At 65.7% G+C, this 57,671-nt stretch carries 42 protein-coding genes, 1 other RNA gene and 1 pseudogene (1 of these 44 cut by a window edge); 30 read left to right on the forward strand and 14 right to left on the reverse strand.

Annotated elements, in window-relative coordinates; all coding sequences use genetic code 11:
- The 3 genes from GFD21_RS06110 to GFD21_RS06120 all read left to right on the forward strand — a co-directional run.
- A protein-coding gene (locus GFD21_RS06110; protein ID WP_163197048.1) for an MSCRAMM family protein crosses the window boundary here: on the forward strand, positions 1 to 2,019 show its 3' portion. Its footprint begins 1,491 nt before the window's first position; the window shows 2,019 of its 3,510 coding nt (coding positions 1,492-3,510); its start codon lies beyond the left edge, outside the window; the stop codon is at positions 2,017 to 2,019.
- A gap of 249 nt (positions 2,020 to 2,268) precedes the next feature.
- Entirely contained in the window at positions 2,269 to 3,531 is a 1,263-nt protein-coding gene (locus GFD21_RS06115) for a SpaA isopeptide-forming pilin-related protein (protein WP_163197049.1), read from the forward strand.
- A gap of 91 nt (positions 3,532 to 3,622) precedes the next feature.
- Positions 3,623 to 3,907, forward strand: coding sequence for a hypothetical protein (locus GFD21_RS06120; protein WP_163197050.1), 285 nt, complete (start codon positions 3,623 to 3,625; stop codon positions 3,905 to 3,907).
- Positions 3,908 to 5,543: 1,636 nt separating this feature from the next.
- Here GFD21_RS06120 and GFD21_RS06125 read toward each other — a convergent pair.
- From GFD21_RS06125 to GFD21_RS06140, 4 genes are read right to left on the reverse strand one after another with little or no spacing between them, the layout of a single operon-like run.
- Entirely contained in the window at positions 5,544 to 6,863 is a 1,320-nt protein-coding gene (locus GFD21_RS06125) for a CapA family protein (protein ID WP_163197051.1), read from the reverse strand.
- Positions 6,864 to 6,903: 40 nt separating this feature from the next.
- A complete protein-coding gene (locus GFD21_RS06130) occupies positions 6,904 to 7,680 on the reverse strand; it encodes an amino acid ABC transporter ATP-binding protein (RefSeq protein ID WP_163197052.1) in 777 nt (258 codons plus the stop codon).
- Positions 7,677 to 8,558, reverse strand: a complete 882-nt coding sequence (locus GFD21_RS06135; protein WP_163197053.1) for an amino acid ABC transporter permease — start codon at positions 8,556 to 8,558, stop codon at positions 7,677 to 7,679. The genes GFD21_RS06130 and GFD21_RS06135 overlap by 4 nt, the downstream gene beginning before the upstream one ends.
- Positions 8,559 to 8,579: 21 nt before the next feature.
- A complete protein-coding gene (locus GFD21_RS06140) occupies positions 8,580 to 9,560 on the reverse strand; it encodes a transporter substrate-binding domain-containing protein (protein ID WP_163197054.1) in 981 nt (326 codons plus the stop codon).
- Between the two features lie 953 nt (positions 9,561 to 10,513).
- Here GFD21_RS06140 and GFD21_RS06145 point away from each other — a divergent pair.
- Both GFD21_RS06145 and GFD21_RS06150 read left to right on the forward strand, forming a co-directional pair.
- Positions 10,514 to 11,278, forward strand: coding sequence for an aspartate kinase (locus GFD21_RS06145; RefSeq protein ID WP_163197055.1), 765 nt, complete (start codon positions 10,514 to 10,516; stop codon positions 11,276 to 11,278).
- Positions 11,279 to 11,352: 74 nt separating this feature from the next.
- The gene (locus GFD21_RS06150) at positions 11,353 to 11,922 is read left to right on the forward strand and encodes an ACT domain-containing protein (protein ID WP_163197056.1); all 570 of its coding nucleotides are present in this window, start codon (positions 11,353 to 11,355) and stop codon (positions 11,920 to 11,922) included.
- A gap of 177 nt (positions 11,923 to 12,099) precedes the next feature.
- Here the strand turns inward: GFD21_RS06150 and asd are convergent, their stop codons facing one another.
- Positions 12,100 to 13,194 carry an aspartate-semialdehyde dehydrogenase gene (asd, locus tag GFD21_RS06155; protein WP_163197057.1) on the reverse strand — a complete coding sequence of 365 codons (1,095 nt, stop codon included), beginning with the start codon at positions 13,192 to 13,194 and terminating at the stop codon, positions 12,100 to 12,102.
- A 216-nt stretch (positions 13,195 to 13,410) separates the two neighbouring features.
- On the opposite strand from asd, the gene GFD21_RS06160 reads away from it, so the two are divergent.
- The 4 genes from GFD21_RS06160 (at position 13,411) to GFD21_RS10975 (ending at position 19,757) form a co-directional block, all read left to right on the forward strand.
- Complete coding sequence (locus tag GFD21_RS06160) at positions 13,411 to 14,031, forward strand: DUF5701 family protein (protein WP_163197058.1); 621 nt, start codon at positions 13,411 to 13,413, stop codon at positions 14,029 to 14,031.
- 92 nt (positions 14,032 to 14,123) lie between these two features.
- Positions 14,124 to 15,944, forward strand: a complete 1,821-nt coding sequence (locus GFD21_RS06165) for a PASTA domain-containing protein (protein WP_163197059.1) — start codon at positions 14,124 to 14,126, stop codon at positions 15,942 to 15,944.
- A gap of 244 nt (positions 15,945 to 16,188) precedes the next feature.
- The gene (locus tag GFD21_RS06170; protein WP_225431702.1) at positions 16,189 to 18,711 is read left to right on the forward strand and encodes a PASTA domain-containing protein; all 2,523 of its coding nucleotides are present in this window, start codon (positions 16,189 to 16,191) and stop codon (positions 18,709 to 18,711) included.
- A 317-nt stretch (positions 18,712 to 19,028) separates the two neighbouring features.
- Positions 19,029 to 19,757: a hypothetical protein gene (locus GFD21_RS10975; RefSeq protein WP_191996878.1), complete on the forward strand. Its 729-nt coding sequence runs from the start codon at positions 19,029 to 19,031 to the stop codon at positions 19,755 to 19,757.
- A 65-nt stretch (positions 19,758 to 19,822) separates the two neighbouring features.
- On the opposite strand, the gene GFD21_RS06180 is transcribed toward GFD21_RS10975, so the two are convergent.
- On the reverse strand, positions 19,823 to 21,223 hold the full coding sequence (locus GFD21_RS06180; protein ID WP_163197060.1) for a metallophosphoesterase family protein: 1,401 nt from the start codon (positions 21,221 to 21,223) through the stop codon (positions 19,823 to 19,825).
- A gap of 198 nt (positions 21,224 to 21,421) precedes the next feature.
- Between GFD21_RS06180 and leuA the strand changes: the two genes are divergently transcribed.
- Positions 21,422 to 23,341 (forward strand): 2-isopropylmalate synthase, encoded by a 1,920-nt coding sequence (leuA, locus tag GFD21_RS06185; protein ID WP_163197061.1) that lies wholly within the window; start codon positions 21,422 to 21,424, stop codon positions 23,339 to 23,341.
- Positions 23,342 to 23,507: 166 nt separating this feature from the next.
- Here leuA and GFD21_RS06190 read toward each other — a convergent pair whose 3' ends face one another.
- Entirely contained in the window at positions 23,508 to 25,838 is a 2,331-nt protein-coding gene (locus tag GFD21_RS06190) for a transglycosylase domain-containing protein (protein ID WP_163197062.1), read from the reverse strand.
- 193 nt (positions 25,839 to 26,031) lie between these two features.
- Entirely contained in the window at positions 26,032 to 27,231 is a 1,200-nt protein-coding gene (gene glf / locus GFD21_RS06195; protein ID WP_163197063.1) for a UDP-galactopyranose mutase, read from the reverse strand.
- 99 nt (positions 27,232 to 27,330) lie between these two features.
- Here glf and ffs point away from each other — a divergent pair.
- The 7 genes and pseudogenes from ffs (at position 27,331) to GFD21_RS06225 (ending at position 35,187) form a co-directional block, all read left to right on the forward strand.
- Positions 27,331 to 27,427, forward strand: an RNA gene (gene ffs, locus GFD21_RS06200) — signal recognition particle sRNA small type.
- Between the two features lie 23 nt (positions 27,428 to 27,450).
- Positions 27,451 to 28,587 (forward strand): phosphatase PAP2 family protein, encoded by a 1,137-nt coding sequence (locus GFD21_RS06205; protein WP_163197064.1) that lies wholly within the window; start codon positions 27,451 to 27,453, stop codon positions 28,585 to 28,587.
- A gap of 66 nt (positions 28,588 to 28,653) precedes the next feature.
- Positions 28,654 to 31,755, forward strand: coding sequence for a type I DNA topoisomerase (gene topA / locus GFD21_RS06210; protein ID WP_163197065.1), 3,102 nt, complete (start codon positions 28,654 to 28,656; stop codon positions 31,753 to 31,755).
- 5 nt (positions 31,756 to 31,760) lie between these two features.
- On the forward strand, positions 31,761 to 32,480 hold the full coding sequence (gene tmk / locus GFD21_RS06215) for a dTMP kinase (RefSeq protein ID WP_163197066.1): 720 nt from the start codon (positions 31,761 to 31,763) through the stop codon (positions 32,478 to 32,480).
- The gene (locus GFD21_RS06220) at positions 32,477 to 33,628 is read left to right on the forward strand and encodes a DNA polymerase III subunit delta' (protein ID WP_163197067.1); all 1,152 of its coding nucleotides are present in this window, start codon (positions 32,477 to 32,479) and stop codon (positions 33,626 to 33,628) included. The genes tmk and GFD21_RS06220 overlap by 4 nt, the downstream gene beginning before the upstream one ends.
- Positions 33,629 to 33,813: 185 nt before the next feature.
- Positions 33,814 to 33,882 (forward strand): annotated as a pseudogene (locus tag GFD21_RS11450) (zinc-ribbon domain-containing protein); the annotation flags it as partial.
- Between the two features lie 261 nt (positions 33,883 to 34,143).
- Positions 34,144 to 35,187, forward strand: a complete 1,044-nt coding sequence (locus GFD21_RS06225) for a hypothetical protein (protein WP_225431711.1) — start codon at positions 34,144 to 34,146, stop codon at positions 35,185 to 35,187.
- On the opposite strand, the gene GFD21_RS06230 is transcribed toward GFD21_RS06225, so the two are convergent.
- Both GFD21_RS06230 and GFD21_RS06235 read right to left on the reverse strand, forming a co-directional pair.
- Entirely contained in the window at positions 35,184 to 36,194 is a 1,011-nt protein-coding gene (locus GFD21_RS06230) for a LacI family DNA-binding transcriptional regulator (RefSeq protein WP_225431703.1), read from the reverse strand. The genes GFD21_RS06225 and GFD21_RS06230 overlap by 4 nt on opposite strands.
- A gap of 154 nt (positions 36,195 to 36,348) precedes the next feature.
- Positions 36,349 to 36,615, reverse strand: coding sequence for an HPr family phosphocarrier protein (locus GFD21_RS06235; RefSeq protein ID WP_163197070.1), 267 nt, complete (start codon positions 36,613 to 36,615; stop codon positions 36,349 to 36,351).
- Positions 36,616 to 36,875: 260 nt separating this feature from the next.
- On the opposite strand from GFD21_RS06235, the gene ptsP reads away from it, so the two are divergent.
- The 9 genes from ptsP to GFD21_RS06280 all read left to right on the forward strand — a co-directional run bounded on the left by ptsP (position 36,876) and on the right by GFD21_RS06280 (position 47,912).
- Positions 36,876 to 38,531, forward strand: a complete 1,656-nt coding sequence (gene ptsP / locus GFD21_RS06240) for a phosphoenolpyruvate--protein phosphotransferase (protein ID WP_163197071.1) — start codon at positions 36,876 to 36,878, stop codon at positions 38,529 to 38,531.
- Between the two features lie 333 nt (positions 38,532 to 38,864).
- Positions 38,865 to 39,572, forward strand: a complete 708-nt coding sequence (locus GFD21_RS06245; protein WP_163197072.1) for a GntR family transcriptional regulator — start codon at positions 38,865 to 38,867, stop codon at positions 39,570 to 39,572.
- A 359-nt stretch (positions 39,573 to 39,931) separates the two neighbouring features.
- The gene (locus GFD21_RS06250; protein WP_225431704.1) at positions 39,932 to 41,272 is read left to right on the forward strand and encodes a PTS sugar transporter subunit IIC; all 1,341 of its coding nucleotides are present in this window, start codon (positions 39,932 to 39,934) and stop codon (positions 41,270 to 41,272) included.
- 185 nt (positions 41,273 to 41,457) lie between these two features.
- A complete protein-coding gene (locus GFD21_RS06255) occupies positions 41,458 to 41,757 on the forward strand; it encodes a PTS sugar transporter subunit IIB (protein ID WP_163197073.1) in 300 nt (99 codons plus the stop codon).
- A 67-nt stretch (positions 41,758 to 41,824) separates the two neighbouring features.
- Entirely contained in the window at positions 41,825 to 42,160 is a 336-nt protein-coding gene (locus tag GFD21_RS06260; RefSeq protein WP_163197074.1) for a PTS lactose/cellobiose transporter subunit IIA, read from the forward strand.
- Between the two features lie 14 nt (positions 42,161 to 42,174).
- Complete coding sequence (locus tag GFD21_RS06265) at positions 42,175 to 43,614, forward strand: 6-phospho-beta-glucosidase (protein ID WP_163197075.1); 1,440 nt, start codon at positions 42,175 to 42,177, stop codon at positions 43,612 to 43,614.
- Positions 43,615 to 43,911: 297 nt separating this feature from the next.
- Complete coding sequence (locus GFD21_RS06270) at positions 43,912 to 44,466, forward strand: YbhB/YbcL family Raf kinase inhibitor-like protein (protein ID WP_163197076.1); 555 nt, start codon at positions 43,912 to 43,914, stop codon at positions 44,464 to 44,466.
- A 184-nt stretch (positions 44,467 to 44,650) separates the two neighbouring features.
- Positions 44,651 to 46,270, forward strand: a complete 1,620-nt coding sequence (locus tag GFD21_RS06275; RefSeq protein ID WP_163197077.1) for a C69 family dipeptidase — start codon at positions 44,651 to 44,653, stop codon at positions 46,268 to 46,270.
- Between the two features lie 124 nt (positions 46,271 to 46,394).
- Entirely contained in the window at positions 46,395 to 47,912 is a 1,518-nt protein-coding gene (locus tag GFD21_RS06280; RefSeq protein ID WP_163197078.1) for a formate--tetrahydrofolate ligase, read from the forward strand.
- A 100-nt stretch (positions 47,913 to 48,012) separates the two neighbouring features.
- Here the strand turns inward: GFD21_RS06280 and GFD21_RS06285 are convergent, their stop codons facing one another.
- Entirely contained in the window at positions 48,013 to 48,363 is a 351-nt protein-coding gene (locus GFD21_RS06285; protein WP_163197079.1) for a phenylpyruvate tautomerase MIF-related protein, read from the reverse strand.
- Between the two features lie 107 nt (positions 48,364 to 48,470).
- The gene (locus tag GFD21_RS06290; protein ID WP_163197080.1) at positions 48,471 to 49,958 is read right to left on the reverse strand and encodes an aldehyde dehydrogenase family protein; all 1,488 of its coding nucleotides are present in this window, start codon (positions 49,956 to 49,958) and stop codon (positions 48,471 to 48,473) included.
- Positions 49,959 to 50,259: 301 nt separating this feature from the next.
- Between GFD21_RS06290 and GFD21_RS06295 the strand changes: the two genes are divergently transcribed.
- On the forward strand, positions 50,260 to 50,796 hold the full coding sequence (locus tag GFD21_RS06295) for a GtrA family protein (protein WP_163197081.1): 537 nt from the start codon (positions 50,260 to 50,262) through the stop codon (positions 50,794 to 50,796).
- A 124-nt stretch (positions 50,797 to 50,920) separates the two neighbouring features.
- Here GFD21_RS06295 and GFD21_RS06300 read toward each other — a convergent pair whose 3' ends face one another.
- Entirely contained in the window at positions 50,921 to 52,375 is a 1,455-nt protein-coding gene (locus tag GFD21_RS06300; RefSeq protein ID WP_163197082.1) for an MFS transporter, read from the reverse strand.
- A gap of 230 nt (positions 52,376 to 52,605) precedes the next feature.
- Here GFD21_RS06300 and GFD21_RS06305 point away from each other — a divergent pair, with 230 nt between their 5' ends.
- Both GFD21_RS06305 and GFD21_RS06310 read left to right on the forward strand, forming a co-directional pair.
- Positions 52,606 to 53,265: a histidine phosphatase family protein gene (locus tag GFD21_RS06305; RefSeq protein ID WP_163197083.1), complete on the forward strand. Its 660-nt coding sequence runs from the start codon at positions 52,606 to 52,608 to the stop codon at positions 53,263 to 53,265.
- 38 nt (positions 53,266 to 53,303) lie between these two features.
- Entirely contained in the window at positions 53,304 to 54,356 is a 1,053-nt protein-coding gene (locus GFD21_RS06310; RefSeq protein WP_163197084.1) for a hypothetical protein, read from the forward strand.
- A 171-nt stretch (positions 54,357 to 54,527) separates the two neighbouring features.
- On the opposite strand, the gene GFD21_RS06315 is transcribed toward GFD21_RS06310, so the two are convergent.
- On the reverse strand, positions 54,528 to 55,796 hold the full coding sequence (locus GFD21_RS06315) for a DUF805 domain-containing protein (RefSeq protein WP_163197085.1): 1,269 nt from the start codon (positions 55,794 to 55,796) through the stop codon (positions 54,528 to 54,530).
- A 124-nt stretch (positions 55,797 to 55,920) separates the two neighbouring features.
- Here GFD21_RS06315 and gltX point away from each other — a divergent pair, with 124 nt between their 5' ends.
- Positions 55,921 to 57,462 (forward strand): glutamate--tRNA ligase, encoded by a 1,542-nt coding sequence (gene gltX, locus GFD21_RS06320; protein WP_163197086.1) that lies wholly within the window; start codon positions 55,921 to 55,923, stop codon positions 57,460 to 57,462.
- The last annotated feature ends 209 nt before the right edge of the window (positions 57,463 to 57,671 follow it).

Raw genomic sequence — 57,671 nt, forward strand, 5'->3', positions numbered from 1 at the left:
TCGAACGCGAAGGACGGCAAGAAACCGGATGCCGAAACCATGGCGGGTGACGACTTCGCCATCATGAACCCATGGTTCAAGTGGGAGCATTACAACAGGGCGATGCCGCCGAACTACTTCCAGCTGCTGTCATCGTGGTTCACGAGCAGGGCGAGTGCCGCGGTCGACTGGTATTGGGATGGTACACCCAAAAAGGAATCCAGCGGATATTACGACTCTTGGCTACCGTATCAGACAGTTCGTCAGGATCGTGGCGCCGTCCTCACCGACACGTCCGCGACCAAGAGGTACAAGGATGCCGATGAACAGACGCGTGAGAACCAGCGGATCAAGTACGCGTCCACGGTCCTGTGCCTGTATGCGGATGATGGGCAGAAGGCGACCTGCAACAACAAAGCCAAGGAAAACAGCTGGGACAATCCGGAATACATCGGCACGGGCGTCGCGCTGAAGGCGATTCCCAAGAGCGATGCCGTGAAGGACAATGCCAAGCGCAACGCTTCACTGACTCTGACCGGCAACCGTGCCCGATTGTCCGGCGGTGCGTTCGGCAGCAACGGCGTGATTTCGTTCTCCTCGCCGTATTCCGCCACGTGGAAGAAAGCCGAGGGCGCCGACGGCACCACGGATGAGGCGAAGTTGCGTCCCGGATCCGAGTGGACGTTGAGCACTACCGATGGCGGTCCGATGAATGAGGATTTCCGCCCCGCGGATTGCCAGGTGAATGACGGCGCGACGACGACCGGCGGCAGCTGCTGGCAGACCGGCGCCGACGGCAAGAAGACGGTCGTCATCAGGGATAACGGCGGTCGCGACAACAACTCCGATGACGGCGTGATCAGCGTCGATAATCTCGCGGTGGGAACATATGAGCTGACCGAGCTCACGCCTCCACCGGGGTATGAGAAGACCGAGAACACGTATACGTTCACCATTGAAGCCGTCACACCGGGTCAGGCCCCTAAGGAGCCTCAGCTGATGGTGAAGAAAGCGGATGGTTCCACGTCTCCGGTCAACGGGAACGTCATCGGCAATAAGCTGACGACCGGTTCCGTCAGTTGGCAGAAGATCGGCGATGGCGAGACCACTCAATCCTTGGGCGGTTCGCATTGGAAGGTCATGGATGCGGAGGGTAAGAAGGTCATCGACGGCTTCTCCGACATCCAGGACTGCGATACGACCAGTACGGATGCCAAGGCATGTGACGGAAAGATCGATACGGATCCCGCTACCGGACGATTCACCATTAAGGGATTGCCCACGGGCGCCGAGAAGACGACGTACCGACTCGTCGAGACCCAGGCTCCGGAAGGTTACATATTGCCTGCGAACACGTATTACGAGTTCACCTTGGATAAGGACGGTAACGTGGCGTGGATCGGGCTGACGATTGCACAGTTCAAGAACACGCCGTTGAAGCTTTCCTGGGACAAGGTCGATTCTTCCAAGGACCACAACAGGATTGAAGGTTCGGAATGGTCCATCACCGCGGGAACGTGGAATGAGTCCACGAAGACCTTCACTCCTGGGAATGATGCCAAGGCGATGTCCGTCGTGGATTGCTCCACATCGGAATGCGCAAGCAAACCCAGTGGCACGGAGTCGTACACGGACGTCGATCAGGAGCCCGGCCAGATTTCGATCACCGCTATCAAGGCCGGAACATACCGACTCGTCGAGACGAAGGCTCCCAAGGGATACCAGTTGCCGAATGCTAACGACACGTTTGCCATTGTCACGGTGACGGCCGATGGAGGCGTGCACATGGACCGGTATGGCGAATGGAGCCAGGCGACCGACGGCGGTTCCTCGACATGCGTCGTTTCGAATGGCGTTCAGACCACGGCGGCTGAAGCTGGTTGTCAGTTGACCAATCACGTTATTCCGATTTCGGCGCTGCCGTTCACCGGTGGGGTCGACGCGCGCGACTGGCTGCTGTTCGGCGGCATCGCCGCCGTGGCCGCCGCCATCACACTTGCCCTGATCAACGAATATCGCAAGAGAAAGGGGCTGGCCTGACATGCGCTCCTCTTCCCGGTTCCGGAACCGACATGACGGCGTCCGGCACCGGGAAGGGACGATGAGCCTCCCGACGGGAGGCGGCCGCCACAGGCGGCTGGAGGAGAAGGACACGACGGGATGAACGAACCGTCCCGAACCGTTCGCTCCTCATAACTGAACAGGACTTGCGGATCGCGGAGGCTTTCGCCTCTGCCTCCGCGATTGCAGAAGACAGTAAACAGAAGAAACAAGAAAGAAGGGTTTCTCATGAAGATGAGGAAACTATTCGCCGGCCTCGCGGCCGCGGCCACCCTCTTCGGCGGCCTCGCCTTCGGCGCCACCACCGCCAACGCGGCCGACGGGGGTGCCGACATCAGCGGCAACACCATTGAGGTCACTACGACTGATTCCCAGCAGTTCTATAAGGACATCAATCAGACGCAGCTGCGTGAGTTCAAGTACGTGAAGCTCGCCAGCTATGAACTGGTTGCCAATAACAAGGGCGTGAACCTCAAGGGGGCTGTGCAGCAGGATGCCTCTATCGGTGATAATAAGACCGTGGCCGATGCGTTCACGACTCTCGGCTATGACGATGCCGCAAAGGAGAAGTACGCCGATCCGTGGGTGTGGTTCGGCAATACATCGCACGATGCGACGGCTTTGAAGACTTTCACGCAGTCTTTGGCCTCGCTGGCGGAAACTCCCATTATTCCGACGCCTTCTACCGAGAAGACAACCCTCACGTTCAAATTCGATGGAACCGATGCGGGTGCTGGTCTTTACCTGATTGTGGATCAGTCCGGTGATTTGACGGTTGAAGATAACACTACCCATACGTTGAAGTGGACGGGTATGGCTCCTATCCTTGCGGGCACTGCCATTACGGGCATTACCGTTCCTGGCGCGGACGGTAGTGTGATTCAGGGCGTTGGTGACGGAAGGGTCGAACTGAAGAGCGATAGGACCGATACCCCGAAGAGCGGTGTGTCTTGGGAAAAGGTTGCCGCGAACGGCACCACCGCTTTGAAGGGGGCTGAGTTCAGGGTCTATGAAGGTTCGAACCTTTCTGACGATGTCCTCAAGGATGCAAACCAGGCGTTGAAGTTTGTCGCTACGAATACTCCGGGCACCTACAATCTGGCTGGCAAGGAAGATCGGAATACGACCGTGACCCTCACCAATGCGAGCAATGGCTCTTTCGTGCTTCAGGGGCTGAAGATCAGCACTACGTACACTGTTGTGGAGACCAAGGTACCGGATGGATACGCCCAGTACTTCGCGAAGTTTGAGGTCACTACGGGTGCCAATGCTCAAACTGTTCCCACTTATACGAGCAAGGACATTTGGGGTCTTGCCGGTGATGTCAGCAAGGATGGACACAAGGTTAAGAACGTGCAGAACATCACCCAGCTGCCGAAGACCGGTGCCGCCGGCATTGCTATGTTCGGCATCGCCGGTCTGCTCCTCGCGGCCGCCGCCGGAACCGTCTTCGTGAAGTCCCGCTCCACCAAGCGCGCTCTTCGTGCCTAAAATTAATTACTGATGAATGCGGTGGATGGTGGAAATCCTTTTCATCATCCACCGCATTTGTTTTATTTGATGATTTTGGAGATTGGTTAAAATGTGCCCCAAAGATGCGGTCGATTATATCGAGAATCTTCGCGAATACCCCTATGAATATGCTATAGAGCAAGTAAAGAGTGATCAAAAAAGTCGCGATGAGTGGATTGATATCCTTTTATATTTGAATAGTATTGAAATGAATGCTGCCTTTGGCGATAAGTCACACGATAATTGGCCTAAGCATGATGATGTTATTGACTCTTTAAAAAGGGTTATAATTGATACAATTAAGAGAATAAATGATAAAGAAATAGAAGGCAAAAGCCTGTGGAATAAATTATAATATATAATATAATGCATATTCCTTTCCTAGATAATCAGAATTACATGCATTTATAAGTCATGCAATCTGACGTGTACAAACCCCGGCGCCATGTTTCATGGAATATGGTAAAAGAAGGTCTGTCGGATCGATTGCCGGGCCTTAAACATATTACTTGGAGAATGTGCCTGTTGCCGCACTGGGCTATTGGCATCAAGTAGGAAGTCGTAGGCGCTCATGGTGAGGATGCCATGAGCGTCTCGTGTGGGTTTGACGATGTCATGTACCAGGACGATTTTCTGAAAACTGTCGTCCAATGCGAGCAGTGATGCCTTTTCCTGCGCGACCTTTTCCTCCGTGGGCAGCTGATACACCGACTGGATGTAATACCGCCGGTGGCCGAGATTCGCCGCAAAGTTAGTCGTCAGCCTCTAAGCTCCCAGCACAGCTCGCCGTCGTGAACGTTCTACTGAAGATTACTGACATAAGTGTCACTGAAATTCAATAGATTGGCGTTCTACTGAATTTTTTTGACATATATGTCACTGAAATTCAGTAGAGGCGGGGATGGAGCGGCGAACGGAAAGGCCCGGCGGTTTATGCCGTCGGGCCTTGGTGAAGGAGAGAGGAAGAAGAGAGAAGGGTTCAATTATGGGGTGTTCAGTTATGGTTGTGGGGGCTGTGAGCCTCGCCGTGTCGCGGGATCGGTGGCCGATGTCCGATCGGCGGGTTCGCCGTTCGGTGTTCGGTTGTTGTTCCCGTTCGCCGGTGACTCCTATATAACCGCACCTATCTCAACGCAACGATGCGATACCCTCACAACACCGACAGCATCCCCTGAAAGAATCATGAACATGAGGGAATCGTGGCGCGATTCCGGAGATGGTGATACCGGTGAAAGCACAGGCGTCGAGGTCGATCTGATGCGGTGGGCGTTGTACGGGGGAAAATAGCGCGCAGGGGCGACCATAAACGAGTGGCATCGTCGCACTCAATCACCAGACCACACGTTTCGTTGGTGAGGGCGACGAATGGTTTCGCACTCACCAACGAAACAGCGACTTGCAGGGTTGAGTGCAAAGGGAGTCGTCGCACTCAACCACGCAATCAACGAAAGTCGTGTTGAGTGCGGTGCGCTATCGGCGGAATGACGCCATTCCTATGGATTCCCATGGACTCTGTTACAGGACGCCTTCGCACTCAACACGAAAAGTCGCGTCCGTGGCCATTGAGGGAGACCGGAATCATCGCACCCAACGCGTGTTCTCCCCGGATTGGAGTTGAGGGCGAGCATGCGGCGGACAAGCACGGCAACAGGAACGAACACGCAACAACAAGACAACAAGACGACAAGAGAAAGGCCCGGCGGTCGATCCGCCGGGCCCTGAGAGAAGGAGAGAGGAAAAGAAGAAGGGTTCAGTTATGAGGTGTTCGGTTATGGTTATGAGGCCGCTGCAGGTGGCCCCGCCGCGCCGCGGAATCGGTGCCCGGATTCCGGCCGCTGCGAATCCACCCATCGGTGAAATCCATCGGCCGGTGCCCGATCATCGTTCCCGTTCGCCGGTGACTCCTATATAACCGCGCATTCCTCAACGCAACGATGCGATACCCTCACAACACCGGCAACATCCTCTGAAAGAATCATGGGCACAAACGCTCACAGCGCCAGCGTGCCCACGCCCGTCCCCTCGTCGAACTCCAGCTTCGTTCCGTACGGCTCGCTCATCGCGTTGAGACGGTCCACGATCGCCCGCGCCTCCTCGACGGTCGCACGCCGCGGAATACCACGCAGGGCGTGACGCTCCTCGTTCATGCGCAGACGCGTCGGCACCACCGTGACGGACTTCACGCCCGTGTCCGGGTCCACGTCGATGGCCGCGAAGCAACTCGTGTCGAACCGCTCGTCGCCGTAGAAGCCCTGCGGTTCGCCGTTCGCGTCGCGGCGGCGCATCTGGTGCAGGTCGGACGGGTAGGAGTCGTCCGCCAACGCGTACTTCTGGAACATCTCCACCGGCACACGCGCCGACGTCTCGAAATCGGAGACCAGACTGCCCAGCGAATAGAAGATCACACCGTCACGGTAGCGGTCGATGCCGCGCAGCATGTGCGGGCCATGGCACAGCACCAGATCGGCGCCCGCCTCCACGAACGCATGGCACGCGTCCACGATGAACGGCGCCGGCTGCGCGTGGTACCAGCCGTCCTGCTCGCCCTCGTGCGCGTGGATGCTCACGATCACCACGTCCGCCGTGCCCTTCGCGTCGCGGATCGCACGGCAATTCGCCTCCACGTCGCGCGGGTCGGCCTGCCACACGAGCCGAGCCTGCGACCCCTTGCGCACCTTCACCGCGTTCGGCACGCCGAAGTTGAACCAGTTCGGATCCTTGTTCTCGCGGATCTCCACACGGTCGGTCTCGCGGTGCGTGCGCGTCGTGCCCAACGCCTCGTCGATCGCACGCAACTGCTCGTACTGCGATTCGGGCAGTTCCACTGACACGTTCCAGCGCAGCGGGTTCAGACCCGGTCGCGCCGCGCCCCACGGCGAGGCGTCGGAGGCGAGGAAGTCCGCGGCCGCCGTGGTGGCCGTGCCCACCAGGCCGATGCGCGCATCGGCCACGTCGGCGAACACCGGGCGGCGCGCCTCGGCCAGCGTGCGTCCCAGACCCGCCGGCGTGAGCCCGCGCTCCTCGAACGCGCGCAACGTGTCCAGCACGCCCACATGGCCATAATCGCCCGTGTGGTTGTTCGCGCCGGAGACGAGGTTCACGCCCAACGACTTCAACTCGTCCACGGCCCACGGGTGCGAGCCGAGCGTGTAGCCCTCCGGGTAGGCGGGGGTGTCATACGCCGGCGTGGTGAACTCGGCGTTCGTGAACACGGCGTCCGCCGCGTCCAGCAGCGACACGAGCTCGGGGTCGATGCGCTTGCGGAGGTTGCGGCTCGCGAACAGCGCGTCGCCGGTGGCGATGATTCTCATATGTCCTTCACCTGCTTCGTCGTAGGAGGGGATGCGCGCCTCAGCGGATCTCCTGGATGAACTGTTTCGTGCGCTCCTCGCGCGGGTGGCCCATCACCTCGTCCGGCGTGCCGGATTCGACGATGTTGCCGTCGGCCATGAAGACCACCGTGTCGGCCACCTCGCGGGCGAAGCCCATCTCGTGCGTCACGATGACCATCGTCATGCCGTCGTCTGCCAGATCGCGGATCACGGACAGCACCTCGCTGACCATCTCCGGGTCGAGCGCGGACGTCGGCTCGTCGAACAGGATCAGGTCGGGCTGCATGGCGAGCGTGCGCGCGATGGCGACGCGCTGCTGCTGACCGCCGGACAGCTGCACCGGGTACGCGTCCGCACGGTCCCTGAGCCCCACGCGTTCGAGCAGCGTGAGCGCGGTCTCGCGGGCCTGCGCCTTCGGCGTGCCCTTCACCTCGACCGGGCCGATCATCACGTTCTCCAGCACCGTCAGATGCGGGAACAGGTTGAACTGCTGGAACACCATGCCGATGCGCTCGCGCTTGACGGCCGTCTCGCGCTCGCTCTCCTCGTACAGCCGGTCGCCCTTGCGCTTGTACCCGACGAGATCGCCGAACACGGTGAGCGAACCGCCGTCGATGTCCTCGAGATGGTTGATGCAGCGCAGGAACGTGCTCTTGCCGGAACCGGACGGGCCGATGATGCACATCACCTCGCCGGCGTGCACGTCAAGGGAGACGCCCTTGAGCACCTGCGTATGGCCGAAGTCCTTGGTCACGTCGCGCGCGGACAGGACGATGTCGCCGGTCGTGCCGCTCATCGTTCGGCCCCCTTCCTCGTGTAATGGCGTTCGACGACCCGCTGGACCGCCATGAGCACCGTGGTGACGATGAGATACCAGATGGACGCCACGATGAGCAGCGGGATGGTCTGGAAGTTGCGCGCGTAGATCGCCTGCACCGAATACAGCAGATCCGGGAACGCGATGACGCTGACCAGCGAGCTCGCCTTCATCATCGAGATGACCTGGTTGCCGGTCGCCGGGATGATGGAACGGATCGCCTGCGGGAACACGATCTTGAAGAACACCTGCATCGGCTTCATGCCGATCGACTTCGCCGCGTCGATCTGACCGGCGGGCACGGCGAGGATGCCGCCGCGGATCACCTCCGCCATGTAGGCGCCCTCGTTGATGCCGAGCGCCAGCACGCCCACGGCGAACGGGGTGATCACCGAATTCACGTCGATCGGGCCCGTGCCGATGTTCGTGAACGGGATGCCGAAGCCGATCTTCGGGTACAGGGCCGAGATGTTGAACAGGATGATGACCTGCACGAGCAGCGGCGTGCCGCGGAACACCCACAGGTAGATGCCGCTGATGAACTTCAATACCGGCGCGCCGGACTCGTTCATCAGCTCGACGACCACGCCGAGCACGAACGCGAGCAGCATCGACAGGACCGTCACCAGGATCGTGTTCCACAGACCGACCAGCACGAGCGGCGACAGGAAGTAGTGGGCCACGACCGGCCAGCCGAAGCGTTCGTTGGTGGCCGCCGACCAGACGACCGCAGCGAGCAGCAGCACGCACACGACGCTGACCACGTCGCGCGCCACATGCCGGCGGGGCACGACGCGCAGCGCGCCGTGCCCGTCATCGTTCTTGGAAACCGGGTTGGAAACCAGATTGGAAACCATGGGAAGCGTACCGTCCGCGGATCAGGAACGCTGCTTCTTGGCGGCGTCGAGCAGCGACTGGTAGTCGGCCTCGGTGTTCTCCACCACCGCGTCGCTCGGGGCGAGGTCGGCCAGGCCGTACTTGTCGAGCAGCTTCTTCCACGTGCCGTCCTGGTTGAGGTGCAGCATCACCTTGCGCACCAGCGGGCCCAGTTCGGAGCCCTTGTTCACCATGAAGCCGTTGAGCTCCACGATGTCGCTGTTCGGCTTGGACAGCTGGATCTGCGGATCCTGCTTCGCGTAGTAGCGGGAGGCGCCCATGGACAGGTAGACGGCGTCCACGCGGTTGGACTTCAGGGCGAGCAGCATGTTGGAGATGCCCTTGAAGGCGCTGACCTTCAGCTCGTCCTTGCCTTCCTCCTTGCACTTGGCGGCCTGCGCCTTGGCCTTCTCCTCATGGGTGGAGCCCGAATCCACGCCGATGGTGATGCCGCACACGTCGTCCAGCGTCTTGCCGGCCTGGTCGGAACCCTTGTTCACCACCAGCGAGGACGGCTCGCCGTACAGCACGTCGATGAAGTCGACCACCTCGCGGCGCTCCGCGGTGTCGGTGGTGATGTTGGTGACCAGATCGTAGCGGTTCGCCTGCAGACCCGGGATGAGCTGGGAGAAGTCCGCGCCCTGGCCCTTCACCTTGACGCCCAGCACCTCGCCGATCAGGTTCGCCGCGTCCACGTTGAGGCCCTGGTCCTTGCCGTCCTCGCCCACGACGCCATACGGCAGGCCCGCGGTGTTCTGGTACCCGATGGTGATCTCGCCCTTGTCCTTGATCTCCTGCGGCAGGGCGTCGTGCAGCTCCTTGACCTCGCTGGCGGTGATGGTCTCCTGCTTGACGCCGGAATCGGCCGAGGCGGCGGAACCGTCGCCGGAAGTGGAGGCGGCCGAGCCGCAGGCGGCCAGGGAGATGGCCATCGCGGCCGCGATCAGGCCGGAGCAGACGCTCTTCACCGAATTCGATACCATGATTTGTTTCCTCACTGCATGGGGACGCGCACCCGCGCGTCGGATGGTTGGGGTTTGGGGGTTGTGGTCTAACAACCTAGCACCGGAGAGGCTGTGTGGGAATGGTTCCGCGATGAGGGGAACCGGTCCCGGGGTGGCCTTCGCGCCGGCCCCGGCGTTCTTGCGCCGCGTGCACGGGAGACCGGGAAGACCCGGTAAACCGCGCCATATGGCCGATGTCGCCGTGTGTCCGTCCCGTACGTCCACGGTGGGGGAGCTGGGGATTCTCACTTCGATTGAGAACGTCCTATAACCCCAATCGAATCGAGGTATGTCATATGGTGAGACGTTTCGGCGGAATGTGGCATGTTTACGCTAACGCGCGCGAAACAAAGGAGCGGCGGAATCGGGGCCGCGAGAGGCAGGGCGCTGGCGAAGAGACTCACGGGGCGGGAAGGCGGGAATCCCAGAGCCTGGAAGGAGGCGAGCAACTATGACGGGCCATTGACCGCAAAAACACAAGGCGGGTGGCGCGGGGCCGGAGGTGAGGTCGCGGGGCCGGAATTCATGTGGGCATCCGTATGGGGGCAAGGACGCCCCGCGGATCGCCCCGCAACGCACGAAGGCCCGGCGGTTGGCCGGGCCTTCGCAGGAGAGAGGAAGAGGAAGAAGAAGGGTTTCAATTGTTCAGGGGCGCTGCGGTACCCCGCCGGCTCGCTTGCGCTTGCTGACAGTTATTATGAAAACCCATGAACTTGCGAAAGGCGATGGCGTTTCCTGAGAAAACTCTGTGAATGATGTGACGGTATGGGAACGTCCGCCCCGCGGCCGCGCCGTCCGCGGCGTGTCCGCATGGTGGTGGCGGGTCGTGCCGCCCATTCGGCCATCCTTATAATCGTTGCGTTTACGTAGAATATGCGGCAAACATCCCCGCAGCCAGACGGGCGGGGCATCCGGAAGAAGATTGGATAGCAGTGGCTCTCATCGTGCAGAAGTACGGCGGCTCGTCGGTCGCCGATACCGATTCGATCAAACGTGTGGCCAAGCGCGTCGTCGAAACGAAGAAAAAAGGCAACAAGGTAGCCGTGGTCGTCTCCGCCATGGGCGACACCACCGACGACCTCATCGACCAGGCGCTCAGCATCGACTCCAATCCGCCGGAACGTGAAATGGACATGCTCATGACCGCCGGCGAACGCATCTCCATGAGCCTGCTCGCCATGGCCATCCACGCGGAAGGCAGCCGCGCCCACTCCTTCACCGGGCAGCAGGCCGGCTTCTTCACCGACGCCCGCTACGGCGCCGCACACATCAAGGCCGTCAAGCCGGACCGCGTCAAGAACGCGCTCTCCCTCGGCGACGTCGCCATCGTCGCCGGCTTCCAGGGCATCAACGCCAAGGGCGACGCCACCACGCTCGGCCGAGGTGGCTCCGACACCTCCGCCGTCGCGCTCGCCGTCGCGCTCGGCGCCGACATCTGCGAGATCTACACCGACGTGGACGGCATCTTCACCGCCGACCCGCGCATCGTGCCCACCGCGCGCCGCATCCCCTACGCCGGCTACGACGCGATCCTCGAAATGGCCTCCTGCGGCTCCAAGGTGCTCGCATTGCGCTGCGTCGAATACGCGCAACGATTCAACATGCCGCTGCACGTGCGCTCCTCCTTCTCGCACCGCCCCGGCACCCTCGTCGTGCCCGAAGGCGTCGACCCGCGCAGCCTGCCGAACATCGACTGAACGGCATCGACCGATCGACCGAAGCGACAATCCGAACGAACCGTAACGAAACCGAAAGCGATAGCGAAACCAACATGAGCGACAACAACGAAACCAAGTCCATGGGCGACCTGTTCCCCGACCTCGGCCCCGAAGCGCCGGTCATCTCCGGCATCGCGCACGACCGCAGCGAGGCGCTCGCCACCGTGCGCGGCGTGCCGAACGAGCCGGGCATGGCCGCGAAGGTGTTCACCGAGCTGGCCGCCGCCGGCATCAACGTGGACATGATCGTGCAGGCCGGCTCCTCCGCCGGCACCGCCGACATCTCCTTCACCGTGCCGGAGTCCTCCGTCAAGGCCGTGGAGAACGCGCTGCTCGACGCGCACGACGATCTCGACTACAAGTCCTTCGACGTCGACCCGAACGTCGGTAAGGTCGCGGTCGTGGGCGTGGGCATGAAGACCCACTCCGGCCTGGCCGCCAAGTTCTTCCAGGCGCTGAGCGACAAGGGCATCAACGTGCTCATGATCTCCACCTCCGAGATCCGCATCGCCGCGCTCGTGCCGCTCGACCAGCTCAACGAGGCCGTCAAGGCCCTGCACACCGCCTACGGCCTCGACGCCGACAAGGTGGAGGCCGTCGTCTACGGCGGCACCGGCCGCTGACCGGCACGCGCCCCTATCCCTTCATACGAACGAACGCCCCTTCCGCACAAGTCATGCGGAAGGGGCGTTCGTTCGTATTCGGGCGAGGCCTCGAAGTTCGCCGGGCGAAGCTTTTCGCATGCAGGGGCACGGATGAGGCGCGGCCGGTACGAAGCCCCCGTACCGGCCGGCCCCCGCCTACTTCTTCGTGATGTAGCCGAGCGCCTTGAGCATCTCGGCGCACTCCAGCGCGCCGCCGGCGGCGCCGCGCAGCGTGTTGTGCGCGAGACCCACGAACTTCCAGTCGAAGATCGAATCCTCGCGCAGACGGCCGATCGAGACGCCCATACCGCCCTCGTAATCCACATCGAGCTTCACCTGCGGGCGGTCGTCCTCGGTGAGGTACTGGATGAAGTGCTTCGGCGCATGCGGCAGACCCAGACGGGCCGCCTCGGACGTATAGTTCACCAGACGGTCGACCAGCTCCTCCTTCGTCGCCTTCTTGCCGAAGTTGATGAACACGGTCGCGGTGTGGCCGTCGAGCACGGGCACGCGGATGCACTGCGACGTGATGCGCAAGGGGCCCTCGAACGGCACGATCTCGCCCTTCTCGGCATCCACGTGGCCGAACACCTTGAGCGGCTCCTTCTCGCTTTTCGCCTCCTCGCCGGAGATGAACGGGATGATGTTGCCCACCATCTCGGGCCAGTCCCTGAACGTCTTGCCCGCGCCGGAGATCGCCTGGTAAGTGCTCACCACCACCTCATGCGGCTCGAACTCCTTCCACGCGGCCAGCGCCGGCGTGTACGCCTGGATCGAGCAGTTCGGCTTGACGGCGATGAAGCCGCGCGTCGTGCCCAGACGCTTGCGCTGGTGCTCGATCACGGCGAAATGCTCCGGGTTGATCTCCGGCACGACCATCGGCACGTCCGGGGTCCAACGGTGCGCGCTGTTGTTCGACACGACCGGCGTCTCCGTCTTCGCGTAACGCTCCTCGATCGCGCGGATCTGGTCCTTCGGCATGTTCACCGCGGAGAACATGAAGTCCACGCCCGCGGCGACCTTCTCGGCGTCGTCGCCGTCGACCACCGTCATGTGCTTGACGTACTCCGGCATCGGCGCTTCCATTTTCCAACGGTCGCCGACGGCCTCCTCATACGTCTTGCCGGCGGAATGCGCGGAGGCGGCGAGCGTCGTCACCTCGAACCACGGGTGGTTTTCCAGCAGCGTGATGAAACGCTGGCCGACCATGCCGGTGGCACCAAGCACGCCGACCTTCAGTTTTTCGGACATATCGAACCTCTTGGGATGGATGGGCGGTTACACACTTAAGGCACCATCCTACGGAACCGCGCACCCTCATGCCGCACGGTTCCGCATGATGGCCGGCGCAATGGTCGGCGTGCGGTGCCGCCCGGCACAGCGTCGGAGAGTCAGAGCGTCGACGCATCATCACGCCATCGCATCACCGCGCCATTGCGTTACCGCGCACGCGCTACTGTAGTAGGCATGTCGATAGCATCTCAGGAAGCGCGCAGGCAACTCGATCGAATCGTGGCGTTGGGCTACCCGGACGTGGCGGATATGAGCGCCGCCGCGTTCCGGGCGCTCGCCAACCCGCTCATCACGGCGTTGGAGCATTCCGACCTGGGCGCGAACATCCTGTTGGTGCCGACGCGCGAGCTCGTCTCGCCCGAATCGCTGATCGCGCGAACCTCCATCTACCGCATGGCCGGATTCACCACCATGCCCCCGCGCGACATCGCCAGCTTCCTGCCCCAGGACGGTTTCGAGCCACCGGAGGGTCCGTTCTACCTGGTCGTCGACCCGCATACCGGCACCTGCTACGTGAACCGCGAACCGGATGTGGCGCGCAAGCTCATCGATTCGGACGAACGCCTGCCGCTCACCCTGGAGGAGGGCCTCGCCATCGCCACGCAGCATCCGGAATGGCTGCTGGAGAAGAACGGCTTCAACCTGCTCGGCTCGCGTTCCGCCGACGGCCGCGTGCCGTCCATCTGGATGAGCCAGAACGCTCCCCGGTTGGGCGCCGTATGGCCCAACTCGCGCCACACGTGGCTCGGCAACGCGTACTGCATCGCGCGCCGCGGCGTGAGCCTGTTCGTCTGACTTCCTTCCCATGCCGGCGTCGTTCCCGGCGTGCCATCCACGCATGGCTAGACTGGAAACGGTTCGTCATGCGTAGGAGAGGGAAGACCACGATGTTCTGCACGACATGCGGCGCCGTCAATGCCGACGGCGGCCGGTTCTGCGTCGAATGCGGCGCGCCGCTCGCCGACGCTGCCGATGACGCGACGGTCCTGTCCGGTCAGGGGAAGCCGGCGCCCCGGCCATCCGCCGTCCCCGTCGCGCGGTCGGCGACGCCATCCGTTCCTCCCGTGCCGTTGCCGCCGTCATCCGCGGCGTCGGACGCCGGCACGCCGGGCGACGGCACGGTCGCGCCCGCGCCGTCTTCCGGACCGTCTTCCGTGCCGCCGTCGCGCGGTCCGTCCGCCTTGGCTGCCGCGCCGCGCAACCGGCTTCCGCTCATGCTCGCGGTCGTCGTGGCGATTGCGGTCGTCGTCGCCGGTCTCGCCGCGTTCCTCACCTACCGTGCCGAGGTGTGGGGCGGCAAGACCCTGCCCGACCCGTCGTCCGTCGCGAAGGAGGTGACCGCCGCGAACGGGAAGAAGACGTCCGTCGTCAAGGCGCGCGACGTGACGGCCGCGCTCGAGGCGAAAGGGCTGAAGACCAAGACCGTGCAGGTGTTCTCCGGCGCGGACCGCGGCGTGTTCATCGGCTATTCCGGCGCGAGCCAGGGCGAACGCGTGAACGCCGACTCCACCGTGACCGTGCGGGAATCCGCCGGTCCGGGCGTGCCGAAGGGCACCATCGGCAAGGACGTGGACAAGGTGGTCGACACGTTCGCGGATATGGGCGTGCCCGTGCACTACAAGCAGGTCGTCATCTCCTCCGACAGCAAGACGCCGGAAGGCCGCGTGAGCGCCACCTACCCGGCGCCCGGCGTGGGATTGGGCGACGACGAGCTCGACAAGGGCATCTTCGTGGGCGTCGCCACCAAGGGCGACGGCATCCCCGTCGACATCCTCGGCGCCGACAAGTCCGACGCCGTCGACGAACTCGAATCGCAGGGCTACGACGTGGACCTCGAACCGCATTACTCGTCCGAACGATACGTGGGCAAAATCTCCGGATCCTACCCGGCCCCCGGCTCCGCGCCGGAACCCGGCGACAGCGTGACGCTCTACTACGGCGTCGACAAGTCCGACAACATGGACCTGTTCAGCGAGGACGAGGGCGGCGTCACCGTGCTCAAGGAGAACGCCACGCCGATGATCGGCATGTACTGCCGCAGCCAGGTGCAGGACGTCTCCAAGGACTGCATCACGCTGGAGGAGGCGGACGACGGCTACGCCTCCGACACCTACCTGCAGATCAAAGGCCGGGAGCCCTCGGACCGATACGACACCCTCGGGCTCGCCCCGTTCACCCAGAACGTGGTCCCGCTGTCCGGGTCCGGATTGTCCGGGTCCGATCTGCCGATGAAGAACCACCTGCTCATGAAGCAATGGGGCATGTTCGAACTGTACGCGGGCCGCGGGCTCATGAACTGCGGCGACCGGCTGGGCGGTACCGGCGCGCCCATGTCGTGCTCCGCCACGCCCACCTTCGACATGAAGGACTTCCTGCTCTACGTGCCCGTCGGCTCCGACCTCGAGGCGCTCGAGGACTCCGGTTATTTCGACGCCGGATCCCTGCAGGCGGCGCACAGGCAGAAGGGCGTGGACACGTCCCGGCCGTTCATCCTCATGCGCGACGCGAGCCAGTACGACCAGACCAAGGTCCCCGCAAACGGCGGCCTGAACACGAACCCGTTCGTGCCCGTCAACGACAACGGCGCGAACCATCTCGTCAAGATGAAGCCCGCGCCCAGCGACGCCACCGCCTACTATCTCGTCGAACAGGACGGCGACCTCGACTGGAGCGACCTGCCCGACGCGACCGTGAAGGACGTGAAATGACCGGGCGGCACGCTTGACCGGCGTGGGTGCCCGACCGCCGGGGCGGCCGCGTGCGGGGAGGAACCGCCGGGGTTTCCGCGGGCGTTCCGTGGGCGTTCCGTGGGCGTTCCGTGGGACGGCTCGCGATTCCCGCGGCCGCGGGCGCTACCGTTGGTAACGGCAGGATAAAGGGGTGGCCCCGTGACAGGCGTCGCCACAGGAACTGTTTCATCGGCACACGATGAAGAGGAGAAAGAGAGAAGCCATGTTCTGCAATCAATGTGGCGCCAGGAACGATGCGGAATCGAAGTTCTGCGTCAGCTGCGGTGCGCCTTTGGCGATGGAACCCGCGCCGCAGGAACCGGAGGACATGGACGCCACGGTGCTGAGCACCGCGCATGCGCCCGTGCCGGTCCCCACGCCCGAAACGCCGGCGGAACCGGCCGAAACCGGGGAAGCCGCCCCGACACAGGCCGTCCCGGCTCCGGTTCCCACGCCCGATACGGCCGAAACGACCGCCATGCCTCCGGTCGCGGAACCCGTCGACAACCCGACGCAGGCCATGCCGCCGGTCGAACCGGCCCCCGCGTTCGTGCCGCCCGCGGAGGGGGAGAACCCCGCTCCGGCCGCGCCCGCGGGCGCGGCCGCGGGCGTTCCGGCGGACGCCGCGGCCGTTGCCGCCGCCCCGGCCCGGAAGAAACTGAGCAAGCCGGTCGTCATCGGCATCGTCGCATTGGTCGCCGTGATCGTGGCCGGTCTCGCCGCGTTCCTCACCTACCGCTCCGAAGTGTGGGGCGGCAAGTCCCTGCCCGACCCGGCGTCGATCACCTCGCAGGCTTCCGGCAAGAACGGCAAGAAGGGCTCGGTCGTCAAGGCGAAGGACGTCACCGAGGCGCTCAAGGCCAAGGGCCTCAAGACGAAGACCGAAAAGGTGTTCTCCGGTTCGGACGCCGGCGTCTTCGTCGGCTACAAGGGCTTCAGCCAGGGCGAGCGCGTGGACGCCGGATCCACCGTCACCGTGCAGGAGTCCGCCGGCCCGGGCGTGCCCGCCGACACCATCGGCAAGGACGTGAACAAGGTGGTCTCCACGTTCGAGAACATGGGCGTGCCCGTGCACTACAAGCAGGTCATCGTCAACGACACGAAGAACACCCCCGCCGGCCGCGTGGTCGCCACCTACCCGGCCGCCGGCCAGGGCGTCGCCAAGGACGAGCTCGACAAGGGCATCTTCGTGGGCGTCGCCACCAAGGGCGACGGCCTCGGCGCCGACATCATCGGCAAGGACAAGGACAAGGTGGAGTCCGACCTCGAATCGCAGGGCTACGACGTGACCATGAGGCCGCGCTTCTCCTCCAAGAAGAACGTCGGCAAGATCACCGGCTCCGACCCGGCGCCCGGCTCGGCCATGTCCGAAGGCGACGAGATCACGCTCTACTACGGCATCGACGCGAAGGGCGTCAAGGAGGCGTACAGCATCCACAATTCGCCCGAGACCGGCGCATCCACGAACATGCTCGGCGTCTCCGGCGTGGCCTCCGGCACATGGTGCAACAACGCCGGCGACTGCATCACCTTCGACAACAAGGACAGCGGCGACGACCTCGACACCGGCAGCATCCCCTACCCGACCGGCAAGGACGGCACCGAATACGGCGAATACTCCACGCTGATCTCCTGCGACGCCATCCAGCAGCCGTACTGCAGCAACTCGAAGGCCGGCTACCTGCTCACCGGCGACACCGGCGCGTTCGAGCTCATGCCCGGCCAGAGCCTCACCAACTACTGGTGCGGCAGCACCCGCGTGGATGGCAACAGCGTGGGCGGCACGACCTGCGACGACGGCGAATACCATATGCAGGACTACTTCGTGGTGGTGCCGGAGGGCGCCGATCTCAAGAGCCTCGAAAACGACGGGTTCTTCGACAAGGACGCGCTCGCGGCCGCCAAGAAGCAGAAGTCCGTCGACACCGACCGTCCGTTCCTGCTCTACCGCGACCCGAAGCTGTACGACAAGACCACGGCGGCGCGTTCCATGTCGAACGGCATGGCCAACTCCAACCCGTTCCTGCCGTACAACGGCTACGGCAGCGGCAAGGACAAGATCGTCAAGATGAAGCCCGCGCCCAGCGACGACACCGCCTACTACCTCGTCGAACAGGCCGGCAGCTACGACTGGGACGACCTGCCCGACGCGAACGTCGACACCGGTTCGTCCAAGACGAAGTCCAGCGGCGACAAGACGGACGCGAAGCAGTCGAAGAAGTCGAAGACGTACTCCGAGGACGAGATCCGCAGCGCGGTCGACGACGGCGACTTCACGCCGATCGCCGGCACGTACTGCCTCAAGTCCGACGACAGCTGCGTCACGCTGGACAAGAGCGGAACGCTCAAGGTGAAGGACGGCGAAAGCCCCGACCTGTACTCGCACGCGACGAAGCTCACGATGCGCACGGGCAGCTGGGACCGGTACTATTCCAGCCCCGAGGACGCCCCGTTCCTGGACCTGACGGGCCCGGACAGCGACTACCAGTGCAAGACGATGAGCGGCGAAAGCCTCAGCGGATCGGACTGCCTGGACAGCATGGACGTCATCGAGGCGAACATCACCCAGCGTCCGCTGAACCCGCTGTACATCTTCAAGGGCGCGACCTTCGATGTGGCGGACGGCGGGACCCCGTTCAACGCGAGTTCCGAAGGGGACTTCGACAGCAGCAAGCCGTGCCTCTACTTCATGGGCTACCACATGAACAACGCGCCCACGACCGACACGGTCTACTACCTCCAGTAGCCCGGGGAACTGGGTCGCCGGGCCGGGTTGCCGGGCCGGAGATGCGGTCCGGGGGAGGGCTTCGCCCCGACAACCTCCCGCCCGGGGCTTCGGCCCGGTGGCTTTGGCCCGCATCTCCGGCCCGTCCCCGACGGACGGAGCCCCATGAAGGCCGTGCGCGGGCCGTGTGGGAAACCACGTCTCGATGATCGTCGGATCGGAGCGATCCGGGGCCGATGGTCCGGAAGACGTCGTCCGCCGTACGGCCCGCGCACGGCCTTTCGTCGTCATGTGGGTCGAGACTGGAATCACGGAACGGGGAATAGCGGAAGGATTCGATGATGAAGGACCGTCGTACGAAACTCATCGCCATCGTGGGTGCGGTGGCCTGTCTGGTCATGTTGGCATCGGGCGTGTTCATCGGATACGGCGTGGCGGCATGGCAGGATTCCCGTTCCATCGCGCGGTCCGCGGAGGCCTCCGCCTCCGGGAACGGTTCCGGCACGTCCGGTTCGTCCGGTTCGAGTGGTTCGTCTAGTTCATCCGGTTCGGGTGGTTCATCCTCGTCGTCCTCCGGCTCCTCTTCCTCGAGCGCGTCCCCGGATTCCGCCGCGGGCAAGGCGATGTTCAAAGAGGTCGCCGGCAACTACTCCTGGTCCAGCTCCGCCATCACCCGCACCGATCTCACCCTGCGTTCCGACGGCACCTTCAACGCCGCCTACACGGCCGCGGACGACGAGAACGCCGCCCACCTCAATTCGGACACGCCTTCCAGCACGGTGAACATCACCGGCCGGTTCTCCTCCATCAGGAAGACCGACGCCGGCTACGAGCTGCAATGCGACGCCGACTCGCTGACCATCGGCGACAGGGCCACGCCCGCCGACCAGCGGCGCAGCGGCATGAAGCCGTGCGGCACATGGCAGTGGTACTCCGGCGGCACCACACTGGGGCAGATCCGCGACGAGACCGGCGCGTGGGGCGTGGGCGGGCTCGACCCCAGCCGCAAGGCCGTCGCGCTGGCCTCCGACCACGGTGCAGACGCGCTGTTCCTGCGCATGTCGTGATTGTCTCCGTAATATCCGCCGCAGAGAGTATTTCCGTAGGCTATCTTCGGAAGATGGGCCGCCGGTTATCTCCGGGAAACGGGCTTCCGCCGGAACGATCGCGCCAGCCAGTAGGCGGCCGCGCCGCCCAATGCGGCGAGCGTGGCGAACACCTGCGGGCGGCGCAGCTCGTTGCGCACGCTTGCGCCGTCCGTCACGCAATGGTCCTCGAACCACACGCGCACCTCGTTGCCGGAATAGCGGCCCACCAGATCGCCCCACGTGAGCATGTGCGTCACATAGGCGGCCGGGTCGTCCTCGCGGAACTCGAACAGTCGGATGCCGCGCAGACGCGACTTCGGCCCGTAGCATTCGAATCCGCAGGTGGGCGCATACCCCAGATCGATGCCGTCGGAATGGCCGACGAACGCGTTCTTGTGGTCATGGCCGCAGAACAGGGCGAAATAGCCGCCCGCATCGCGCATCGCATCCACCTCGCCCACGTTCTCGTCCGCGCAGCCGATCGCCTCGCCGAGCCTTGAGCCGGGGCGGCACTTGGATTCGTCGAGCACGTAGCAGCGGCCCGCGTGCGTGCGTGCGCCCTCCACGGCGTTCGGCGTCCAGGCGGGAACCTCCTTCAGCACGTCGTAGAACTCCTGCGGCGGGATGTGCTGGAACGCGATGGTCGGCACCGGCTTGCCGCCGTTGCGGGCGGCCAACGCCCGCTGCGAGGATTCCAGCCACGCGATCGCCTCGGGGGAGGGGGTGCCGTAGCCGTCGGAATCGGCCAGGTCGAGCCGGCGCGGGTTCGTCGCGTACAGCGGATACTGCGCGTCGCGTTCGGCGGGCGTGTTCTTCTCCGCGTAGTCGCCGGAATTGATCATCGTCACTCCCATCGCCACACGGCCCGACCCGTCGGACGCCTCCACGGGCAACGCGAACGTGCCCGGCTCGAGGGCGAGGTCGCCGGAGCCGGCGCATGGGTTGAGGCAGCCCGGGAACTCGCGGTAGATGCCGTCCTGCTCGTCGGCGAGGATGCCGCACTGGAAGTCGTGGTTGCCGTAGGTGGCGGCGAACGGGACGCCCGCGTTCATCACCGGGCCCAGGAACGCGGCGAACGTGTCGCGCACCTTGCGGCGGGTGTCGTCCATCAGCTCGTCGGGCGTGACCACGTCGTCGACCGGCGGCACGTCCGGGTTGCGCCGTTGCGCCATCTTGCGCCGCACGCCCTGCAGCTTCGCCTCGATCTCGGTGACGAGGCGCACGCGCGCGCCCGGCTCCTCGCCGCGGCGGCGCAGGAACGTGTCGATGTAGGCGGGGTCGTAGCCGCGGATCTGGTCACCGGTGAACACCACCAGATCGGGGTCGGCGGTCCGGATCGCCTCCCCGATGAGGCGGATCGTGTCCTTGTCGACGTCGGGCTTGTCCTGGATGTCGGCCATCTGCAGCACGCGGAACGTGCCGTCCTCACGGAAACGCAGTGTCATGCCTTCAGTCTAGACCGGCGGCGCGTGGCGGAACACCGCCGGCCGGCAGGTGAACGACGGCGAGGCGTTGGGATGCGCCGCCGGTAGGATGGGGAATTACGCATGTTACATGCGCGTAAACGATTCCCGCGCCGGCGGCAGTGTTCCGGCGCCCATGTGGCCGGCGACGTTCGGCCAGCAATCAAGTAAGGAGGAACGATGGGTCAGGATCAATCATCGGTATTCGATCTCGCGGCCGTGGCCGCGGCATCCAACGGAGGGAACAACGACCCGCTGCTGCCTCCCGCACGCTTCATCGGCGACCCGCAGAAGCCGAGCAGGATGCCCTACAACAAGTACGTCGCCTACGACAAGCAGGTGCCGTTCGACTACCCGGAGCGCACCTGGCCGGGCAAGAAGCTCCAGCGCGCGCCCCGCTGGTGCTCCGTCGATCTGCGCGACGGCAACCAGGCGCTCGTCAACCCGATGGACTCCGAGCGCAAGCTGCGCTTCTGGAACCTCCTGGTCTCCCTGGGCTTCAAGGAGATCGAGGTGGGCTTCCCGTCCGCCTCCGAAACCGACTTCGACTTCATCCGCATGCTCATCGAGCGTGAGCTCATCCCGGACGACGTCACCATCGTGGTGCTCACCCAGTGCCGCGAGCACCTCATCCGCCGCACCTACGAGGCGCTCAAGGGCGCCAAGCGCGCGGTCGTGCACTTCTACAACTCCGTGTCCGTGCTGCAGCGCGAGGTCGTGTTCCGCAAGAACAAGGCCGAGATCAAGAAGCTCGCCACCGACGCCGCCGAGCTGTGCAAGAGCCTTGAGGGCGAGGCCAAGGGCATCGACCTCTACTACGAGTACTCGCCGGAATCGTTCACCGGCACCGAGCCGGAGTACGCCGTCGAGGTGTGCAACGCGGTGATCGACGTCATCAAGCCGACCCCCGAGCACCCGATGATCATCAACCTGCCGGCCACCGTCGAGATGACCACGCCGAACGTGTTCGCCGACGAGGTGGAGTACGTCTCCACCCACCTGCAGGACCGCGACTCCATCGTGCTGTCCCTCCACCCGCACAACGACGAGGGCATGGGCGTGGCCGCCACCGAGCTGGCCGTGCTCGCCGGCGCCGACCGCGTCGAGGGCTGCCTGCTCGGCAACGGCGAGCGCACCGGCAACGTCGACCTCGTCACGCTGGGCCTCAACCTGCTCACGCAGGGCGTCGACCCGCAGATCGACTACTCGAACGTGCCGGAGATCCGCAAGACCGTCGAGTACTGCAACCAGATCAAGATCTCCGAGCGCCACCCGTACGCGGGCAACTTCGTGTTCACCGCGTTCTCCGGCTCGCACCAGGACGCCATCAAGAAGGGCCTCGAGGCCCGTCAGGTGGCGGCCGACCGCGCCGGCGCCAACCTCGACGACTTCGTCTGGCTCGTGCCGTACCTGCCGATCGACCCGAAGGACATCGGCCGCACGTACGAGGCGATCATCCGCGTCAACTCGCAGTCCGGCAAGGGCGGCATGGCGTACCTGCTCAAGACGAACCACAACCTCGACCTGCCGAAGCGCCTGCAGGTGGAGTTCGACAAGATCGTGCAGAAGTACGCGGACGACACCAAGAAGGAAGTCAAGGACGAGGACATCTGGCGCCTCTTCAAGGACGAGTACCTGCCGGTCGAGCAGTCGGGCATGACCGCCGCCGGCGTGGTCGTCGGCGACACGCACGACGCCACACTCGCCCCGTGGGGCCGCCTCAAGCTGCTCAAGGTGTCCGTCTCCTCCGGCGAGGACGGTTCCGACACCGTGCTCAAGGCGAAGGTGCTCGACCGCGGCATCAACGTCGGCAAAGACGAGGAGCAGGTGCGCGAGGTCTCCGGCATCGGCAACGGCCCGATCGCCGCGTTCCTCAACGCCCTGTCGAACTTCGGCATCGAGGCCTCCGTGATGGACTACGTGGAACACACCATGTCCGTCGGCACGGACGCCATGGCCGCCTCCTACGTCGAGTGCCAGGTGGGCGAGGACGACGACGCGCAGATCATCTGGGGCGTCGGCATCGACTCCTCGATCATCACAAGCTCGCTCAAGGCGATCATCTCCGCGATCAACCGCGCCAACGCCGGCCGTCGCTGAGTAATCGGCCATACGGAAAAAGGCTCCGTGCGAATCCGAATGATTCGCACGGAGCCTTTTCCCGTTGCGGGCGGTTTGCCGGGCGTCGCCGGGAAACCGTGCCGGCGGGGGGGGGGGTAACGGCCCCGCCGACGCGGAACGGGCCGTTACCCTCTGCGGCCGACGGTCAGCCGCCGTTCACGACGCCGTTGTTGTCCCCGCCGTTGTTGCCGTTGCCGCCGCCGGAGTTGCCTCCGCCGTTGTTGCCGTTGTCCCCGCCGTTGCCGCCGGAACCGCCGTTGTTGCCGTTATTGTCGCCGGAGTTGCCGTCGCCGCTTCCGGAATTGTCGCCCGTGCCGTCGTTGACGTCGCCGTTCGAATCACCGGCGTTCGGGTCGACGTAGCCCGGGCAGCTGGAGCTGGACTGCGGGTCGGCCGCGCACTGCTTGTCCTGCTCCTCCTGCTGCAGTTCCGCATCGGACTTCTGCTTGGTGGCGGTCTTGGAACCGAGGCCCCACGTGCCGTCGGAGCCGCCCACCTTGCCGTTGTCCTTCGCGGTGGGGAACGCCTCGTTGTCGGTGCCGCTCAGCGCCTGCGTCATGTACTGGGTGAACAGGTGCACCGGATAGTCGGAGCCGCCGGTCCACTGGCCGAACGCGGGGATCTCCTGCGGGTTGCCGTTCGCGTCCGGGTACCACATGGCGAACGTGGACACCACGGAAGGCGTGTAGCCGACGAAGCTCGCCGCGTACGAGTTGTTCGACGTGCCGGACTTGCCCGCCACGTTGTGGCCGATGGCGCGGGCCTCGGTCGCCGTGCCGGACTGGACCACGCCGGTGAGCGCCTTGGTCACCAGGTTCGTGTCGTTGGCGGCGAACACGCGTTCGGTGCCGGTCGGCGCCTGGTAGAGGTCCTTGCCGTCGCCGTCCTTGACGGCCGCCACGATGTGCAGCGTGGGCTTGTTGCCTTGGTTGGCGAGCGTGGCGTACGCCCAGGTCATGTCCTCCACGGTCAGGGCGTTGTTGCCGAGCACGGTGTACGGTTCGGAGCCGTCGAGCGCCGTGGTCTGCACGCCGGCCGTGCGGGCCGTCTGCGCGATCTTCTTCGTGCCGAGCTTGGTCTGCAGATCCATGTACACGGTGTTCGACGACATGGCCGTCGCCTTGTACAGGTTGATGGTGCCCATGTTCTCGCCGCCGAAGTTGCTCACCGTGCCGGTGATGCCCGGGTACGTGCGGTAGGAGTTGCCGTTGAACAGGGTGTCCAGGCTCACGCCCGCCTGCACGGCGTCGAGCAGGGCGAACGGCTTCATCGTGGAGCCGACCTCGTACTGCGCCTGCGTGGCGTTGTTGAGCTGCTTGGTGAGGTAGTCGTCGCCCGCATACAGGGCGATGATCGAACCGTCCTTCGGGTTCGCGCTCATCGCGCCGAACTGCATGCCGTCGGGCACCACGCCCTGCATGCCGTTGGACGAGGGGCTCACCACCTGCTGCATGAGGTCCTGCTTGGACTTGTCGATGGTGGTGACGATCTTGTAGCCGCCCGTGTCGAGCTCGTCCTTGGTGAACGCCTTGCGGCTTTCCAGCTCGTCACGCACCATCTGGAGCAGATAGCCGTTCGGCCCCTTGTAGACGTCCTGCTGGCTGATCTCCGCCGTGCCCGGCATCTTCGCCTCACGGGCCTGCTTGGCGGTGATGTAGCCGTCCTCGCGCATGATGCGGATCACACGGTTGAAACGCTGCTTTGCCATCTTCGGGTTCTGCGCCGGGTCCCAGCCGGAAGGGGAGGGGATGATGCCGGCGAGCGTGGCCGCCTCGGACAGCGTGAGGTCCTTCGCGTCCTTGTTGAAGTACGCCTTCGCCGCCGCCTGGATGCCGTACGCGCCGCGACCGAGGTAGATCGTGTTCATGTAGTTGCACAGCACTTCGCTCTTGTCCTGGCTCTGCGCGATCTTCAACGCGAGGATCGCCTCGTGCAGCTTGCCGGTGTACGAGGTGGTTTCGCCCAGATAATAGCGTTCCGCGTACTGCTGGGTGATGGTCGAGCCGCCCTGGCGGGTGCCCTTGGTGACGTTGTTGACGATCGCGCGGCCGATGCCGCGCAGGTCGATGCCCTTGTCGGTGTAGAACGTGCGGTTCTCGGAGGCCACGATGGCGTTGCCCACGTAGTCGGGCAGCGTGGAACAGCTGATGATGTCGCGGTTCTGCTCGGAGAAGGTGCCCATCTCAGTGGTGCCGTCGCTGAAGTAGACGGTCGTGTTCTCCGCCATCGCGATCTTCTCCGGCTGCGGGATCTCCGTGGTGGAATACAGGTATGCGAACAGGCCGATGCCGGCGGCGAGCCCCGCCGCGATCAGGCCAAGCAGCCACTTGAGTACGAGATGCTTGCTGCGGCCCTTGAGTTTCGGGCCCTTTCCGCCGCTCACGCGATGGTTGCCGCCCCGGTAATGACGGGCGGCGGGTTTGCGCTCCGCCGTTCCCCTGGCATGACCTCTGCCGTTACGAGAATGTGAAACCATAGGTTCCACCGTAGCCATAAGCCTTGAAAAAAGGACTTGGAATGGGCTTGGATGGGGGCTTGGCGGCCGGTTTGTGTATGAAATCCTCACAAAACGGAGGCGGCTGGCGAGGCCGGGCGTGCGCGTGTCCCGCCCGGTAGCCAGCCGCCCCCGTGTGTGCCGATGCCGTCTCCGGGCCCGGTGCCGGATACCCCTACTTGTTGAGCAACGGGGCGACTTGGGTTTCGTAGGCGGTGAGGGCGGTGTCGATGACCTGGTGCATGTCGTAGTACTTGTACGTGCCCAGGCGGCCGCCGAACACGGTCTTCGGCTCGGCCTTGGCTTTCGCCTCGTATTGGGCGTAGAGTTTCCTGTCCTCGTCCGTGTTGATCGGATAGTAGGGTTCGTCGCCGCGCTCGGCGAACCGGCTGTACTCCTGCCAGACCACGGTCCTGTCCGGGTTCTGGGAGTCGCGGCGTTCCGGGTTGAAGTTCTTGAACTCGATGGCGCGCGTGTAGGGCACGTCCGCGTCGGAGAAGTTCATGACCGGGCAGCCGAAATGGTCGCCCTCGTCGTAGCGGACCTCCTTGAAGTCCACGGTCCGCCACTTCAAATCCCCGAGCTCGTAGTCGAAGTACCGGTCGATCGGCCCCGTGTACACCACCGGCACGCCCGCCGCCTGGAGCGCCTTCTTGTTGTACGGCTGCGACTCGTCGAAGAAGTCCACGCCCAGTCCGACGGTGATCCTCGGATCGTCGATCATGCGCTCCATCCACTTCGTGTACCCGTCCCTGGGCAGGCCCTCCCACGTGTCCTTGAAGTAGCGGTTGTCGTAGTTGAACCTGACCGGCAGGCGCTTGATGATCGACGCGGGCAGTTCCGAGGGGTCGGTCTGCCACTGCTTGCCCGTGTAGTTCTTGATGAACGCCTCGTACAGGGGACGGCCGATCAGCTGGATGCCCTTGTCGTTGAGGTTCTGCGGGTCCGTGCCCGCCAATTCGCCCGCCTGCTCCTCGATGACCGCGCGTGCCTCGGCGGGCGTGTACGCCGCACGGAAGAACTGGTTGATGGTCCCGAGGTTGATCGGCAGCGGGTAGACGACGCCGTCATGCGTCGCGTACACGCGGTGCACGTAGTCGGTGAACTCGGTGAACCGGTTCACGTACTCCCACACGCGCTTGTTGGACGTGTGGAACAAATGCGCGCCGTACTGGTGGATCTCCGCGCCCGTCTCCTCGTCGAAATAGCTGTACGCGTTGCCGCCGATATGACCACGCACATCGATGATGTGCACGCGCGCGCCCGTATGCTCCACCGCCTGCTGCGCCACCGTCAAACCAAACAGGCCCGCGCCCACAATCACCAAATCCGGATACCGCGGACTTCCCGCCTGCGACGCCCCGTTACCAGCCATACGACACCGATCCTTTCACCCGCGATGTGCGATTCGATTGCGACCAATACTACCGTGGGGGAGCGCGACACCACGAGGTCCCGGCATGGTGTATAGTGGTCGAAGCCTCCACGCGGCGCTACGTCGCCCAACTCCCCCAGGGCAGGAATGCAGCAAGGGTAAGCGGCCTCTTGCGGGTGCGTGGAGGTTTTTCTATGCGTGTGGGCTAGTCTGGGGTGCATGACCGACGAACAGCAACCCACGAATCCCCAGATCCGCGACCCCCATGCCCCGGTGAATCTGCTGCGCGATTTCGAGCCGTTGGACATCCCCACCGTCAAGGAGACGCCCGTCACCCTGTCCGACATCGCCGACTACGACGGCGATCCCACGGACGGCGCGCACGGGGACGACGCCGCGAAGACATCCGGCGTCGGACGGCACGGCATGCTCGTCGAGGACGATCCGCTGGCCCGCCGTCCGCGCGTATCCAGCAGGGTGCTGTGCCTCGTCCTCGGTCTGCTGCTCCTCGCCGCGGCCGCCGGCGTCTACTGGTTCGGCGTGCACACGGAGACCGGCCAGTCCTTCGACGATATGGTCGAATACTCGTTCAACGGCCTCGTGCCCGGATGGCTGGCCGCCATGCTCGGCCTCGGCACGCATCTCGTGGTGCTCATCGGTTCGGCGCTGCTCGCCGTCGTCGCGGCCGTCGTCGCGGTCGCACGCAAACGTTGGTGGCTGCTCGGCCAGCTCGTCGTCTTCGGCGTGCTGTGCTTCGCCGCCTCGTTGCTCAAGGACGTGCTGCCGCGTCCGTTCATCATCCACACGAAGATCACCGCCGGCAATTCCGCGCCTTCGGGGCATACGATCCTGGCCGTCGCCGCCGCGGTCGCGCTGCTGTGCGCGGTGTCGCGCGGCTGGCGTTGGGTCGCCGCGCTCGTCGGCGTCTGCTGGAGCGCGTTCGTCGGCATGTCCGTCGTGCACGGCCAGTGGCATCGCCCCTCCGATGTGGTCATGGCTGTCACGCTCGTCGGCGGCATCGCCCTCATCGTCCTCGCGTTCACGCGCGCGTCCGGCATGGACGCCACCGGCAAGCGCCGCTCCTCCGCCGGCGTGCAGATCGTCGGGTCCATCGCCGTCACCGGCGGCGCCCTCGCCTGCCTGTACGCCGCATACGTGGTCTGGCAGGTCGCGCCGGGCCTGCTGATGAGCGCGCAGTGGGCGCGTTCCGGCTCGGTCGCCGCGTCCGTCATCATGATCGTCGGCGTCGTCGCGCTCACGTTCGGACTGGCGCTCGTGACGCGCCAGCTCACCGCCGCGCCGCTGACCAAACTCGGCCTCGTCGGCGCGCCGCCGGCCCCGCCGAAGCGCCGCTGACGCGCGGGCTGACCACCGCTGGTGGGTATGATGACTCCACGAACGACAGAGATATAAGGAGAGGTCATGGCAAAGGGAACCGCTAACGGCACCAAACTGGTGATCGTGGAGTCTCCCACCAAGGCCCGCAAGATCGGCGGATACCTGGGGGACGGCTACACCGTGATGGCATCGGTGGGCCACATCCGCGATCTCGCCCAGCCCAGCCAGGTGCCCGCCGTCGACAAGGCGAAGTACGGCAAGTTCGGCGTCGACGTGAATGACGGCTTCAAGCCCTACTACATCGTCGACGGCGATAAGAAGCGCACCGTCTCCGAACTCAAATCCGCGTTGAAGAACGCCAGCGAACTCTACCTCGCCACCGATGAGGACCGCGAGGGCGAGGCCATCGCGTGGCACCTGGTCGAGACGCTCAAGCCCAAGGTGCCGGTCAAGCGCATGGTGTTCCACGAGATCACCAAGAACGCCATCCAGAAGTCGCTCGGCCAGACCCGCGACGTCGACGCGGACATGGTCGACGCGCAGGAGACCCGCCGCATCCTCGACCGCCTCTACGGCTACGAGCTTTCCCCCGTGCTGTGGCGCAAGGTGGGGCCGGGCCTGTCCGCCGGCCGCGTGCAGTCCGTCGCGACGCGCCTCATCGTCGAGCGCGAGCGCGAGCGCATGGCGTTCGTCCGCGCGCCCTACTGGGATCTGACCGCCACCCTGTCCGCGCCGGACGCGGAGGGCGAGGCCGTCACGTTCGACGCGCGCATGACCGCGCTCGGCGGCAAGCGTCTGGCCGTCTCGAAGGACTTCGGGCCGGACGGCAGGCTCACGCCCGAAGGCTTCGCCGGCAACGTCCGGCAGCTGGACGAGGCGCAGGCGCGTGCGCTGGCGGCAAACCTCAAGGATGCCGCGTTCACCGTCGTGTCCACGGAATCCAAGCCGTACCGCCGCCGCCCGCTGCCGCCGTTCACCACGTCCACGCTGCAGCAGACCGCCGGCAACCGTCTCGGCATGAGCTCGCGCGCCACGATGCGCGCCGCGCAGGGCCTGTACGAGAACGGTTTCATCACGTACATGCGAACCGATTCGGTCACGCTGTCGCAGGAGGCGATCGCCGCCGCGCGCGACGCGGTCGAATACCATTTCGGTTCGAAGTTCCTTTCCGACGCGCCCAAGCAGTACGCCACGAAGACCGCCGGCGCGCAGGAGGCCCACGAATGCATCCGCCCGGCCGGCGCGCGCTTCCGCGACCCGCAGGAGCTGAGCGGCAAGGTGCCCGTCGACCAGCTCAAGCTGTACACGCTCATCTGGCAGCGCACCCTCGCCTCCCAGATGGCCGACGCCACCGGTTCCACCGCCACGGTGAAGCTGTCCGCACCGGCCGGCGGCGACGGCGAGGCGATCTTCCAGGCCTCCGGCACCGTCATCGAGTTCCCGGGCTTCATGAAGGCCACCGGCGAGGGGCGCCGTGCGGCCGCAGGGCATGCTGACGACAAGGCGGGCAGATCCGGCAAGGCCGATGGCGACGGCAAGGCGAAGGAGGAGAACGCCTCCCTGCCGCCGATGTCCACCGGCCAGGAGCTCGCCGCCTCCGATGTGCACGCCGACGGGCATGAGACCCAGCCGCCGGCCCGATACACCGAGGCCTCGCTCGTGAAGACCCTGGAGGCCAAGGAGATCGGCCGCCCGTCCACCTACGCGTCGATCATCTCCACGATCATCGACCGCGGCTACGTGTACGAGCGCGGCCGCGCGCTCATCCCCTCGTGGTTGGCGTTCGCCGTCACGAAGCTGCTCGAGACGAAGTTCCCCAAGCTCGTCGACTACCAGTTCACCGCCGACATGGAGAACGGCCTCGACCAGATCGCGCACGGCAGGGAGACCGGGCGCGAATGGCTCACCCGCTTCTACTTCGGTTCCGGCGCCGATGCCGCGCACAACGCCGACGAGGCGCATGAGGGCCTGCAGCAGCAGGTCGCGCAGCTCGGCGAGATCGACGCGCGCGCCATCAACACCATCGAGATCGGCGACGGCCTGCACGTGCGCGTCGGCCGTTACGGCCCGTACCTGGAGGACATGGCGCATCTGGACGCCGAAGGCAACCCGAAGCGCGCCTCCCTGCCCGACACCATCGCGCCCGACGAACTCACCGTCGAGGTGGCGCATGACCTCATCGAGAACCATTCCGGAGGGCCGCGCGTGCTCGGCACCGACCCGGCCACCGGCGGCACCGTCGAGGTGCGCAACGGCCGCTTCGGCCCATACGTGGCGCTGATCACGCCGGAGGCGGCGGCCGCGGAGGCCGCGGCGCGTCAGGCCGCGAAGGAGGCGGAGGCCGCGGGCAAGCCCGCGCCGCGCCGTTCGCGCAAGTCGGACGCCCCGCGCCCGAAGATGGCGAGCCTGTTCAAGACGATGAGCCCCGAATCGCTCACGCTCGAGGACGCGTTGAAGCTGCTCGGCCTGCCGCGCGGGGTCGGCTCCTACGAGGAGACGAACACCGAGACCGGCGAGGTGTCCGTCTCGACGGTCGCCGCGAACAACGGCCGCTACGGCCCGTACCTCACCAAGACGAAGGCGGACGGCTCCACCGAGACCCGTTCGCTGAACTCGGAGGACGAGATCTTCACCGTCACCATCGACCAGGCGAAGGACCTGTTCGCCCAGCCCAAGTACCGCGGCCGCGGCCGCGGCGCCGCCAAGCCACCGATCCGCGCGCTCGGCAACGACCCGGAAAGCGGCAAGCCGGTCGTCATCAAAGAAGGCCGCTTCGGCCTGTACCTCACGGACGGCGAGACCAACCGCACGTTGCCGCGCCAGTACGATCCGGCGACCATCGAGCCGGCGGACGCGTACCGCATCCTCGCGGAGAAGCGCGCGATGGGCCCGGCGACCAAGCGCGGCCGCGGCGGTTCGCGCGGTGCTTCGGCCAAGGGCGGAGCGAAGGGGGCCAAGGCCGCGAAGGCCGCGCCGAAGGTGAGCGCCGTCGAGGCGAAGCGCGCCGAACGCCGCGCCGAGGTGAAGAAGCTCGCCGCCAAGGGCTGGGCCAACACGCGCATCGCGGAGAAGATCGGCTCCACCGCCTCCACCGTGAAGGCCGACATCGACTGGCTTGCCGCCAACGAGGGCTTCGAACGCCCGCCGGTGGTAGCCGCCAAGCCCAAGGCCGCCAAGAAGAAGTAGCGGGCATGGCCGGATTGTTCATTTCCTTCGAAGGCGTCGACGGCGTCGGCAAGACCACGCAGGTCGAACGCCTGCGTGCGGCGTTGGAGGCGGCGGGCCGCGAGGTCGTCGTCACCCGCGAACCCGGCGGCACCCCGTTGGGGCGCGCCATCCGCCGTCTGCTCCTTCATGGCGTCCCCGCCGACGAGGCGGAGTCCGGCGCGCGAAACGCGACCGGTGGGAAGGCCGCGAAGGCCGCGCCCGCCGACATCGCCCCGCGCGCCGAGGCGCTGCTGTTCGCCGCCGACCGCGCCCAGCACGTCGCCGAGGTCATCCGCCCGGCATTGGAGCGCGGCGCCGTGGTCATCACCGACCGGTACCTCGACTCGTCCCTCGCCTACCAGGCGGGCGGGCGCGAGCTCACGGCGGACGAGATCCGTTCCCTGAGCATGTGGGGCACGAACGGCCTGCTGCCCGACCGCACGTATCTGCTGGACATGGACCCGGCGCTGTCCCATTCCCGCCTGACCCACGACGAGGACCGCATGGAATCGGCGGGCGACGGGTTCCAGCGTCGCACGCGCGAGGCGTTCCTCGGTCTCGCCGCCGCCGAACCGGAACGGTTCCGCGTGATCGACGCGTCGAGGACCATCGACGAGGTGTGGGCCGCGATCCGCGGGGACGTCGACGGCCTGCTGGCCGATGCCGGTCTCGCCGCGGGCGACGATGCGGGGGAGCCGGTATGAGCGTATGGGATTCGATCATCGGGCAGAAGCCGGTCGTCGAGCAGCTGAAGGCGATCGCCGCCGGCGACCCGGGGCAGATCGCGCAGTCATGGCTCATCTGCGGGCCTCCCGGATCGGGCCGTTCGAACCTCGCGCGCGCCTTCGCGGCCGCGCTCGAAAGCCCGGACCACGGCCTGTCCGACGAACCGACGAAGGTCGTGAAACAGGTCCTCGCCGGCACGCATCCGGATGTGAGCGTGCTCGCCACGAACAAGGTGACCATCGGCATCGACGAGGTGCGCGATCTCATCGGCGTCTCCGAGCAGATGCCGGCCACCGCGCCATGGCGCGTCATCATCATCGAGGACGTCGACCGCATGCTCGAACGCACCACGAACGTGCTGCTCAAGGAGATCGAGGAACCGGCCGAGCACTGCATCTGGCTGCTGTGCGCGCCCAGCGCACAGGACGTGCTGCCCACCATCCGTTCGCGCACGCGTATCGTGAACCTCGCCGTGCCGGGGCCGGCGGCCGTCGCCGCGTACCTCGAGTCGAGCGTCGGGGCGGACCCGCATGTGGCGAAGCGTGCGGCCCGGCTGTCGGAGGGGCACATCGGCATCGCGAAGCTCTACGCGACCGACGAACGCGTGATGACCGACCGCGACGAGCTCGTCGTCGGCGTATTGGGACTCGCGAAGGCCTCCGATGCGGTGCTGCTCGCCGGCCGTCTCATCGACAACGCGAAGGCGCAGGCCGAAGTGGACGTGGCGCAGCAGGCCGCGCGCGCCGAAGCGGACTTCCGCCGCATCAACGGTCTGGGCGCGGACGACCGCATCCCGCCGAAACTGCGCGGCGCCTACAATGCGATCGCGAAGAAGGACGAACTGAAACGCCGCGCCACGCGCCGCAGCCGTGACGTGCTCGACCGCGCGCTCAACTCCGTCGCTTCCGTCTACCGCGACGTCGCCGTGCTGCAGAACGACGCGGAGGACGCGGTCGGCCTCATCAACCTGGAGAACCGGGCGGCGATCACCGAACTCGCCGCGCGCATGCCGCGTGCCGACGCCATCGCCCGGCTTGACGAGGTGGCCGTGGCGCGGCGGCGTCTGGGAGGCAACGGCAATCCGACGCTCGTCTTCGAAGCCCTGTTCTGCGCGCTGATCCCGTGACTCCGTGATTTCGTGATCCCGTGACTCCGTGACTCCGTGATTTCGTGACGGGTTCGCGACCGGCGCCGTGACCGTACGGGCCTATGCTGGAAGTGCAAGGTTCGTCGCCGTCCGGGATGTTCCGGGGGTATCCGGGGATGTCCGGGAACGTCGGCGATGCGGCTGTCCGGAAAGGGGAGACGGTCATGAGATTCTGTACGCGATGCGGCGCGCAATGCGATGATGATGCACGGTTCTGCGGTTCATGCGGCGGTCCGCTGCCCGTTGCCGAGGCGGTGCCGGCTGCGGTGCCGGCTCCCGCGCACGGAGCCGTTCCGGCGCCGCCGGTCCCCGTTCCTCACGCTCCGGGAACGGCCGCGCCCGGGATGCCGCAAGCTCCGGGGCCGTCCGTTCCGGTCGCTCCCGTCCGGGCGGCGCCGGTGCCGCGGACGACGTTCGCGCCGTCGCCTGAGGTGAATGGCATGATTCCTGCGGGTGCGATCCCCGCAGGTGCGATCCCCGCAGGTGCGATTCCCATGGCGGCCGTTGCGGGGCCGGGAGCCGCGAACCCGTGGCGGGGCGTTCGCCCGCCGTTGGTCGGCGTGCTCGTCGGCGCGGTGCTCAGCGCGCTCTACATCCCCCTCGGATACGCGTTCGGATATGCGTCCATGCGATTCGGGGCGGCTTCGTACACGGCCGGATATTGGCTCAGCCACGCCGTGGACATCGGCAACGCGTTCTCCTACACCCTGACCATGTTCATGGCCCTGGCGGCGATGATCCCCCTGATCGACGGAGGTCGGCGCGGCCGTCGCATCGCCGCCGACGTGACGGCGCTCGTGCTGGCGGTGCTGAACATGGCGTTCAGCGCCGCCATGCTCGCCGGTCCGTACGGCACGTATCTGGGGACGACGAACCCGCAGGCGGCGACCCGGCTCACCAACGACATGCGGGTCGCCCTCGGCCTCACGCCGGTCGCCATGGCGGTCGTCCTGCTGGTGCTGGTGTCGTCGTCGAATCGTACGGTCCCGCCGGAAGGCCCGGTGGCATATGCCGAAGGAAGACGGGCGCGACGGGACGGCGCCTCGGGCCGTGCCGTCGCGGCCCGTCTGGCGGTCGTCGCCGTGGTCATGGCCGTGCTCGCGCTGCTCGGCGACATCGCCTATGGCGCGGCGTCGCCCGCGGACGGGGGCGTGGCGCCGATGGGCGTGACCGTGGCGTACCTGCTGACGAACGGACTGATGCTCGTGGTGTGCACGTTCCTGCCGTTGCTGTATCTCGGCGACCGGTTGCGCCGCGCGACCGGCGCGACGGTCTGGCGCACCGTGCCCCTGGCGGGTCTGATCGTCGGCGGCCTGTCGAGGCTGGTGTCGTTCGTCTTCACCGTGCTGATCCAGTGGAACCAGACGCTTTACGCCGGCAAGGCGATCGGCGACCAGCGGTATCTCGGCGATCACAGGATGTATGCGGCCGTTTCCTCGATCGCGTTCACCGCCACGTACGTCGTCGCCATCGTGGTGGCCGTCGTCATGATCGTGGGCGCGTCCAAGGCGATGCGGACGCCCGGCACGAGGGCCTAGCGTCTGGTGCTGGAGACGCGCACGACGAGCTCCGGCGGCAGCGACACGTGGCTCGGGTGGCCGGGGCCCGCCTCGATGAGGCGCAGCGATTCGGAGACGATGCGATCGTAGGGCGGGCGCACCGAGGTCATCGTCGGCAACGTCGCCGAGGCGATGGGGGAGTCGTTGTATCCGACCACCTTGATGTCCTCCGGCACGCTCATGCCGAGCGCGTGCAGCGCCATCATCACGCCGAACGCGATGGTGTCGTCCGCGCAGACCACCGCATCCGGGTGGCCGCGCTCGCCGAACAGGCGGATCGTGCAGTCGAAGCCGCGCCGCACCGTGCAGTCGCCGAAACGGTTCCAGTCGCTCTGCGTGGTGAGCCCGGCGGCGCGCACCTGCGTGTGGAACATGGCGAACAGCTCCGCCGATTCGAAGGAGATCTCCTCGCCGGCCAGATACGCCACCGATTCGACGCCCTGATCGGCCAGGTGGCCGATGATGGCCTCCATGGCCGTGTTCTCGTCGATGGAGACCATGTCCGTGCGGAACGAACGCTGCCGGCCACCCACCTGCACGATGGGGATGCCGTCCGCGTGGCGGTCGAACACCTCGGACAGGTCCGCCCCCGCCGAGGTGACCACGATGAGCCCGTCCACCTTGCGCGAGCAGAGCGACTCCACGCGGTCCACCTGCATGGCCTCGCTCTCGCCGATGCCGAGCAGCAGCTGGCGGCTGTCCGAATCGACGACCGGTTCGAGCGCGTCGAGCAGGCCGGCGCTGAAGCTGTCGGTGGCGGAGGGGATGACCAGGCCTATCGTGTTCGTCACGTCGCTGCGCAGGGCGCTGGCCGCGTAGTTGACGGAATAGTTGAGTTCGGCGGCGGCCTTGCGCACCCGTTGCGCGATGTCGTCGTCCTTGGCCCGCCGGCCGGAAAGCACCCGTGACACCGTGGCCGTCGAGACGTTCGCCAGCGTGGCGACCTCGAGGATGGAGCTGGGTGATTTCGACGCCCGGTTGGCCATGGTGCTGCGCTCTTTCATGTGTGATCTGTGCAAATATACGAATTCGCCGTCCGGCACAGCATATTAGCGCGCGGACGGCGAAGACGTTTGCAATAGTGGTCGGTGCATCGCGCATGCGCTCGCGACGACCGAAGTCTGTGGTGGCCGGGGAGTGTTACTCCGCCTTGACCAGGGTGTCGACCAGGGAGTCGGCCACGGTCTCGGCGTTGTCGCCGTCGACGGTCAGGACGACGGTGTCGCCCTGCTTGATGCCCAGGCCCATGATGGACAGGATGGAACCGGCCGGCACGGCGGCGCCGCCTTCCTTGGCGATGGTGACGGTGCAGCCGGAGGCGGTGGCGGCCTGCGCGAACTCGGCGGCCGGGCGCGCGTGGATGCCGACGGGGTCGTTGATCACGGTGGAACGGGTAGCGGTTGCCATGGAGCACTCCTTTGGTCTTAGGTTTTCCTTCGCGCGCGTCAAGCTCTGACGGTGAACGCTGGTTGACACTATAGCATGTTTTTTCACGACACGCAGAAAACGATTACCGGCGTTGCCTCAACGGTCTTTCTGTGTATACTGACACTGTCGGTAAATGGATTACCCGCCTGTGACGCAAGGGTCGCGGGGTCCGGGCGATCGCCGCGGGACGAACCGCGGGCGTGCCGGCCCAACAATGCAGACATGAAGGAGTGCTCATCATGGTTATCACCGGAAGCGGAATCGGACGTGGCGTCGCCGTCGGCAAGGTCATTCGCATGGCCCCGCCGCTGGAGGAGCCGGCGGATGTGCGTCGCGACGCGTCGATCAGCGCGGTCGTCGAGAACGAGCGCGTCACCAAGGCGCTCGCCACCGTCAACGCCGAGCTGAACCACCGCGCCGAAATGGCCAAGAACGGCGATGAAGGCGCCAAGCAGGCCGCCCCGATCCTCGAGGCCATCGCCATGTTCGCCTCCGACCCGTCCCTCGCCACCTCCATCCAGAACCTCGTCAACGGCGGCAAGACCGGCGAGCGCGCCGTGCTCGAGGGCTTCGCCCAGGTCGAGGAGATGTTCAGGATGATCGGCGGCTACCAGGCCGAGCGCGCCGCTGACCTGCACGACGTCGGCCAGCGCGTCATCGCCGAGCTGCGCGGCGTGCCCGCCCCCGGTGTGCCCGAGTCCGACGAGCCGTTCGTGCTCGTCGCCGAGGATCTCTCCCCGGCCGACACTTCCAGCCTGGATCTCACCAAGACCCTCGCCATCGTCACCTCGCAGGGCGGTCCGACCTCGCACACCGCCATCCTGGCGCGTGCCCGCGGCATCGTCGCCGTCGTCTCCGCGGCCGGCGCCGAGGATCTCAAGACCGGCGAGACCATCATCGTGAACGCCGCCAAGGGCGAGGTCGTCACCGAGCCGACCGAGGCCGAGATCGAGGAGGCCGAGCACGCCAAGGCGAAGGCCGCGCGCGCCAAGGAGCTGCGCGGCCAGGCCGGCGGCACCAAGGACGGCCACCACGTGCCGCTGCTCGCCAACCTCGGCAAGCCGGCCGACGGCAAGACCGCCCTCGAATACGGTGCGGAGGGCGTGGGCCTGTTCCGTTCCGAGTTCCTGTTCATCGGCAACTCCGAGCCGCCGAGCGTCGAGGAGCAGACCAAGGCGTACGCCGAGCTGCTCGCCCAGTTCCCGGGCAAGAAGGTCGTCATCCGCATGCTCGACGCGGGCGCCGACAAGCCGCTGCCGTTCCTCACCCCGGAGGACGAGCCGAACCCGGCCCTCGGCCTGCGTGGCCTGCGTACGCTGCGCGTGCACAAGGAGGTCCTCGAAGGCCAGCTCAAGGCCCTCGCCGCCGCCGACGCCCAGACCGACGCCGACCTGTGGGTCATGGCCCCGATGGTCGCCGACGAGCATGAGGCCGCCTACTTCGTCAAGCTCGGCAAGAGCTTCGGCCTGAAGAAGGTCGGCGTGATGGCCGAGGTGCCGTCCATCGCCGTGATGGCCGACAAGGTCGCCCAGGTGGCCGACTTCGTCTCCATCGGCACCAACGACCTCACCCAGTACACGATGGCCGCCGACCGCACGCTCGGCTCCGTCTCCAACTACCAGACCGCATGGCACCCGGCGGTGCTGCGCATGATCAAGCTCATCGCGGACGCCGGCAACAAGTACGGCATGCCGGTCGGCGTGTGCGGCGAGGCCGCGGCCGATCCGGATCTGGCGGTCGTGCTCACCGGCATCGGCGTGAACTCCCTGTCGATGACGCCGGTCGCGCTGGACGACGTGCGCGCCCAGCTGGCCGAGGTCACCTTCGAGGAGGCCAAGGCCAAGGCCGAGGCCGCCCTCAACGGCGACTTCTACAAGCCGGCCTGGGGCGACTGATCCCGGCCGATGCAGACTTGGCGCGGCGGGGACGTCCGGCTTCCCCTTCGTCCGGATCTCCCGCCACGCCGTTCACCCGTGACCCGGCTTCCCCTTCATCCGGGTCACCTCTTCCGGTCCGGTCCGTGGCGATGAGAATGAGCACTCCTCATCGTCACGGACCGGACCTTTTCCCGTTTCGCGCATCGTCGGCGTACTATGGTGGTCGGGTTATGTGGATAAGGCGATGATGTGTAATAGTCGTTGGCCGGCGTCGTATGTCGCGTCCCGGATACATCCATCCGCCTGAGTGACCGATGAATTGCCGTGCGTATTCGGGCGGAAAGGGTGATTATGGCTTCCAAGCAGCGGGAACTTGCGTTGAAGCTTCAGAAGCGCATCGCGGATGGGGAGTTTTCGGAAACGGGCAAACTGCCCACGGAGGACCAGCTGATGGCCGAATACGGGCTGTCCCGGTATTTCGTGCGCGGGGCCATCGCGGTGCTCGCCGAGGCGGGGGAGGTCTTCCCCGTGCGCGGCAACGGCGTGTTCGTGCGCGAGGGGCGTGACGGCGGCTATATGCCGATCGGCACGTCGTACGGCATCTCGGCCGATTTCGGCGGCGACAACGTCACGTCCGTGGTGTGCGAGGTGGCATTGGAGAAGGCCGACGAGGCGCTGTCGAAGCGCATGCGCTGCGCCGTGGGCTCGCCGGTGTGGCGGGTGGTGCGTCTGCGCCGTGTGGAGGACAGGCCGCTGTGCTACGAGACCGCCTGGTATCTCAAGGAGTATGTGCCCTTCCTCAACGAGGACATCGCGAAGGGGTCGCTGTACTCCTATGTGCACGACGATCTCGGCCTGAACTTCGGCTTCGTGGACAAGGTGATCCATATGGATTGGCTGGGTGTCGAAGCCGCCCATATGCTTGAGCTCAACGAGGGCGATCCCGCCATCTGCATCGAGGACGATGCGTTCCTGACGAACGGCAAGCTGTTCAACGCCTCGAAGAACCTGTACCACTACAGGAACGCGAAGTTCTACGCCATGGCGTCGATGAAATGATTTCGGCGTCGTGCACGGGCCGGCCTTCATGGCGTCGTGTCCGGGCGTGTGCGGGGCGCGCATCCAAGAAAATCTGGTACGCTTTTTAAAAGCGATTTGCATAAGTGGGGGTTCGGCGTGTCGCCGGGCCCCCACTTTCATGCCGACAATGGCGGAATGGCGGCGTTTTCCACCCCTCTGGCGCACCGTCCGCCCGGATTTGACACCGTGTTCCCTGGGTATATACTTAAGTCATCGTTATTTAAACAACTAATGAAGATGTAGATAACAACGCTTGTTATGAACACTCTCACGTTGATTGAATGACGGGATAAGGGATATGGGCGGATGCCGTAGTCCGTCCAAGGAAAGGAAAAACGATGAAGGAGAAAATGCAAGCCATAGGCGACGCTATGCTTAATGGCTTCATGAAGTTCGCCAGCCTCAAGGCGCTGGTGGCATTGAAGGATGGCTTCATCCTCACCATGCCGGCGACCCTGATCGGTTCGCTGTTCCTGCTGATCGCCAACCTGCCGTTCGAAGGCTACAGCGATTGGATGGCCGGAATCTTCGGTGACATGTGGAACGTCGGCCTCAACCAGGTCACCACCGCAACGTTCAACATCCTGGCCATCATCGTGGCGGTCGGCATCGGCTACGCCTACGCCCGCAACGAGAAGTGCGACGGCATCTCCTCCGGTCTGCTTTCGCTCGTCGCGTTCTTCATCGTCTCCCCGTCCTCGATGACCCTGTCCAAGGACAACGTCGAGGCCCTCGGCAACAAAACCGCCGAGCTCTCCGGCATCTTCAACCAGACCTGGACCGGCTCCAACGGCATCATCTCCGCCATCATCATGGGCCTGCTCACCGGCTGGGTCTACACCGCCTGCATCAAGCACGACCTGAAGATCAAGATGCCCGACGCCGTGCCGCAGGGCGTCACCAACGCCTTCTCCGCCCTCATCCCGGGCCTGTTCGTCATGACCGGTTCCGCCATCCTGTACCATCTGTGCAAGGTGTTCGGCGGCCTGTCCCTGACCGAGCTCATCTTCAAGATCCTCCAGATCCCGCTGCAGTCCCTGACTGATACCTGGGCCGGCGCCATCATCATCATCGTGCTGATGTCCCTGCTGTTCTGGTGCGGCATCCACGGCGCCAACGTCGTCTCCGGCGTAGTCACCCCGTTGCTGCTCGCCAACACCCTGAGCAACCAGAAGCTCTTCGATGCCGGCGTCGCCCCGTACACCAAGGCCAACGGCTACCACTACCTGACCCCGCAGGTCATCGACTGCTTCTGCAAGTACTCCGGCGTCGGTCTGACCGTGGGCCTGCTGGTCGCCGCCCTGCTCTTCGCCAAGTCCGAGCAGATGCGCACCGTCTCCAAGCTCTCCATCGTGCCGGGCATCTTCGGCATCAACGAGCCGGTCATCTTCGGCCTGCCGATCGTGTTCAACCCGATCATGCTCATCCCGTTCGTCCTGACCCCGCTTGTCGCCATGATCATCATGTACGGCGCGATCTCCATCGGCTTCATCGCCCCGTTCGGCGCCGTTCAGGTGCCGTGGACCACTCCGCCGATCATCTCCGGCTTCATCCTCGGCGGTTGGAAGGCCGCCCTGCTGCAGGTCATCATCGGCGTGATCGCCGTCTTCATCTACATGCCGTTCGTGAAGATGCAGGACAAGATCTGCCTCGAGCAGGAAGCCGGTTCCGCCGAGTGATCGGCAGGCCGAGGCCGTTCGGCCGGTGCTCCGGCCGGACGGCCGAAATCAGCGCTTACCACGAATAACAACCTCTCAACAACAGGCCGGTCCGCGCGAATCTCCTTACTCTCGCGGTGTGGCCGGCCCTCTCTCTTGCTTCAACGACAAACACCATAATCTCGAACATTCAAAGGAGAAACATCATGAAGATCGTACTGTGCTGCAGCGATGGCATGTCCACCAGCATCCTGGTCAGGAAGATGCAGGACGCGGCCGCCAAGCGCGGTGAGGACTTCGACATTTCCGCCATGCCGGTCTCCACCCTTGAAGCCAACGCGCAGGACGCCGACGTGATCCTGCTCGGCCCGCAGGTGCGCTACATGCTCAAGGACGTCAAGAAGGAGTTCGAGTCCAAGCCGGTCGAGGTCATCGCCCCGCAGGACTACGGCATGGCCCGCGGCGACAAGGTCCTCGACTTCGCCCTCAAGCTCGCCGGCAAGTGATCGCGCCGCCCGACGAACGCCATACCGACAACGAACCGTACAGCGATAAACGAGAAAGCGTAACAACATGGCAGACGAAGAATTCGATCTGGAAACCACCTGCTTCCAGCTGATCACCGCGGCCGGCACCGCCAAGTCCGATTACATGGAGGCCCTCAACAAGGCCAAGGCGGGCGACTTCGACGGCGCCAAGGAATCCATCGACGAAGGCGACACGAGCTACCGTGAAGGCCACGCCGTGCATGCCGGCCTCGTGCAGCGCGAAGCCGCCGGCAACCCGGTGAAGATGGGCCTGCTGCTCACCCACGTCGAGGACCAGATGATGGCCGCCGAGGTGTTCCGCGCGATGGTCGTCGAGATGATCGACCTGTACAAGCGCCTCGACGGCAAGACCGCCGAGTGAGCGAGGGGCGGACAATGGGATTCCCCGACAACTTCCTCTGGGGTGGTGCGGTCGCCGCGCACCAGCTCGAAGGCGCATGGAACGAGGACGGCCGCGGACCGAGCATCTGCGACGTGCTCACCGGCGGCGCCCACGGCGTGGCCCGCAGGATCACCGACGGCGTGGTCCCGGGCGAGAACTATCCGAACCAGCGCGGCATCGACTACTACCACACGTTCCGCGAGGACGACGCGCTCTTCCAGGAGATGGGCTTCAAGTGCTTCCGCACCTCGATCTCCTGGTCGCGCATCTTCCCCAACGGCGACGAGGAGGAGCCGAACGAGGAGGGCCTGAAGTTCTACGAGAGGCTCTTCGAGGACTATCGCGCCAAGGGCATGGAGCCGGTCGTCACGCTCTCGCACTTCGAGATGCCGCTGCATCTGGCCAAAATGGGTGGTTTCGCCAACCGCGAGGTCGTCGACTACTACTTCAAGTTCGCCTCCACGGTGATGGAGCGCTACAAGAATCTGGTCAAGTACTGGCTGACCTTCAACGAGGTCAACAACCAGATGGAGATGCACACCGAGATCTTCCCGTACACGAATTCGGGCATCATCCCGGATCCGAACGACAACCCGCATGAGGTGGAGCAGAAGATCTGGCAGGCCATCCACAACGAGTTCGTCGCCTCGGCGCTCGTCGTGCAGCGCGGCCACCAGATCAACCCGGACTTCCGGATCGGCTGCATGCTCGCCATGGTGCCGATCTACCCGGCCACCTGCAAGCCGGAGGACGTCATGCATGCGGAAGTGCTCATGCGCGACCGCTACCTGTTCGGCGACGTGTACGTGAACGGCGAATACCCGTGCTACCTACTCAACCGCTGGGACCGCGAGGGCTTCGACATCGAGATGGAGCCGGGCGATACCGACATCATCGCGGCCGGCACCGTGGACTTCATCTCGATCAGCTACTACATGAGCGCGGCCGTCTCCGCCGAGAAGGTGCCCGAGTTCGACGGCCATGGCCTGCCCGGCCAGGTGAGGAACCCGTACATCAAGGCCACCGACTGGGGCTGGCAGATCGACCCGGTGGGCCTGCGCTACGTGCTGTGCTCGCTGTTCGAACGCTACCGCAAGCCGATCTTCGTCGTGGAGAACGGCATCGGCATGTACGAGACGCCCGATTCGGACGGCTACATCGCCGACGACGCGCGTATCGCGTACCTGCGCTCGCACATCGAGCAGGTGAGGAAGGCCATCGACTACGACGGCGTGCCGGTCATCGGCTACACCGTGTGGGGATGCATCGACGTGATCTCCTTCGGCACCGGCGAGATGAAGAAGCGCTACGGCATGATCTACGTCGACGCGGATGACAACGGCAACGGCAGCTACAGGCGCAGCCGCAAGAAGTCGTTCTACTGGTACCGCGACGTGATCGCCAGCAACGGCGCGGATCTCGGCGACCTGTAGGAGGCCGCCGGCGTCTTCGCCGTGCCGCGGCGCGGCGTGCGGGCTCGCTCCGGACCCGGTTCGATGCGCGGAACGCATTCCCCGTGCATCGAACCGGGTCTTTTTCGTATCCGAAGCCGCCGCCGTACGTGTTTCCGGGTGTTATTCACTCCCATCCGGTCCGACGTACGCTGACGGTTCCTCAGCGTACGTCGATCCGGACGGAGCCCGAAAAGACCAGGACGGGCGTACGCTCCGGTGCTTGTCGCCCGTCGTCGCCCGCCGCCACGCCCCATGTCGCGCGATACACTGGGGAGCATGAAGATCTCCGCTGATTTCACGGTCGTGCCCGACGACTTCGCCAAGGCGGCGGCGCCCGAATACCGTACGGGCGGCGTGCCCGTCATCTCTTTCCCCTTCTACGTCGACGAGGTCGCCCCGGACGCCCGCTACCTGCACTGGACGTTCACCGACCCCGATTCGATTCCCGTGTGCGGCTTCGAATGGATCCACTGGACCGTGGCGAACCTGCCCATCGACGCGCTGATGTTCGACTTCAACGATTCGCACGCACTGCAGATCCCGCCGGACTTCTCCCGCCAGATGACCGCGATGATCCCCGAGGCCGTGCAGGGCCGCAATTCCTCCGCCTCCAAGTTCCTCGGCCGCGACAACGACCCGGCCGTCATCATGCGGTACAACGGCCCGCAGCCGCCGGACAAGGACCACGACTACTACCTGCACGTGTACGCCACCAAGGAGCCGCTGCCCGGCCTCAACCAGGGGTTCTGGATGAACGAGCTGCTCCACAGGCTGCGCGAATGCGGCGAGACCCCCGACCAGGGCGGCATGTTCGTCACCGGCCGGGCCTGACCTCCCCGTCTTTCCCATGGTGCGGCGAAACCTCCATGGTGCGGTACGCCACAACGGCGGAATCCCGCCATTATGAAGATTTCGTGTTGCCGCACCATGGGAGGGATGGGCGCCGCGGCAACCGCATAAGCGCCCACGAAACCACGAAATCACGAAACCACCTACGAAAGGACGCATCACACTTATGGCCTGCACCACGATTCTGGTAGGCAAGGACGCGAGCTACGACGGCTCCACCATCATCGCCCGCAACGAGGATTCCGCGAACGGTGAGTTCAATCCGAAGCAGTTCCTCGTCATCAGGCCCGAGGACCAGCCGCGCCGTTACAAGGCGGTCATCTCCCACGTCGAGATCGACCTGCCGGACGATCCGCTGCAGTACACGTCCGTGCCGAACGCGGACCGCAAGGAGGGCATCTGGGGCGAGGCGGGCGTCAACGAGGCGAACGTCGCGATGAGCGCCACCGAGACGCTCACCACCAACGAGCGCGTGCTCGGCGCCGACCCGTTCGTCGAGCTCGTCCCGGCGCACGGCACGCCCGGCGAGGACGGCTACGAGCCGGAGGTCCCCGGCGGCATCGGCGAGGAGGACTTCCTCACCATCGTCCTGCCGTACGTCAGGACCGCGCGCGAGGGCGTCGCCCGTCTCGGCGCGCTGCTCGAGGAGTACGGCACGTACGAGATGAACGGCGTCGCCTTCTCCGACGCCGACGAGATCTGGTGGCTGGAGACCGTCGGCGGCCACCACTGGATCGCCAAGCGCGTGCCGGACGAGGCGTACGTGACCATGCCGAACCAGCTCGGCATCGACGAGTTCGACCTCGACGACGCGCTCGGCGACCAGGAGGACCACATGTGCTCCGCCGACCTCGCCGAGTTCATCGAACGCAACCACCTCGACCTGTCCGTCGAGTCCACGTCGCCGTTCAACCCGCGCGACGCGTTCGGCTCCCACTCCGACTCCGACCACGTGTACAACACGCCGCGCGCCTGGTGGATGCAGCGCTTCCTCAACCCCTACGACGAGGTGTGGGACGGCGCGGACGCCGACCACGGCCCGGAGAACAACGACATCCCGTGGGCCCGCCAGCCTGAGCGCAAGGTGACCATCGAGGACATCAAGTACGTGCTGTCCGGCCACTACCAGGGCACCCCGTACGATCCGTACGGCAAGCGCGGCGACGAGCACACGCGCCACATGTACCGTCCGATCGGCATCAACCGCCAGAGCCAGCTCGCCGTCATGCAGATCCGCCCGTACCGCCCGCAGGCGGACCGTGCGATCCAGTGGATGGCCTACGGCTCCAACCCGTTCAACACGCTCGTCCCGTTCTATGCGAACGTGGACGTGACCCCCGCCTACCTCGCCGACACGACCACGCGCGTGACCACCGAGAACTTCTACTGGGCGAACCGCGTGATCGCGGCCCTGTGCGACGGCGCGTTCGCCGACACCGCGAACGCGGTGGAGCGCTACCAGCAGAAGACCGGGGCGATGGGCCACCGTCTCGTCGCCGCCACCGACGAGCAGGTCGCCAGGCTCGGCCTGACGGACGCGGAGGCCGCGGCCGAATCCGTGGCCGAGGAGGAGTTCGAGGCCGACAACGTGGACGGCGACGTGCAGCCGATGGAGCCGGATGAGATCGTCGCCGCCGTGCGCGACGACGAGGTGCGTTCCATCCTCGCCGCAGCCAACCAGACCATGGCCGACCAGCTGCGCGCCGAGACCGACAAGCTGCTCGACTCCGTGCTGTACACGCGTTCCATGGCCATGAAGAACGGCTTCCACATGTCCGACTTCTAGGTTCGTCCGGATTCGGATTCCCGCCGACGCACGTAGCATCGCGTTTACGTGCGTCGGATATACACTCTGTGAATGATTCGACGGCCCCGCGGGGCCGCTGGAACAAAGAAAGGCGTTTCACCACATGACCACCATCGCAGACTTCACCAGCCAGTATGGCCTGGTCGAGAAGATCGACGCGTTCGGCTACCTCGACTACCTGAAGAAGAACCCCGACGCCCCTCGCAAGCACGGCAAGGTCGTGCTCGTCACGGCGGACACCCCGCTCAAGGCGTCGCGCGGCGAGGGCAAGACCACGACGACCATCGCCCTGATCGACGCGCTCAACAAGCGCGGCATCGACGCGGCCGCCGTGCTGCGCCAGCCGAGCATGGGCATCACCGCCGCCGGTTCCAAGGGTGGCGCGTCCGGCGGCGGCAAGGCCTCCCTGACCCACCCGGAGCTCATCGACTGGGGCCTGTGCGGTGAGATGGGCGCCATCGAGGCGGCCCAGAACCTGCTTGTCTCCTTCGCCGAGAAGGCCGTCGACGAGGGCAGGCTCGACACGATCCTCGTGCCGCGCGTCTCCGAGGTGCCGTCCCGCTCCCTGCGTTCCATCGCCGTCGACTACGGCAAGGGCGACGTCAAGGAGAAGGTCGTGCTCACCCCGACCTGCGAGCTCATGCAGATCGTCGTGCTGTCCCGTTCGATGGACGAGATCGGCCAGCGCGTCGCGAAGATGATCGCCGGCACGAAGGACGGCAAGGCCGTCACGTTCGGCGAGTTCGTCGACCTGTGGCGCATCACCGGCATCCTCGCCGACGCGGTCAAGCCCGCGAAGACGGAGACCGTCAACGGCTCCCCGGTCTACGTGCACGGCGGCCCGTTCGCCAACGTGTCCATCGGCATCCCGACGCTCGTCTCCGTGGAGATGGCGTGCGCGCTGCACGACGTCGTCATCGTCGAGGCCGGCTACGGCACCGACGCGGGCGCGCAGAAGTGGCTCGACATCGCCTGCCGCGAGTTCGACGCGCAGTGGCCGTCCGCCGCGATCGTCGTGACCCGCGCCTCCACCTGGCGCGACGATCCGGAGCTCTCCTGGCGCTACCCGTTCCACGTGAACCGCCTCGAAGGCCTCGACATCCCGACCTTCCCGCTCATCAACCTGTGGGACGGCGAGGACGACCAGATCCCGGCCCTCAAGGAGACCGCCGAGAAGCTCGAGTTCCGCGATCCGATCATCGGCAACCTGTACCGCGACGGTGGCGAGGCGCTCGCCCCGCAGCTCGACGCGTTCGTCGACGTGATCGTCAACGGCTCCGCGCCGGCCCGCCCGCACAGCCACAAGGGCATGTCCGTCATCGAGAACGTGAAGTGGGTCGCCGAGCACGCGTACGGCGTCCCGGCCGACCGCGTCAAGTTCAAGGACGGCTTCCTCGCCTCCCGCGACGAGGCCGTGAAGCTGTGCGAGTCCGCCGGCTTCTCCCTCGCCGACCTCGCGCTGGTCGCGGTCAAGTCCCCGGCGACGATGACCGACAACGACCGCGCCCCGGAGGACGAGCGCACCGTGACCCTGAAGAAGGTCGAGGTGCACGCCGGCGCCGGCCTGGTCCACGTGAACCTCACCACGTCGCTCACCACCCCGATGCCGAAGATCGTCTGATCGTTCGTAGCATCGAGCGGCGATAGCGTCGCGATCGTCGCAGGACAATAACGAAACCCCGCCACAATGGCGGGGTTTTCCGTATCCTGTCGCTAGCGGCTCAGAAGTTGCCGCCGTTCCATCCCCAGTCGGAGGTGGCGGTGTAGCGGATGTACGTGCGGTCCTCGGGGATGCCGAGTTCGCCGTTCAGCGCGGCCATGATGCTCTTGGTGAGCTTCTCCCATGCGGAACCGGGGATGGCGCCGCGGCCGAACACGTTGACCTCCACGTAGGCGGCCGGCTGGTCGTCGGAACCGCCGAAGTAGATCGGCATATCGTCCTCGAACGGGCACATGAGCCAGCCTTCGGACTTGCCGGGCACGGCGGCGATCGCCTTGCCGTACGCGGCCTTCAGCGCCTCGCGCTGCTCCTTGGTGGTCTTCACGGAGACATGGGTGTGGATGACGGGCATGATTCCTCCTTGATGGGATGCGGTACGACGTACCGCATCCAGTCTAGTTCCCGGACGTGCCGCCGTTCATGACTCGCCGTCCGTCGTCCGTTGCCCGTCCTTGGCCCTCAGTCCTCCGCGCCGCCGAACCAGCCCGCCTTGGACGGGGTGAACTTCAGGTTGATCTGCTTGAGCACGGTGTATTCCTTCAGCCCGTCGAGGCCGCCGTCCACGGTCGTGCCGCTCTGCCCGTGGGGGCTGACCGACATGCCCTGGGTGTCGTCCATATACGTGTTGACCCACATGATGCCCGTGTCCACGCCGGCGCACACGCGCAGCGCCCGGCCCATGTCCGAGGTGAACACGCCGCCGGCGAGACCGTAACGTGTGTCGTTGGCGAGCCGGATGGCCTCGGCCTCATCCGTGAAGGTCTGCACGGTGAGCACCGGGCCGAAGATCTCCTCCCGCACGATGCGCATGTCCGGGGTGCAGTCCACGAACACGGTCGGCTCGACGAAATATCCCCGCGCGAATTCGCCCTCGGTGATCCGGTGGCCGCCGATGAGCGCCTTGGCGCCTTCCTCCCGGCCGATGCGGATGTAGTCCAGCACCCGTTCCATGTGCCGTTCGGAGACCATCGGGCCGAACTCGGTGTCCGGGTCCATCGGCATGCCGATGCGGATCGCGGGAACGCGTTCCTCAAGCAGATCCATCACCCGGCGGTAGGCGGTGTCCTGGACCAGCAGCCTCGAACCCGCGACGCACACCTGGCCTTGGCTGAGGAAGACGCCGAACATGAGCCGGTCGACGGCGACGTCCAGATCCGCGTCGTCGAAGATGATGAACGGCGATTTGCCGCCCAGCTCCATCGCATAGCGTTTGACGCTGGTCGCGGACTTCGCGATGATGTCCCTGCCGGTTTCGGTGCCGCCGGTGAAGGTGATCTTGGCCACGTGCTCGTTGCGGGCGATGGCGGTGCCGACCTCGGAGCCGGAGCCGAGCACCAGGTTGACGCTGCCCGCGGGGAATCCGGCATCGGCCATGGCCCGGACCATCATCGCCGTGGCGACTGGGGAGAGCGATGACGGTTTGACCACCACCGTGTTGCCGGCAGCCAGTGCGGGGGCCATCCCGGCGGCCGTGGTGCCCATCGAATAGTTCCACGGCGCCAGCACCGCGCACACGCCCAACGGCTCGCGGACGGTCACGGTCATCATGTCGCCGTTCGCGGCGGAGGACCGGCCCTGCAGTTCGTGGACGAGTCCGGCGTAGTAGCGGAACGCGCCGCTGACCGCATACACGTCGTCGTATCTGGTCTCCCGGTATACGCGTCCCACGCTGTTGGTCTCGGCCACGGCCAGTTCGTCCGCACGTGCCTCGATCAGGTCGGCGGCCTTGAGCATCAGTTCCGCGCGTCCGTCCGGGGTGAGTTCCCGCCATGGCGAGCCGGGCTTGAACGCCCGTTCGGCGGCGGCGACGGCCCTGTCCGCATCCTCGGCGGTGCCGAGCGTCATCGTCGCCACCGGGCGGCCGTCGGCGGGGTTGATGATCCGTGCCGTCCTTCCGGACGGGGAATCGGCCCATTGTCCGTCGATATACATCCTGATGCGGTCCATGCCGTCCTCCGTCCTCCGTCTTTCGTTGTTCGTTGTTCGTTGTTCGCTGTCGCCGATGAACCCGTGCGCCATAAGCCGGTGCCATAGCCATGATAGGCGCGTTGACGGGTGGTCTTCCCGCCGTTGCGGCGGCTGTCGTGGTCCGCGGTCCGACGCGGCGGCCGCCGCGGTCCGGCGCGTCCGTTTCGGATGTCCCGTTGCGCCCGATTGGGGAGATTGTTGGCCGGAAACCGGTTGGGCCGCCACACGGTCATCCCGATAGTGTTGAATACCCTCTGTGAGAAAACTGATCGCACAGCTTATGAAATTCGGCATCGTGGGCGTGATCGCCTTCGTCATCGACTGGGGCATCCTGAACATCCTGGTCGGCGTGTTCCACATGCACAACGTGATCGCCGCCACCATCTCGTTCATCATCTCGCTGATCTTCAACTACCTGGCGAGCATGAAGTTCGTGTTCAAGCACCGCGACGACATGGCCCGCTGGATGGAGATCGTCATCTTCGTCGCCGGCGCCGTGGTCGGCCTGTTCATGAACGACGCGATCATCTGGATCTCCACCTACGGCATGAACCGCGACGCCTTCGTCTCGCAGCATGCCGAATACCTGCTGCGCACGAACGTCGGCAAGCTCGTCGCCACCGCCGTGGTGATGGTGTGGAACTTCCTCATCCGCAAGTGGCTGCTCGACGACACCCACACCAACGCGATGAACCGTCTCAAGTCCAAGGAGAACCGCCTCACCGCCGAGGAGCTCCAGGCCAAGTGGGAGAACAGCTTCTCCCACAAGCTCGGCGTCTGGTCCCTGGAACACACCCCCAAGGGCTGGCCGAAGTAATACTCCGCTTCCTTTCCGGCGCGAAGGCATTGCGTCGGAGGGCCGTACATGCGGGAGAGCCGCGTAACGGATGTCCGTTACGCGGCTCTCCCGCATGTATGTGAACCGAAAGGAACGGGCGCCCTCACACGCTCACTTCGGTGAGCGTCGGCTGCTCGGTCGAGGTCTTGATCTGCTTGAGGCCGATGAGCGCGATCGCGAGCGAACCCAATGCCAGGGCGGTCACGACCATGAAACCGCCGTGCGAACCCATGCGGTCGATGAACTGGCCGGCGATCGCCGAACCGGCGGAGGAACCGATCGAGTTCATCGCGCCCATCCACGCCATGCCCTCGGTCAGGCGCGACGGCGGCACGAGATGCAGCATCAGCTGGTTGCCGTTGATCCACGTGGGCGCCTGGCATACGCCGATCACCAGGTAGATGATCATGATGACCCACAGGTGCTTCGCGAACATGAACGACCCGATGCCGAGGTTCACCACCGCCAGGCAGAAGTAGAACCGCTTCCACAACGGGATCGTCCAGTTCTTCGCGCCGTACACGAGCGCGCCGCACAGCGAGCTGATCGAGAAGCACGCGAACACGAACCCCGTGTACTGCTTCATGTCCGATTCGGTCGCGAACGCGATGATCGAGATGCCGGCGGCCGACTGGAACGCGCCCAGGCCGAACCAGGTCACGCACACGGCGATCAGGCCCGGTCCCCAGATCGACGTCTTCTTGCCGGACCGGGCGTCGGCCACCGCGCGGTCGATCTCGCGTGAGATCACGGCCTCGTCCGTCACGCCCTGCGCGGTCAGACGGCGGCGCGTCTCCTCGGCCGCGGTCTCCGCCTTGAGCGCCTCCGCCTTCGCGGCCTCGCGCTCGCGGTACTCCTTGCGCGAGATGCCTTCGGCCCGCGCCAGATCGGATTGCGACGGCGGTTCGGTCGACAGTTCGGTGAGGAACATGAGCGCGCCGATGACCACGCACACGCCGGTGAACGAGAACGCGAGCAGGCCGGAGATCACGGCCAGCGTGGAGGCCAGCGGATTGCCGACCACCCACATGCATTCGTCGAGCACGCCGCACAGGCTCAACGCGCGGTTCGTGCGCTCGCGGTCGCCCTTGAGCAGGCGGGTCCAGCGCGCGCGGCTCATCGCGCCCCACGGCGGGATCGCGGCGAGGAACGGCGTCAGGCAGTACAGCACCCATTCGGGCGCCCGGTTGGTGATCGACGTGGTGAGCGCGATCGCCGCCGCGATCCATACCAGGATCGTCGGGATGGAGACCTGGCGCTGCCCGAACTTGTCGGTGAGCTTGCCGAGCAACGGCGTGGACACGGCCAGCGCGATCGCCTGGACGGCGGTGAGCATGCCGGCCAGCGAATAGTTGCCGTAGTAGTGCTGCACGGAGATGGTGATGGTCATGCCGATCATTGGGAACGGCATGCAGGCGATGACGCCGCCGATCGAATAGCGGGCGGTGTGCGGGATGCGCAGCAGCTCCGCATACCCGCCGAACACCTTCCGCCCGATCTCCCCGATCGCGGCCGCGACCGGCGTACGGCCCGAATCATTGCGTGTGGTTTTGGACATGCTGCACCTGCTCCTTTCCGCTCCCGATTGGATGTCCCCCGTCGGCGTGGCGTTGCCGTCGGAGCCCTCATCGTTATTGATGTGCTGTCCTGTTGGTCGCGCAAAGGTCGTGCGTCGCTTGCACGCGCACGTTTGCGTCGCGGCCACTCTACGCGGGACCGTTCCGCGACACGCGGTAGATTGGAAAGACACGCGTCCCGTCCATGTCGACCGTCGAAGGAGTCCGGAAGATGACCGCCACCACCATCCATTTCGTGCGTCACGGCAAGGTGTACAACCCCGATCACCTGCTGTACGAGAGGCTGCCCGACTTCCACCTGTCCGAGACGGGCCGGCGCATGGCCGAGGCGACCGGACGCTACATCGCCGACAGCCCGCAGATGAACACCGTGAGCGCCGTCTACTCGTCGCCGCTCGACCGCACGCGCGAGACCGCCGGGGCGATCCTCGATGTGTTGAACCCGGTGCGCGAGGCGCGCGGCCAGGAACCGCTCACGCTCACGACCGACGCCCGCGTCATCGAGGCCGGCAACGAGTTCCGGGGCAAGCGCATCGGCCACGGCGAAGGCGCCCTGTGGAGGAACGGCAACTGGAAGCTGGTCGCCAACCTGTGGCGGCCCAGCTGGGGCGAATCGTACGCGCACATCGCGGCGCGCGTCGGCGAATTCGCACGCGAGAAGGTGCACGAGCACCCCGGCGAGCAGATCATCGTCGTCAGCCACGAATCGCCGATCTGGTCCTACCGCCACCTGCTGGAGACCGGCCACGCCGAACACTGGATGTTCCTGCGCCACACCGCGCTCGCCTCCATCACCTCCATCACGTTCGATTGCGGGACCGGGCGTGTGATGTCCATCACGTATGTCGACCCGGCCGCCGGCATCGCATAGGCGCACACTAGAATCGTCACGTGAAGACGCAAAGGAGCATGATGACCGAACTGAACACCGAAGGCATCGCGCGGGTGGCCGCCCTGCCCGCCGTGCGCGGGGCGGCGCGCGAGGCGGCGCGGCTGATCGCGCTGTGGCCGCTTACCGACGCGATGAGGATGGACAACGACGCGAAATACGGCGAAAACCTGCAGGTGCGCGTGACCCGCGCGTTCGCCCGCATCCTCACCGGCGAGGACGTGACCGTGCCCGACGCCGAATTCGTGTACGAGGGCGCCGACACGATCCCCGGCCGCCCGCAGGCAGTCGTCGACGCGCTGCTCGCCGCCAACGACGCCTACGACGCGCTCGCCGACTTCTCCGACACCGGCGACGCGACGCTCGTCGACGACGCCGCCGCCGATCTCGGCATCGCCTGGGACGACGCCGCGTCCGTGCGCGTGCATGAGACGTTGGACGCCGTTGAAGCCGCCGTGGACGACGGCGCGTTCGACGCGGGGGAGTACGCGGTCGCCGGCGACGGCGACGGGAACGGCGATGCGGCCGAAGCCGCTGGTGCGGCCGGTGCCGCCGCCGTGCCGGTCGACGACGACGCGTTCGAACCGTCACCCGCGCTCGTCGACGCGATGGCGCACCGGTTCGCGGTCGCGCTCGCCGTGTGCGACGCGCTGCTCGACGCGGTCGCGGACGGCAGCGGCGCGGCCCTGGTCGGCTCCGCCACGCCGGTCGACGATGCCGCCGTGCGCGCCGTGCTGCCGCTGCTGCTCGTCGTCAACGAGCTGCGCGAGCAGATCTCCGTGCCGCGCATCTGCCTGACCGACGTGCAGATCCGCGACCTGGTCGCCGCCCGCGCCGCCGCGCCCGCCGGATCCGCCGCCGAGTCGACCGACGCCGCGCGGCTCGACGCCGTCGCCGCGTTCGTCGCACCGCTCGCCGCCGCCGAATGGGCGAAGCACCGCGAGGACGTGCTGTGGGATCCGGCCGAAGCCAAGAAGAAGGCCAAGGAGGAGGACGAGAAGCGCAACAAGGAGGCGCTCGCCGCCAAGTTCGCCCACGTCAAGAACGACAACAAGGAGACCGTGGAACTGTAGCGCGGTCCTTGGGACTCGAGGTTGTGCATATATCGGTGGGGGCGTCGCCTGTGACATGGATTCATCACCATGTCACGGGCGACGCCCCGCTGCGGTAGAGAGGTTTCGACGGTCACCGACGCGATGTGGGACGCGATGTGACGCATCCGTTCCGTGACCGCTGCGTCCGCGTCACCGGCCCTGCCAAGGGGTCTGCGCGGGTTGCCCGTCGCCGTCCGCGTTCCCCGTGGCCGACGTTTCGCCGGGCCCGGCGGCCAGGCCGTTCGGATTGGCCGGGTTGTACTGGCCGAGCACCGTGGCGTCGGCGTCGAACGGCGTCTCGTCGGCCGACGGATACTGCGGGGCCGGCTCCTGCGGCGTCTGCGGTGCGGGGACGCCGTACGCCGGTGCGGAAGACGCGGACGGCATCGGCGGCACATTCGGCGTGAACAGCGCGGGCGCCGAGGATGCGGCCGGTGCATTCGCCATGGGGGTCGGGGCCGGTGCGCCGTACGGCGCATACGGGGACTGCGCACCGGGCACCGGCGCCATCGGCGCTCCCGGCATGGGGGCCGGGGTCGGCGTGGGCCGCGCGTCGAACCGTGCGCCCTCCGGCTTGCTCGGCAACGCCATGAACACGATGTAGAGGATGCCGGCGGCGAGGTTCAGCAACGCGCCGATGACGAGCGCGATGCCGCCTCCGGCCGCGGCCGCGCCGTACCCGCTGCCGCCGCCGAACAGGGCGCCGGCGCCGCCGATGAGGAACGATGCGCCTCCCACGAGTTCGAGGATGCCGCCCAGGAAGATCGCCCCATAGATGATCGCCATCCACCAGCCGGGCCTGTCCGTGTCATGCAGACGACGGACCGACAGCGACAGCGTCGGGATGATCACGGCGAGGTCGTACAGAAGGGTGAGGAAACCGAGATCCACGTTGGTTGTGCTGTGGATGAGCGCGATGAGGATGCCGAGGACGACGCCGATGATCACGTTGCACAGGATCACCCACCAGAACTCGCCGCGCGAGGCGCGGCCGGAGAACACCACGTACTTCTTCCAGAAGCGGATGAACGCCTTGTCGATGGAGCACCCGTAGTAGGGCCTGTCCAGCGGGGGCTCGTCGGTGAAGCCCGGCGCGGCGGCCGTCTGCATGTACGGGTTGGGAGCCGCATACGGGTTGGCGGGCTGGGAATACCGCTGTCCTCCGGCCGGTTGCCCGCCGTACGGCTGTTGGCTGGACTGGTAGGGCTGTGTGGGTGTGGGTGTGGGTGTGGGTGTGGGTGCGGGCTGCTGCTGGGCCGCCTGGCCGTATGCCGGCGCCGCGCTCGCCGTATTCCCCTGATACGGCGCGTACGGCCGCTGCGGGGCCGGTGCGGGTTGTGCGTACGGGTTGGGGGCCGGCTGCCCGTCGGACGGCGGCGTCGGATTCGATGGCAGCGGAACGTTGCTTGGATTGCTCATGCTTCCCCTTTCGAAGTCACGTTTCCGCCTCCATTCTTCCAGCATCGCCTGCAAAAGTGAACCTTCACGGGCCCGTCGTCCGCATGCCGTCCCACGTCGCCCTTGCGCGGCACAATAGGGGACTATGACTGAAGCCGAACACGCGAACGAATCCGCGAAAAACCACAAGCCCGAACTGCCGAAGGACGTGCGCGTCCGATTCTGCCCGTCCCCGACCGGCACCCCGCACGTCGGCATGATCCGCACCGCCCTGTTCAACTGGGCCGAGGCGCGCGCCACCGGCGGCAAGCTCGTCTTCCGCATCGAGGACACCGACGCCCAGCGCGACTCCGAGGACAGCTACAACCAGATCCTCGAATCCCTGCGTTGGCTGGGCATCGACTGGGACGAGGGCATCGACGTGGGCGGACCCCACGGCCCGTACCGCCAGTCCGAGCGCACCGACATCTACAAGGACGTCGCCGCCAAGCTGCTGGCCGCGGGCTACGCCTACGAATCCTTCTCCACGCCCGAGGAGATCGAGGCCCGCAACGTGGCCGCCGGCCGCCCGAAGGCCTTCGGCTACGACGGCTACGACCGCGACCTGACCGAGGAGCAGAAGGCCGCCTTCCGTGCCGAGGGCCGCAAGCCCGCGCTGCGCATCCGCATGCCCGACGAGGACATCGCCTTCGACGACCTCATCCGCGGCACCATCGAGTTCAAGGCCGGCTCCGTGCCGGACTACGTGATCGTCCGCCCGAACGGCGACCCGCTGTACACGCTCACCAACCCGGTCGACGACGCGATGATGGACATCAACGTCGTGCTGCGCGGCGAGGACCTGCTGAGCTCCACCCCGCGCCAGATCGTGCTCTACCGCTACCTGATGGAGCTGGGCATCGCCAAGCAGATGCCGCTGTTCGGTCACATGCCGTACGTGATGGGCCAGGGCAACAAGAAGCTCTCCAAGCGCGATCCGGAATCCAACCTGTTCAACCACCGCGACGCCGGCTTCATCCGCGAGGGCCTGCTCAACTACCTCGCGCTGCTCGGCTGGTCCATCGCCCCCGACCGCGACGTGTTCTCGATGGACGAGATGATCGCCAAGTTCGACGTTCGTGACGTGAAGGCCAACCCGGCCCGCTTCGACCTCGACAAGGCCATCTCCATCAACGCCGAGCATGTGCGCATGCTCGAGCCGCAGGACTTCCTCAACCGTTCCGTGCCGTACCTGCACCGCGACGGCGTGGTCTCCGCCGACAGCTGGGATGCGTTGACCTCCCGCGAGCAGGAGATCCTGACGGCCGCCGCGCCGCTCGTCCAGACGCGCGTGCGTCTGCTCGGCGAGGTCGCCGGCATGGTCGGCTCCCTGCTGTCCACGGACGAGTACATCGAGCCGGACGACGGCGCGAAGAAGCAGCTCAAGGATTCCGCGCCGGCCGTGCTCGATCTGGCGATCGCCGCGCTCGAAGCCGTCTCCGAGGACGAGTGGAAGACCGACAACCTGCATGAGACGCTGAACAAGGCGCTCGTGGAGGAGGGCGGCTACAAGCCGCGCCTCGCCTTCGGCCCGGTGCGCGTCGCCATGTCCGGCCGCCGCGTCTCCCCGCCGCTGTTCGAGTCCATGGAGATCGTGGGCCGCGACCTGACCCTCGCCCGTCTCAAGGGACTGCGCGCGCATCTGTGACGCGTTTGTGACGCGTTTGTGACGCGCTCCGCACGATGTTCGTGTTCGTGCGATTTCAAGGCTCCCCAGTCTCCTGTGCTCCTCCGACGAGGGCATCGGGAGGCTGGGGAGCCGTCGTTCAGGCCGAGGTGTCGGCCAGGTGCCGGCCGCGTCCCGTTCTCCTCTGCGCTTCCTTCGGGGAACCGGCAGCAGGGACCTCTGACGCTGCC

Origin of the sequence: Bifidobacterium platyrrhinorum (assembly GCF_010667645.1) — a bacterium.
In the GTDB taxonomy this organism is placed as follows: Bacteria; Actinomycetota; Actinomycetes; order Actinomycetales; family Bifidobacteriaceae; genus Bifidobacterium; species Bifidobacterium platyrrhinorum.

What these genes read in the sequence shown, in the direction of transcription:
- GFD21_RS06220 (WP_163197067.1), top strand. Translation starts at nt 32,477, where the DNA reads ATGAGCGTATGGGATTCGATCATCGGGCAGAAGCCGGTCGTCGAGCAG.
- GFD21_RS06280 (WP_163197078.1), top strand. Translation starts at nt 46,395, where the DNA reads ATGACCACCATCGCAGACTTCACCAGCCAGTATGGCCTGGTCGAGAAG.
- GFD21_RS06230 (WP_225431703.1), bottom strand. Translation starts at nt 36,194, where the DNA reads ATGGCCAACCGGGCGTCGAAATCACCCAGCTCCATCCTCGAGGTCGCC.
- asd (WP_163197057.1), bottom strand. Translation starts at nt 13,194, where the DNA reads ATGTCCGAAAAACTGAAGGTCGGCGTGCTTGGTGCCACCGGCATGGTC.
- GFD21_RS06160 (WP_163197058.1), top strand. Translation starts at nt 13,411, where the DNA reads ATGTCGATAGCATCTCAGGAAGCGCGCAGGCAACTCGATCGAATCGTG.
- GFD21_RS10975 (WP_191996878.1), top strand. Translation starts at nt 19,029, where the DNA reads ATGATGAAGGACCGTCGTACGAAACTCATCGCCATCGTGGGTGCGGTG.
- GFD21_RS06115 (WP_163197049.1), top strand. Translation starts at nt 2,269, where the DNA reads ATGAAGATGAGGAAACTATTCGCCGGCCTCGCGGCCGCGGCCACCCTC.
- GFD21_RS06190 (WP_163197062.1), bottom strand. Translation starts at nt 25,838, where the DNA reads ATGGTTTCACATTCTCGTAACGGCAGAGGTCATGCCAGGGGAACGGCG.
- GFD21_RS06165 (WP_163197059.1), top strand. Translation starts at nt 14,124, where the DNA reads ATGTTCTGCACGACATGCGGCGCCGTCAATGCCGACGGCGGCCGGTTC.
- GFD21_RS06295 (WP_163197081.1), top strand. Translation starts at nt 50,260, where the DNA reads ATGAAATTCGGCATCGTGGGCGTGATCGCCTTCGTCATCGACTGGGGC.
- GFD21_RS06120 (WP_163197050.1), top strand. Translation starts at nt 3,623, where the DNA reads ATGTGCCCCAAAGATGCGGTCGATTATATCGAGAATCTTCGCGAATAC.
- GFD21_RS06250 (WP_225431704.1), top strand. Translation starts at nt 39,932, where the DNA reads ATGAAGGAGAAAATGCAAGCCATAGGCGACGCTATGCTTAATGGCTTC.
- GFD21_RS06310 (WP_163197084.1), top strand. Translation starts at nt 53,304, where the DNA reads ATGATGACCGAACTGAACACCGAAGGCATCGCGCGGGTGGCCGCCCTG.
- gltX (WP_163197086.1), top strand. Translation starts at nt 55,921, where the DNA reads ATGACTGAAGCCGAACACGCGAACGAATCCGCGAAAAACCACAAGCCC.
- GFD21_RS06180 (WP_163197060.1), bottom strand. Translation starts at nt 21,223, where the DNA reads ATGACACTGCGTTTCCGTGAGGACGGCACGTTCCGCGTGCTGCAGATG.
- GFD21_RS06265 (WP_163197075.1), top strand. Translation starts at nt 42,175, where the DNA reads ATGGGATTCCCCGACAACTTCCTCTGGGGTGGTGCGGTCGCCGCGCAC.
- GFD21_RS06255 (WP_163197073.1), top strand. Translation starts at nt 41,458, where the DNA reads ATGAAGATCGTACTGTGCTGCAGCGATGGCATGTCCACCAGCATCCTG.
- GFD21_RS06235 (WP_163197070.1), bottom strand. Translation starts at nt 36,615, where the DNA reads ATGGCAACCGCTACCCGTTCCACCGTGATCAACGACCCCGTCGGCATC.
- GFD21_RS06315 (WP_163197085.1), bottom strand. Translation starts at nt 55,796, where the DNA reads ATGAGCAATCCAAGCAACGTTCCGCTGCCATCGAATCCGACGCCGCCG.
- GFD21_RS06225 (WP_225431711.1), top strand. Translation starts at nt 34,144, where the DNA reads ATGGCGGCCGTTGCGGGGCCGGGAGCCGCGAACCCGTGGCGGGGCGTT.
- GFD21_RS06130 (WP_163197052.1), bottom strand. Translation starts at nt 7,680, where the DNA reads ATGAGCGGCACGACCGGCGACATCGTCCTGTCCGCGCGCGACGTGACC.
- GFD21_RS06245 (WP_163197072.1), top strand. Translation starts at nt 38,865, where the DNA reads ATGGCTTCCAAGCAGCGGGAACTTGCGTTGAAGCTTCAGAAGCGCATC.
- GFD21_RS06125 (WP_163197051.1), bottom strand. Translation starts at nt 6,863, where the DNA reads ATGAGAATCATCGCCACCGGCGACGCGCTGTTCGCGAGCCGCAACCTC.
- ptsP (WP_163197071.1), top strand. Translation starts at nt 36,876, where the DNA reads ATGGTTATCACCGGAAGCGGAATCGGACGTGGCGTCGCCGTCGGCAAG.
- glf (WP_163197063.1), bottom strand. Translation starts at nt 27,231, where the DNA reads ATGGCTGGTAACGGGGCGTCGCAGGCGGGAAGTCCGCGGTATCCGGAT.
- topA (WP_163197065.1), top strand. Translation starts at nt 28,654, where the DNA reads ATGGCAAAGGGAACCGCTAACGGCACCAAACTGGTGATCGTGGAGTCT.
- tmk (WP_163197066.1), top strand. Translation starts at nt 31,761, where the DNA reads ATGGCCGGATTGTTCATTTCCTTCGAAGGCGTCGACGGCGTCGGCAAG.
- GFD21_RS06140 (WP_163197054.1), bottom strand. Translation starts at nt 9,560, where the DNA reads ATGGTATCGAATTCGGTGAAGAGCGTCTGCTCCGGCCTGATCGCGGCC.
- GFD21_RS06260 (WP_163197074.1), top strand. Translation starts at nt 41,825, where the DNA reads ATGGCAGACGAAGAATTCGATCTGGAAACCACCTGCTTCCAGCTGATC.
- GFD21_RS06170 (WP_225431702.1), top strand. Translation starts at nt 16,189, where the DNA reads ATGTTCTGCAATCAATGTGGCGCCAGGAACGATGCGGAATCGAAGTTC.
- GFD21_RS06270 (WP_163197076.1), top strand. Translation starts at nt 43,912, where the DNA reads ATGAAGATCTCCGCTGATTTCACGGTCGTGCCCGACGACTTCGCCAAG.
- GFD21_RS06135 (WP_163197053.1), bottom strand. Translation starts at nt 8,558, where the DNA reads ATGGTTTCCAATCTGGTTTCCAACCCGGTTTCCAAGAACGATGACGGG.
- GFD21_RS06305 (WP_163197083.1), top strand. Translation starts at nt 52,606, where the DNA reads ATGACCGCCACCACCATCCATTTCGTGCGTCACGGCAAGGTGTACAAC.
- leuA (WP_163197061.1), top strand. Translation starts at nt 21,422, where the DNA reads ATGGGTCAGGATCAATCATCGGTATTCGATCTCGCGGCCGTGGCCGCG.
- GFD21_RS06300 (WP_163197082.1), bottom strand. Translation starts at nt 52,375, where the DNA reads ATGTCCAAAACCACACGCAATGATTCGGGCCGTACGCCGGTCGCGGCC.
- GFD21_RS06205 (WP_163197064.1), top strand. Translation starts at nt 27,451, where the DNA reads ATGACCGACGAACAGCAACCCACGAATCCCCAGATCCGCGACCCCCAT.
- GFD21_RS06150 (WP_163197056.1), top strand. Translation starts at nt 11,353, where the DNA reads ATGAGCGACAACAACGAAACCAAGTCCATGGGCGACCTGTTCCCCGAC.
- GFD21_RS06275 (WP_163197077.1), top strand. Translation starts at nt 44,651, where the DNA reads ATGGCCTGCACCACGATTCTGGTAGGCAAGGACGCGAGCTACGACGGC.
- GFD21_RS06285 (WP_163197079.1), bottom strand. Translation starts at nt 48,363, where the DNA reads ATGCCCGTCATCCACACCCATGTCTCCGTGAAGACCACCAAGGAGCAG.
- GFD21_RS06290 (WP_163197080.1), bottom strand. Translation starts at nt 49,958, where the DNA reads ATGGACCGCATCAGGATGTATATCGACGGACAATGGGCCGATTCCCCG.